The organism is Streptomyces sp. NPDC005963 (assembly GCF_040638655.1).
Lineage (GTDB): Bacteria > Actinomycetota > Actinomycetes > Streptomycetales > Streptomycetaceae > Streptomyces.
Genome location: NZ_JBEXVD010000016.1, coordinates 115343 through 173013, shown reverse-complemented (window position 1 = coordinate 173013; position 57671 = coordinate 115343). Strand labels below are relative to the sequence as shown.

The following is a 57671-nucleotide window of genomic DNA, read 5'->3' as shown; positions in this document are numbered from 1 at the left end:
GCGCTGGGAGCCGGCGGCTGTTGGCCGGGCTGCGGCGGGGGCGGGGCGTACCAGCCCTGCTGCGGCACATCGGGAATCTGCGGCGGCGGCGGTCCGAATCCCGGCTGGGGCTGCTGCATCAGCCCGGCCTTCTGGTCCGTCGACGAGCGGTAGTCGACCGCTCCCTGCGTCATCCGCATGTACGCCTCTTCCAGCGAGGCCTGGTGCGGCGACAACTCCCACAGCCGGACGTCGGCCGTGTGCGCGAGCTCGCTGATCTGCGGCAGAGGCAGCCCCATGACCCGCAGTCCGCCGTCGGGCTCGGGCACCACGTGCCCACCCGCCTCGCTCAAGGCGGCGGACAGCTTCTCCCGCAGCTGGGGATCGGTGTCCGGCGTCCGCACCCGGGCGAAGTCGGCCGAGTTGGCCGAGATGAAGTCCTTCACGCTCATGTCCGAGAGCAACTGCCCGCGGCCGATCACGATCAGCTGGTCAGCGGTGAGGGCCATCTCGCTCATCAGGTGCGAGGAGACGAAGACGGTACGGCCCTCGGAGGCGAGCTGTCGCATCAGATTGCGGACCCAGAGGATGCCCTCGGGGTCGAGCCCGTTCACCGGCTCGTCGAACAGCAGTACCTGTGGGTCGCCGAGCAGTGCCGCCGCGATCCCCAGTCGCTGGCCCATACCGAGGGAGAAGCCCTTGGAGCGCTTCTTGGCGACCTCCTGGAGACCCACCACGCCGAGGACCTCGTCCACCCGGCGGGCCGGGATGCCCGAGAGCTGCGCCAGTGACAGCAAGTGATTGCGGGCGCTCCGCCCGCCGTGCACCGCCTTGGCGTCCAGGAGCGCGCCCACCTGCCGGGGAGCGTTCGGCGTCTGCCGGAACGGCTGGCCGCCCACGGTCACCGTGCCCTCGGTCGGGTTGTCGAGCCCGAGGATCATCCGCATGGTGGTGGACTTGCCAGCACCGTTGGGACCGAGGAACCCGGTGACGGCACCCGGCCTCACCTGGAAAGAAAGGTTGTACACGGCCGTCTTCGCGCCATAGCGCTTCGTCAGGCCGACTGCCTCGATCATGCTCCAGCCCCATCGACTTCTGGTCATCGGGGCCCAGGCCGGTCAGCCCGCACGCCCCCCGTAAGAACTAGGAGGATAACTTTTTCTCCCTAGTTCCTCCTAGGCGATAACACATGGGCCGTCGGCGGGTCCGGGCCGTGGAGCCTTTTGTGATCACGCGGTGTGGCCGGCCGGATGCGAGGTGTCGTTCCCGGGTGTGGGTGGCCCTTCCGGTGGACTCCATCGGGCCGGCCCCGAGCGTACGAAGGGCATCCGACAGACCCCGGGACCTGTCGGATGCCCTTTCCTACGAAGAGGTCAGGCGTCGCGCTTCTTCAGCAGGAGGTAGGCGCCGGCCAGCGCCACCACGACCCAGATCAGCATGATCCCCAGCCCGCCCCAGGGCCCGTACGGCGCTTCGTCGCTGCCCATCGCGTCCGGGACCACCTGCATGATCTTGGAGCCGGCCTGGTCGGGGAAGTACTGGGCCACCTCCTTCGCCTTCGGGACCGAGGCGAGGATCTGCGACACCAGGAAGAAGAAGGGCATCAGGATGCCCAGCGCCAGGATGGAGCTGCGCAGCATGGTGGCCACGGCCATCGAGAACAGGGCGATCAGACCCATATAGAGCCCGCCGCCGATGACCGCACGCAGGACGTTGTCAGCGCCGATCGTCGTCCGGTGCTCGCCGAGCAGCGCCTGGCCGATGAAGAAGGAGGCGAAGCTCGTCGCCAGTCCCACGGCCAGCGCCAGCACGGTGGCCACGGCGAGCTTGCTGAAGAGGAACGTCCCCCGCTGCGGTACGGAGGCCAGTGAGGTGCGGATCATTCCGGAGCTGTACTCCGTGCCCACCACCAGCACACCGAACACGACCATCGCCAGCTGACCGAGGATCATCCCGGACGAGCTCATAAGGGTCGGGTCGAAGGTGAACCGCTCCTCCTGGCTGAGGTCGTCGAAGGTCGCCTTCGTCAGGGCGCACAGGGCCGCGCTCAGTGCGACGGTGACCACGAAGGCGGTCACCAGCGTCCAGGTGGTCGAGGAGACCGTACGGATCTTGGTCCACTCGGACTGGAGGACCGCGGGTACCGAGGCCATGGGTCAGGCTCCCTTACTGCTCTGGTAGCTCTGGCCCCACTGGGGACCCGGCTGCTGGTCGGACGGCGGCGGGGTGGCGTGGCTCGACCCGTGGGCGTGGTACTCCACCGAGCCCGCGGTCATCTGCATGAACGCTTCTTCCAACGAGGCGCGCTGGGAGCTCAGCTCATGCAGCGTGATCTGGTGACGGGCCGCCAGTTCGCCCAACTCCTCCGAGGTCGCGCCGTCGATCTCCAGAACCCCCGACCCCGCTTCCACGGTCGTGAAGCCCGCTTCCCGGAGCACCTCCCGCACCCGCTCCTGGTCGGGCGAGCGGAGCCGGACGAAGCTACGGGAGTTCTCCTGGATGAAGTCCGCCATCGACGTGTCCGCCAACAGTCGACCCTGGCCGATCACGATGAGGTGATCGGCCGTCAGCGCCATCTCGCTCATCAGGTGTGAGGAGACGAAGATCGTGCGCCCCTCGGACGCCAGAGCCTTCATCAGATTGCGGATCCAGTGGATGCCCTCGGGGTCGAGCCCGTTCACCGGCTCGTCGAACATCAGGATCTCGGGGTCGCCGAGCAGCGCGGACGCGATGCCCAGCCGCTGCCCCATGCCGAGGGAGAACCCCTTCGACTTCTTCTTGGCCACCGGGGTCAGTCCCACGATGTCCAGAACCTGATCCACCCTGGACGCCGGAATGCGGTTCGCCTGCGCCAAACAGAGGAGGTTGTTGTAGGCGCTCCGCCCGCCGTGCATGGCCTTGGCGTCTAGCAGTGCGCCTATGTACTTCAGCGGTTCTTCCAGTTCCCGATAGTGCTTTCCGTCGATCCGGACACTACCGCTCGTGGGGTTGTCCAGATCGAGCATCATCCGCATCGTCGTCGACTTGCCCGCGCCGTTCGGGCCGAGGAACCCTGTCACCACCCCTGGTCTGACCTGGAACGACAGATGGTCGACGGCGACTTTGCTCCCGAAGTGTTTGGTGAGGCCATCCAGCTCGATCATGCGGACACCGTACGGCGTGCGCAAAGCCCCCCGCCACTTTTGAGCGGCGGGGGGCTTTCGGATGCGCGACCCCGAAGGGCGGGGGTGTCAGCGGGACTGCTGGGCCGGGACGCCCCGGGAGATGGGCTCGTCGTCGACGGGGTTGCCCGCCGCGGCCACCGCGGCACCGGTCAACGTCGCCAGCATCTCGCGGACGTTGGTCAGCTGGGCGTTGATCGAGTCGCGGCGGTTGGTGAGCGCCGCCAGCTCGCGCTCGGATTCGCTGCGGATCCGGTCGGCCTTGGCGTTGGCGTCGGCCACGATGTCCTCCGCCTGGCGCTGCGCGGTCTCCACCGTCTGACGGGCGCGACGCTCGGCGTCCGTACGCAGCTTCTCGGCCTCCAGGCGCAGCTGCTCCGCGCGGTGCTCGATCTCGGCGAGACGCTTCTCGGCCTTGGCCTGACGCGACGCCAGATCCCGCTCGGACTGCTCGCGGCGCTTGGCCAGGTTGGTCTCGAAGTCCGCGGCGGCCTGGGCGGCCTTGGCGCGGGTCTCCTCGAAGAGGGCGTCCGCCTCCTCCCGCTTGGACTGCGCGTCCTTCTGCGCCTCCGTGCGCAGCTGAGTGGCGTCGCCCTTCGCCTTCTCGACGATCCGGACGCCCTCGTCCTCCGCCTTCGCCTTCCGCTCGGCGGCGAACGACTCGGCGTCGTTGCGGACCTGCTGGGCGGCGGACTCGGCGAGCTCGCGGTGCTGCTCGGCGGCGCGACGGGCCTCCTCACGCAGGTCCTTGGCCTCCTCCTCGGCAAGACGGAGGATCTTCTCGACGCGCGCTCCGAGTCCGGCGTACGACGGCTCCGCGTCGGTGACCTGAGCCTGGGCGTTCTGCGTCTCAAGGTGGAGTTCCTCGATGCGCTTTTCCAGCGAGGTGATGCGCGCCAGCGCACTATCACGGTCGGCGACGAGCTTGGTAATGCGGTCGTCCACCTGGCCGCGGTCGTAGCCACGCCGCACGAGCTCGAAGCCGAATGGGGAGGATGTGTCGCTCATGGGGTTCCTGTCGAATGAGACCGGTGAGGTGATAGAGGGAATCCTAGGGGCCTAAGCGGCGTGTCATCGAGTGGATACAGGTTTGATATGGAGAATGTCCAGCCTTTTGAGTGTCTAGCCGTCTGACGCCTTGCCACCCGAACGGGTGGCGCCCGCTGCCGCGCCGGCCCTGACGCCACCTGAGGAACCGCCGGAGCCCTTGGTGTTGGTGGTCGGAGCCTCGAAGGACTCCAACGCCTCCAGCACGTCCTGGACACGGGAGATCTCGGTCTGAATGTCCTCGCGGCGGCGCACCAGGACGTCCAACTCGCGCTTGCCGTCACCGACGAGCCGCTTGGCCTCGGCCTCCGCATCGGCTTTGATCTGCTGCCCCTCGCGAACGAGTTCGGCCTTCTTCTGCTCGGCCTCCTTGAGCAGGCCCTCCGCCTTCTTGACCGCGGAGATACGGACCGAACTGGCCTCCGAATTCGCCTCGGCGAGCAGCTCCTTGGACTTCGCGTCCGCCTCCGCGCGCTGGTCGCGCGCCGCAGTCATCAGCTGGTCGACCCGCTCGCCGGTGGTCTTCATCTGCTCGGACGTCTCCCGGCGGGCCCGCTCGTGGAGTTCCTCGATCTCGCTCTCGATCCGCAGGCGCAAGTCCTCGGCGCGCTCCCTGATCGCGGTCGAGTCCCGACGCGCACCCACCAGCAACTCGTCCGCGTCCGTACGGGACTTCTCCACCAGGGTGTTGCCCTCGACGGTCGCCTCGGCGAGCAGCCGTTCGGCTTCCTTGCGGGCGGCACCCACCATCGTGTCGGCCATCTCCTCGGCCTCCAGCGCGGCCCGGAGAGCCTCCTCCTGAGCCCGGTTGATGAGCTGGTCGGCCTGCTCGGCGGCATCCCGACGACGCTTGGCTGACGCCTCGCGCGCCTCGTCCACCGTCCGGTCCGCCGCCGCCCGCGCATCGGCCCGCATCCGCTCGGCCACGGCCTCCGCGTCCGCCACGACCTTGCGGGCGTCGGCCCGCATCCGCTCCGCGGCCTGCTGGGCGGAGCCCACGGTGTCCGCGGCTTCGGCGCGCAGCCGCTCCGCCTCTGTGGCGGCCTCCGACATCAACTGGTCGGCCTGCTCGGCCGCGTCCGCACGTCGCTTGTCCGCCGACTGGCGTGCTTCGTCGAGGAGTCGCTCGGCCTCGGTCCTGATCCGCTCACCCTCGGCCGTCGCCTCACGCACGAGCCGATCCGACACGGTCGCCGCCTCGGAACGTCGCTTGTCCGCCGACTGGCGTGCTTCGTCGAGGAGTCGCTCGGCTTCCGTCCTGATCCGCTCACCCTCGGCCGTCGCCTCGCCCACGAGCCGATCCGCCAGGGTCGCCGCCTCGGAACGGATGCGGTTGGCGTCGTCCCGGGCGTCCGCACGGGTACGGGAGGCGTCCTGCTCGGCCGTCGCCAGCGCGTTCGACGCATCCGTACGCATCCGTTGGGCGTACTCCGCGGTGTCCGTGCGCAGTCGCTCGGACTCCTCGATCGCATCGGTGACGGTCCGTTCGGCGAGCGCGTTCGCCGCCTCGGTCTCCTCCTGCGCACGCGTCCGCAACCGTGCCGCGTCCTCCGCGGCGCGATCCCGCTCGGCGTGCGCGTCGGCGCGGATCCGGTCCGCCTCGTCCTGCGCTTCGGTACGGGTCCGCTCGGCCGAGTGCTCGGCCGCCGAACGCAGACCGGCGATCTCCTGGTCGGCCTGCTCGTGCAGACCCGCGACCGAGTCCCGCACCTGCTTCGCGGTCTGCTCGGCCGCAGCCACCAGCTCCGTGGCCCGCTGGTCCGCCTCCGCCACCAGCCGGTGCGCCTCGGCCTGCGCGTCCTCGACCCGCTTGCGGGCGGACGCGAGCAGACCTTCGCTCTGCTCCCTGGCGCGCTCGCGCTCCTGATCGGCCTCGGCGCGTGCCGACTCCACCATGCCCTCGGCCTCGCGGCGACGGCGCAATGCCTCTTCCTGGGCAGCGGCGAGCGCTTCCGCCGCCTCCGCCGCCACCCGCTCGGAAGCCGCAGCGGCCTCCGAGCGCAACCGGTCCGCGGTGTCCTTCGCCTCGCTCTTGAGCCGCTCGGCCTCGGCCGCGGCCTCGGAACGCAGCCGTACCGCGGCGTTCTCCGCCTCGGCGCGGGACCCGGCCGCGTCCGCGGCGGCCTCGGTCCGCAGCCGCTCGGCCTCCTGCTCGGTCTGCGCCTGAAGGGCGCGCAGCCGCTCACCAGCCTCCCGGCGCAGCCGCTCGATCTCGTCACCGGCGTCCCGGCGCAGCTGCTCGGCGTCCGCGCGGGCCTCGGTCAGCGCCTCGTCGGCTGCCTGGCGTCGCGACTGGGTCTCGGCGTGGAGCCGACCCAGCTCCTCGGCGGCCTCCTCCTGCCGGGCCGCCATCGCCCGCTCGGCGTCCTCGCGCAGCTCCGCAGCGGCGCGCTCGGCCGCCGCCCGCACCCCGTCCGCCAACTCCTCGGCCTCGGCGCGCAGCCGCTCGGCCTCGGCGCGGGTGCGCTCCAAGGTCTCCTCGGCCTGCCGACGCAGCGTCGTGGCGCGCTCGATCGCCTCCGTACGCACCCGCTCGCTGTCGTTGCCGGCCGTGGAGCGCAGCTCGTCGGCGTCCGTACGCGCCTTGGTGAGCAGCCCCTCCGCGGTACTGGCCGCCTCCTCGATCTGCTGGACGGCCTCCCGCCGGGCCTCGCCGCGGATGCGCTCGCCCTCGGCGACCGCCTCCGACCGCAGCTGCTCGGCCTCGCCGCGCAGCCGACGCGCCTCTTCCTGGAGCTCGACCGTCTTGGCCCGGTACTCCTTGGTGTCGTCCTTGGCAGCACCCTTGAGCTGGTCGGCCTGCTCCGCGGCCTGGCCGCGCAGCCGGTCGGCCTCCGCGTCGGCCTCGCCGCGGATGCGCTCGGCCTCCGCGCTCGCCTTCCTGGTGGTCTCCTGGGCGTCCTCGGACGCCTTCGTCAGGATCTCCTCGGCCGCCCGGGCGGCCTTGGCGAGCGCCGCGGCGGAGTCCTCGGCCGCGGCCGTGCGCGCCTTCTCCGTGGCGGTCGCCAGCTGCTTCTCGGACTCGGTACGGGCATCGGCGAGGATCTGCTCGGCCTCGGCCTTGAGCGCCTCCGCCTCGGTGGTCGCCTCGCCGACCAGTCGGGCGATCTCCGCCTTCGCGGTCCGTGCGCGCTGCTCATTGTCCGATTCCGCGGACGTCAGTTGCTTGGCTGCGGCGTCCTTGGCTTCGGTCAGCACCCGTTCCGACTCGGTCCGGGCTTCGCGCAGCTTCTCCTCCGCCTCCTGAATCCGCTGCTCGGCGGCACGGCTCAGTTCGGCGGCCTGCTGCCTGGCCTGTTCGGACTCGGCGGTGGTGGACGAACGCAGCCGTTCGGCGTGGCTGGTGGCCTCCTGCGCCTGGGTGGAGGCGGCGTTCATCAGGCGTTCGGCGTCCCGGCGGGCCCGCAGCAGGATCGACTCGGCCTCGGACCGGGCGCTCTCCGTCTCCGAGCTGACCCGCTGGCGTGCTTCGTCGGCGAGTCGTTTGGCCTCGGACCGGGCCGCGGCCAGGGCCTGCTCGGCCTCGGCGCGCGACTCGTCGAGCAGCCGGCGGGCCTGGGACTCGGTACGGGCGCGCAACTGCTCGGCCCAGGCGACGTTCTCGTTGACGTGCGCTTCGACGGTCTGGCGGCGCTCGGCCAACTCCTGGTCGAGTCGCTGGCGGCGCTGATTGGCCTCGGTGTGCAGCTCGGCCTGGAGCCGGGCCTGGTGTTCGGCGTGTTCCTGGAGGATGCGCTGCGTCTGGGCACGGGCCTCGCGCAGTTCGCGTTCGGCGTCCACCCGCATCTGATCGGCCTGGACCTGGGCGTTGCGGAGCATCTGTTCGGCCTGGTAGCCGAGGTCGCCGTTGTCGTAGGCGGGGCGTGATGCAAGGCTGCGGCGCGCCTCATGGAGCTTCGCGCGCAATACCTCGACCTGGTAACCGAGGTCCTCGGCGTGCTGGACGGCCTTCTCCCGCTCGGTCTTCAGCCGTTCCATCTCGGCTTCGAACCGCGAAAGGTGGTCGTCGTCAGCTCGGTGGCTCTCCTGGCGTTCGTAGCCCCGCACTGCGCGGTCCCATCCGTCCCCTGGTCGCAACTGGCTTCACACTCTCACCGCTCGCCGGGCGAACGGGCTCCCCGGGGAAATGGTGACAGATCAACATGAGAGGACGCGTCGCGGCCCCGACCCGGCCCCGGCCCGGAATTGCCCACTCTACCGGGCCAGGAATCCGGAGGTCAGTGCTCCGTTGCAGAGGTGACAAGTTCGGTCAGAACACCGTGGCAGTCCTTGGGGTGGAGGAAGGTGATCCGCGAGCCCATGGAACCGATGCGCGGCTGGTCGTACAGGACGCGCACGCCCTTCTCGCGGATGGCCGCGGAGTCGCCGTCCACGTCCTCGGTGCCGAACGCGATGTGGTGAACTCCCTCACCATTCTTGGCCAGCCACTTTCCGACCGGGGAGTCCTCCCGGATCGGCTGGAGCAGTTGGAGGTAGGAAGCGCCTCCGTCGGAGGTTCCGTTGATCCTGAGCATGGCCTCGCGCACCCCCTGCTCCTCGTTCACCTCGGAGTGGTGGACCTCGAAACCGTAGGTGGAACGGTAGAACTCGACCGTCGCGTCGAGATCGTGGCAGGCAATTCCGATGTGGTCGATTCGCGTCAGCATCCCCCCAGTGCAGCGCCGAACCGGTGGTTACGCAACGTGCGCGCGATCACACCGACCGCCCGGTGACCTCGCGGTGGACCCCTCAGTACATTTGAGGTAAACCCTCGTTCACTCCTCAGCCTCCGCGCTGAAAGGGGATCTTGTCTCATGTCAGGAACGACCGGTACCACCTCAGTGATCGTCGCGGGCGCCAGGACGCCCATGGGACGGCTCCTCGGCTCTCTGAAGTCCTTCTCGGGCGCGGACCTCGGCGGTTTCGCCATCAAGGCGGCGCTGGAGCGCGCGGGCGTCACCCCTGATCAGGTGGAGTACGTGATCATGGGACAGGTGCTCCAGGCGGGCGCCGGGCAGATTCCGGCGCGGCAGGCCGCGGTCAAGGCCGGCATCCCCATGAACGTGCCCGCGCTGACCGTTAACAAGGTCTGTCTGTCCGGCCTCGACGCCATCGCCCTGGCGGACCAATTGATCCGGGCGGGTGAATTCGACATCGTGGTCGCGGGTGGCCAGGAGTCGATGACCAATGCGCCGCACCTGCTGCCGAAGTCCCGCGAGGGCTTCAAGTACGGGGCGGTGGGGATGCTCGACGCCATGGCGCACGACGGGCTCACCGACCCCTTCGAGAACATCGCCATGGGCGAGTCGACCGAGCGGCACAACGCCCTGCTGAAGATCGTCCGTACCGATCAGGACGAGGTCGCCGCGCTCTCCCACCAGCGCGCCGCCGCCGCCCAGAAGAACGGTATCTTCGACGCCGAGATCACGCCCATCGAGATCCCCCAGCGCAAGGGCGAGCCGGTCGTCATCGCCAAGGACGAGGGCATCCGGCCCGAGACCACCGTGGAGTCGCTGGCCCGGCTGCGTCCCGCGTTCGCCGCCGAGGGCACGATCACGGCGGGCACGGCATCGCAGATCTCCGACGGTGCCGCCGCGGTCGTGGTCATGAGCCGGGCCAAGGCGGAGGAACTGGGGTTGGAGTGGATCGCCGAGATCGGTGCCCACGGGAACGTCGCAGGCCCGGACAACTCCCTCCACTCGCAGCCCTCGAACGCCATCGCGCACGCCCTGCGCAAGGAAGGGCTTGAAGTCGCCGATCTCGATCTGATTGAGATCAACGAGGCGTTCGCCGCCGTCGCCGTGCAGTCAATGCGCGACCTCGGGGTGTCCCCGGAAAAGGTGAACGTCAACGGCGGTGCGATCGCGCTCGGCCACCCCATCGGCATGTCGGGCGCCCGATTGGTGCTCCATCTGGCGCTGGAGCTCCAGCGCCGGGGCGGCGGGATCGGGGCCGCGGCGCTCTGCGGCGGCGGCGGACAGGGCGATGCGCTGATCGTCCGCGTACCGGCGAGCTGACCCCTTCGGGCACGTGCCGTTCGGATCGGTGGAAGCGCTAAGGAGTCGAGTGATGGTGGACGTCCCCCAACTGGTCGCCCAGGCGAGGGAGGGCAGGCCGCGGGCCGTGGCCCGGCTGATCTCCCTGGTCGAGGGGGCGTCCCCGCAGTTGCGCGAGGTGATGGCGGCGCTGGCTCCGCTGACCGGGGGCGCGTACGTCGTCGGCCTCACCGGTTCGCCTGGTGTCGGCAAGTCGACGTCGACCTCGGTCCTGGTGAGCGCGTACCGCAAGGCGGGGAAACGGGTGGGTGTGCTCGCCGTGGACCCGTCGTCGCCGTTCTCGGGCGGTGCGCTCCTCGGCGACCGGGTCCGGATGTCCGAACATGCCTCCGACCCCGGTGTCTACATCCGGTCCATGGCCACCCGGGGGCACCTCGGCGGTCTGGCCTGGGCGGCCCCGCAAGCGATCCGTGTCCTGGACGCCGCCGGCTGTGACGTGATCCTGGTGGAGACCGTGGGCGTCGGCCAGTCGGAGGTCGAGATCGCGGCGGCGGCCGACACCTCCGTGGTGCTGCTCGCACCCGGCATGGGGGACGGCATCCAGGCGGCGAAGGCCGGCATCCTGGAGATCGGGGACGTCTACGTCGTCAACAAGGCCGACCGCGACGGCGCGGACGCCACCGCCCGAGAGTTGAACCACATGCTGGGCCTGGGCGAGGCCCGCTCGCCCGGCGACTGGCGTCCGCCCATCGTCAAGACGGTGGCGGCCCGGGGCGAGGGCACGGACGATGTCGTGGCCGCCCTGGAGAAGCACCGCGCCTGGATGGAGGAGCACGGCGTCCTCGCCCAGCGCCGGGTGCGGCGCGCGGCGGTCGAGGTGGAGACGATCGCGGTCACTGCACTGCGCGAGCGCATCGGGGACCTCCACGGGAACCAACGGCTCGGGGCCCTCGCCGAGCGGATCGTGGCGGGGGAGACGGACCCGTACTCGGCGGCCGATGAACTGGTGGCCGGGCTGACGCGGTCGTAGCCCCCGCGGCGCGGGGCGGGCAAAGGCCCGGCCCGGCCTGGACGCGGGGGGTGTGGTCCAAGGCCGGGCCGGGGTTCAGGGGCGGGGCGCGACACATCGCCCCGGGGGCATGCCCCTGGTTCTACGGGGGCGGCGGGCCCGGCACACGGCCGGGGAGCGCCGCCTGGAGCGGACGATCAGTCGTCGTCGCGGTCGTTCGTGTCATCCCGGTCGTCACGGTCCGTGCCGTCGTCGTCTGCGGAGACCGAAGCCTTCCCGGTCGTGCCGTCCACGCGCACCTCGTGCTCACGGCCGTCCTTGGCCCGGACCTCGACCTCCCAGTGACCGTTGTCGAAGTCGACCTCGGTGACGGAGCCCGCACGGAACTTCAGTGCCGCCGATGCCGCCTCCTCGGCGTTCACCTTCACCGAGCTCAGAGCCTGGCGCTCCGCCCTGTCCTCTGCGGAATCACGGGAGCCGTCGTTGTCGTCACTGTCGTTGTCGTCGTCCGAGAACAGGGACGCCTTGCCCTTCGCGTCCACCCTGACGTCCTGGTCTTCGCCGTTCTTCCCGACGATCTCGACCTCCCACTGGCCCTTGGCGTCGTCGTCCAGACCGATGGACTCGATCGACCCCGGGCTCTTCTTCAGTGCCGCATCCGCGGCCTGGGACGCCGAGAGGCTCGACGACGGGGCGGGTTCGCCGGATGCGGCGACCGCGGTGTAGGTGCCACCGCCCACCAGGGCGATGACGGCGACGGCGACGGCAATCTTGCGCTTCATTTGGGTTCCTCCCCGTACCGGCTGGCTTCGTGGACACCAATCTGCCGGGGGCACCCTGAACCCAACCTGAAGCCACCTGAAGGGATCTTCAGCTTGGGTTTGCGACCCTGAGCCCATGCGTTTGTTGATCGTGGAGGACGAGAAGAGGCTGGCACTCTCCCTTGCCAGGGGATTGACGGCCGAAGGCTATGCGGTGGACGTGGTCCACGACGGCCTCGAAGGGCTGCACCGGGCGTCCGAGGGCGCGTACGACCTCGTCATCCTCGACATCATGCTGCCCGGGATGAACGGCTACCGCGTCTGCGCGTCGCTCCGGGCGGCGGGTGACGAGGTGCCGATCCTGATGCTCACCGCCAAGGACGGCGAGTACGACGAGGCGGAAGGTCTCGACACCGGTGCCGACGACTACCTGACCAAGCCGTTCTCGTACGTCGTCCTCGTGGCGAGGGTCAAGGCGCTGCTGCGGCGCCGCGGTCGCTCCGGCGGCTCGCCCCGGCTCACCGTGGGCGATCTGCGCGTGGAGACGGCCGCCCGCCGGGTCTTCCGCGGGGACGAGGAGGTGACGCTCACCGCCAAGGAGTTCGCGGTACTGGAACAACTCGCCGTGCGCGCCGGTGACGTGGTCAGCAAGGCGGAGATCCTCGAACACGTCTGGGACTTCGCGTACGACGGCGACCCCAACATCATCGAGGTCTACATCAGCGCCCTGCGGCGGAAGCTGGGCGCACCCCGCATCCAGACCGTGCGCGGCGCCGGATACCGACTGGTGGCCGCGCCATGAGATCCGTACGGGCCAAGGCCGCCATCGGGGCCACCCTCGTCGTGGCGATCGCGCTGCTCACGACGGGGCTCGGGGTGCTGCTCGTACTCCGCCAGAACCTGGAGGGCAAGATCAACCTCCAGGCGGAGATCGCCGCCCGCGAGGTGGCCTCGCAGTTCGCCCTGGACACCGCACCCGACAAGCTCGACCTCCCGGGCGGTGAGGACCGTCCCATCCAGGTGGTGGGGGAGAACGGGCGGGTCATCGCCGTGTCGCCGGACCTCCAGAGCATCGAGGGCACGAGCAGCCGGAGCGTGAAGCCACTGCCACTGCCCTCACCGAGCGGCGACGAGACCTCCAACAACGACGCCAACGGCAACGACAGCGCACAGCGGGGGCAGGGCGACGAGTCCGACCGTGCGTCCACGGGCGATCCCGCTGGCGAACCCTCCGGTGACTCGGACGACGGGCAGGACAACGGCCCCGACCAGGACTCCGACAACGCCGAATCCGAATCCGAGTCCGATAGGGCCGAATCCGAGCCCGATGGCGATGGCGATGGCGCAGACTCCGACGACGACCCCGCCCGCGGTGAGGTCTCGGGCAGTGAGAAGTTCAGCGACGGCAGCGCCACCGTCGACGGTGACAGCGCCCCCTACCGCTTCGCCGCCGTGGAGGCGACCAACAGCGCGGGCACGACCGTCACCGTCTACGGGGGAGCTCCGCGCGCCACCGAGCAGGAAGCGGTCGAGAGCGTGCGGGACGCGATGCTGATCGGGCTGCCCGCCCTGCTGGTCGTCGTGGGCGCGGTGACCTGGCTGGTCACCCGGCGCGCGCTGCGGCCCGTCGAGGACATCCGCGCCGAGATGGCGGCCATCACGGCATCGGAGGACCTCTCCCGGCGCGTACCGGAACCCGACTCGCGCGATGAGATCGCCCGACTCGCCCGCACCACCAACGAGACGCTCGCCGCGCTGGAGGCGTCGGTCGAACGTCAACGCCGGTTCGTCGCCGACGCTTCCCACGAACTGCGCAGCCCCATCGCCTCGCTGCGTACACAACTGGAAGTGGGCGAGGCACACCCCGATCTGCTCGACGTATCGGGTGCGGTGGCCGACACCGTACGCCTTCAGCAACTCGCCGCCGATCTGTTGCTGCTTGCCCGGTTGGACGCGGGGGAGCGCCCGGGCCAGGCCAGGTTGGACCTGGGGGCCCTGGTGCGGGAGGAGGTGTCCCAGCGGACGAACGACCGGATCCCCGTCACGGTGAGCGCCGTCGACGGACTGGACGTGCTGGGCTCGCGCTCCCAGTTGGCCCGGGTGCTGGGCAATCTCCTCGACAATGCGCAGCGCCACGCGGAGGAGTCGGTCACGGCGGAAGTGCGCGCGGAGGGGGATCGGATCGTGCTCGCGGTCGCAGACGACGGCGAGGGGATTCCGGAGCTCGAACGGGAGCGGATCTTCGAGCGCTTCGTACGGCTCGACGACGCCCGGACCAGGGACGAAGGAGGTGCCGGGCTGGGTCTGGCCATCGCCCGCGATGTGGCCGAGCGCCACGGCGGGACGCTCACCGTGCGGCAGGGACCTCAAGGGGGTGCGCTCTTCGAGGTGAGCGTGCCGGGTGTGCCACGGGCCGGAGAGGACGGGCCCGAGCGGGAGTGAGCGGTGGGTTCGCCGGGCCGTTCGCGGTGGTCGGTCGGCCCGGCCTGGTCTTGCACCTGCCCCATCAGGGCCGGGAGAGCGGCGCTGCCCTCCCGCGGGCACGGCCGTCACCCGCCGGAGCGGGCGGGCGGCGAGGACGGTCATCCGTCGAGATCCGAAAGAGAGGCCCCCCAAGGCCCGCCTTCCGGATCTTCCTGGTGCTCCTCGCTCAGCCCTTGCCGCGCCTACCGCGCAGATGGTCGGCGACCGGTGCGAGCGAGGCCCGCAGATCGGCCAGCGCCTCGGGCGTCATCAGATCGATGAAGTGCTGGCGCACGGATGCCACGTGGTGCGGTGCGACCCGCTGCATGGTCGCCGTGCCCTGCTCGGTGAGCACGGCGTACAGCCCGCGTCGGTCGGATTCGCAGTTCTCCCGGCGGACCAGTCCCGCGGATTCCATGCGGGTGATCTGGTGGGAGAGGCGGCTCTTGGACTGGAGCGTGGCCGCGGCGAGATCGCTCATCCGCATCCGCTGTTCCGCGGACTCGGAGAGGTTGACGAGGATCTCGTAGTCGTTGTTGGTCAAGCCGAACGGTTGGAGGTCCTTTTCGAGTTGGTGCATCAGCAGTCGGCTGACGTCCAGGTGAGTGCGCCAGGTGCGCTGCTCGTCATCGGTCAGCCAGCGAGTGGCCGTCTCGGTCTCCATATATGGATTCTACCTAAGAAGTTGAAAGACGGACGAAGTCATGGTGTGACGCCCGGCACTGGCCAGGGAGTCAGCACGGAGCCCGCAGCGTACTGGGGTGCAGACGTTCGACGTCACACTCCGCAGACTACCGCTCACAGGCCGAAGCGGCGGGTGAGATCACCCAGCTGACCTGGGAGACGCGGAGTGGAGCCGTGTTGACCGTGCTGGCCGGGTGCGGGCGAACCATGCCCCCCGGGCACCCCCGCCTGGTGCGGCGTCGCCCCCGTGGCCGTCTCCGGCATCAGCGTCTCGGTCGACTGGAGCAGGACGGTTCCCGCTCCGACGAACTCGAATTGATGCTCTTCCCCAGAGGCCCCACCGATCCCCGTCAGGGCGCGCAGCCCTCCCATCACCCCGGTCATATAGCCGTGGTCGTAGTGGTGGCACGGGGACGGGCAGTCCGCCCAGCCCACCAGCGCCTGCGGGTCCACTCGGATGGGGGGTTCCATGAACACCACCGGTCCGTTGGACGCCGCCACGAACTTCCCCGTACCGATCAGGGTGAGGAAGCCCGGCACGATTGACTGCTTCAGTGCCAGTGAAGGCTGGTACGCCAGCAGGTTCCCGGACCGGATCGTCAGATTCCCCTGGTCCAAGTCATACGAGTTCACATCGAACGCCCGGTCCGCGAGCAGCATCTTCCCGCTGCCCTCGGCGACCACCCACTCGCCGGCGTGCAGCGGCGAGTGGAACGAGGTCCGCAGCAGTCGGTCCAGCCGGCCGTGCCCGATGCCGTTGAAGTCGATCCGGCCGTAGTAGGCGATCATCTTCCCCTTTTGGAGGAACCACTGACCGCCCTTCAACTCCACACAGAAGGTGTACGGGTTGACGTTGTCGTCGCTGGGGAGCGTGGTCGGGTCCCAGATCTGGCCCTGTGCCGGCGTGGTCACAGCTTCTCCTCCGATGCCTGGACGTAGACCGTGCCGCTGCCGCTCAACTCCAACTGGAACGCCTCGCCCGAGCCGCGTCCCACCATGTCGCGCCAGCCGAGCGCCGTCGTCAGCTTGTTCTGCACATCACCGCGATGGGCCACGTACGCCTGGGGGTCCACGTGGATCGAGCGCCCCGGGGTGATCGGCAGCTCGACCACGCCCCCGTGCGCCATGACCGCGACCGCGCCACTGCCGCGCAGCGTGGTCGTGAACAGCCCCTGCCCGGTCACCTGTCCGCGCACCATGCCCATCACCCCGCCCTGCGAGCCGAGGAACATCGTCCCCTGCTCCAGGGTGCCGTCGAAGGCGAGCAGTCGGTCGGCCTCCACGTAGAGGGTGTCCCCACCGAGGTGGACGATGTGGACGTGGTGGCCGCCGTGGCCGAACAGCACCGTGCCGCTGCCCTCGACCGTCATCAGCGGGGTCGCCTCCCCGGCCACCCTGCGGCCGATCATCGACGCGAGCCCGCCCTGACCGCCCTGGGTGTTCGGTGTGAAGGACACCTCGCCCTTGTACGCGAGCATCGCGCCGCGCTGGCTGAAGATCCGCTGCCCTGGGAAGACGGCCGCCTCGACCATCCTGGAGTTGATCTCTCGGAACGGCATGGCTACGCATCCCCTCCGATGGTGTTGCGCTCACTGGGCTGGACGTAGACGACGCCGTCGCCCTCGAACCGGATCTGGAATGCCTCTCCGCCGCCTTCGCCCAGGAAGGTGCGGAACGTCACACCGGACTGGAAGTTCTGCTGGAGGTTCCCCTGATGGGCGATGTACGCGCCCGGGTCGACCGCGAGCGGGTACTGCGGGGTGACCCGCAGGACCACCGCGGGCCCGTCGGACATGATGGCCGCCCGCCCGGTGCCCTCGATGGTGGTGGTGAACAGCCCGTTGCCCGTCGCTCCGCCGCGCAGCCCGGTGAAACTCGTGCCGGTCCGCAGCCCCGCGTCGGCGCAGAGCAGATTGCTCGACTCCACGTACAGCTTGTCGCCGTGCAGGTTCACCAGGTTGATCTCGGACGCCCGGTCGGCGAAGTAGCAGGTGCCCTGCCCCTTCACCTCCATCATCACCATCTGCTCACCGGTGAGTCTGCGGGTGACCATCCCGCGGATGCCCTCGCCGCCGCCGGACAGCTTCTTGAAGGCCATCTGGCCGTCGTACGCGACCATCGACCCGTTCTTCGCCTTGACGGCGTCGCCGGTCATGTCAACCGCGAGCACCTTGCTCCCTTGGAGCCGGAACGTTGCCACACAGCGACGGTAGCCCGCCCACGGGGCAGTAGGACAGCTGTCCGGGAGTAACCCGTGCGGCTCGGACCCACCCCGGACAAAGGGATGGCAAAGGAAGCTGACACAATGGGCCAGCGCTTGTGAGCGCATTCACAAGATCGTCTCCCATTGAAGGTGCCTCCGTGGACATCAAGACCGCCTCCTCCCTCCACCGTCTCCGCCTGGTCTCCGCACCGGAGGCCGTCTCCTTCATCCTGCTGCTCGTGGCCTCGGTGCTGAAGCGCACCACCGACTTCAACGCGGTGCCGGCCCTGGGCATGATCCACGGAGTCCTGTTCATCCTGTACGTGCTGTTCTGGCTGGACGCCTGGAACCGCACCAAGTGGGACCTGAAGACCGCGGCGCTCTACTTCGTGCTCTCCGTCCTGCCACTGGGCGGCTTCTACGCCGAGCGCAAGCTGAAGCGTGCCGCCGACGACGAGGTGATCGCCTCCCGCGCCCGCCGCGAGGGCGTCGTCGAGGCATAGAGTTCGTGTCCTTCGGATCGTGAAGGACCCTTGCCGTTTCCCTCGGGGGGCGGACCGAGCACTCGGTCCGCCCCCCGGGTCGTTGCGGCCCCGGGCACGGTTGGCCGAGCCCGTACGGTGATCGGACCGAAGGGCGAGACGGGGCTGTTCCGTGCCGGGCCACTGGATAGGGTCGGAGCCGTGCCGAAGCCCCTCAGCCTCCCCTTCGATCCCATCGCACGCGCCGACGAACTCTGGCGGCAGCGCTGGGGGCCCGTGCCCTCCATGGCGGCGATCACCTCGATCATGCGCGCGCACCAGATCCTGCTCGCCGAGGTCGACGCCATCGTCAAACCCTATGAACTGACCTTCGCCCGGTACGAGGCACTCGTGCTGCTCACCTTCTCCAAGGCCGGTGAGCTGCCGATGTCGAAGATCGGCGAGCGGCTGATGGTGCATCCCACCTCCGTCACCAACACCGTCGACCGACTGGTGCGCTCCGGCCTCGTGGACAAGAGGCCCAATCCGAACGACGGGCGCGGCACCCTCGCGTCGATCACCGATAAGGGGCGGAGCGTCGTCGAGGCGGCCACCCGCGATCTGATGGAGATGGACTTCGGGCTGGGTGCGTACGACGCCGAGGAGTGTGCGGAGATCTTCGCGATGCTGCGGCCGTTGCGGGTCTCGGCCGCGGACTTCGACGAGCGCTGAGGGCTGCTGCTGCCCCCTGCGCGGGGCGTAGGGCACGGGCCCGCCCCGCTCACAGCGGGCCCGGAGGGCCCGGATACGCTCGACCCCATGAAACAAACCGTGCTGACCCGCTACCGGGTGATGGCGTACATCACTGCCGTCTGGCTGCTCGTCTTCACCGGCGCCATCATCTTGAAGTACGGCTTCGAAACCGGCGACACCATGGTGATCTCTCAGATCCACGGTGTTCTCTTCATCGTCTACGTGATCTTCGCGTTCGATCTGGGCTCCAAGGCGAAGTGGCCCTTCGGCAAGCTGCTCTGGGTGCTCGCGGCCGGCTGCATCCCCGTGGCCTCCTTCTTCGTCGAGCCGAAGATCAGTCGTGAGGCCCGCGCCCTGATCTCCGACGGCAACAAGGTCCCGGCAGGGGCCTGAAGGTCCACCGCCGCGTGCGCATGGCTCGCGGCGGTTTCCCATCGACATTTACTAGGACGTCCTAGTAAATTGAATGTATGGACGCTGACGCCATCGAGCAAGGCCGCCGACGCTGGCAGGCCCGCTACGACAAGGCCCGGAAGCGGGATGCCGACTTCAGCACGCTCTCCGGAGACCCCGTGGAGCCTGTTTACGGACCCCGCCCCGGAGACACGTACGAGGGATTCGACCGGATCGGCTGGCCCGGTGAGTACCCCTTCACCCGAGGTCTGCACCCGACCGGCTACCGCGGTCGCACCTGGACGATCCGGCAGTTCGCCGGCTTCGGGAACGCCGAGCAGACCAACGAGCGGTACAAGATGATCCTCGCCGCGGGCGGAGGTGGTCTCTCCGTCGCCTTCGACATGCCCACCCTCATGGGACGGGACTCGGACGACCCCCGCGCGCTCGGCGAGGTCGGTCACTGCGGGGTCGCCATCGACTCCGCGGCCGACATGGAGGTGCTGTTCCGGGACATCCCCCTCGGTGACGTCACCACGTCCATGACCATCAGCGGCCCGGCCGTGCCCGTCTTCTGCATGTACCTGGTCGCCGCCGAGCGGCAGGGCGTCGATCCGGCCGTGCTGAACGGCACGCTCCAGACCGACATCTTCAAGGAGTACATCGCCCAGAAGGAATGGCTCTTCCAGCCCGAACCCCATCTGCGGCTCATCGGCGACCTGATGGAGCACTGCGCCCGGGACATCCCCGCGTACAAGCCGCTCTCCGTCTCCGGGTACCACATCCGCGAGGCAGGGGCGACGGCCGCGCAGGAGTTGGCGTACACGCTCGCCGACGGCTTCGGATACGTGGAACTCGGGCTCAGCCGCGGGCTGGACGTGGACACCTTCGCCCCCGGGCTCTCCTTCTTCTTCGACGCCCACCTCGACTTCTTCGAGGAGATCGCCAAGTTCCGCGCAGCCCGGCGGATCTGGGCGCGATGGATGCGCGAGGTCTACGGGGCGCGGACGGACAAGGCCCAGTGGCTGCGCTTCCACACGCAGACCGCCGGCGTCTCGCTCACCGCCCAGCAGCCGTACAACAACGTCGTGCGCACCGCAGTGGAGGCGCTGTCCGCGGTGCTCGGCGGCACCAACTCGCTGCACACCAACGCCCTCGACGAGACACTCGCGCTGCCCAGCGCCCAGGCCGCCGAAATCGCCCTGCGCACCCAACAGGTGCTGATGGAGGAGACCGGCGTCGCCAATGTGGCCGACCCGCTCGGCGGCTCCTGGTACGTGGAGCAGCTCACCGATCGGATCGAGGCCGAGGCCGAGAAGGTTTTCGAACGGATCAAGGACCGCGGTCGACTCGCCCACCCCGATGGGCAGCACCCCATCGGGCCCATGACCTCCGGCATCCTGCGCGGCATCGAGGATGGCTGGTTCACCGGGGAGATCGCCGAATCGGCCTTCCGCTACCAGCGGTCCCTGGAGAAGGGCGACAAGCGGGTCGTCGGCGTCAACGTCCACCATGGCTCGGTCACCGGTGATCTGGAGATCCTGCGGGTCAGCCACGAGGTGGAGCGCGACCAGGTGCAGGTCCTCGCGGAGCGCAGGTCCCGGCGCGACGACACCGTCGTGCGCGACTGCCTGGAGGCGATGCTCACGGCGGCCCGGGACGGTTCGAACATGATCGGGCCGATGCTGGAAGCGGTACGGGCCGAGGCCACGCTGGGCGAGATCTGCGACGCCCTGCGGGACGAGTGGGGCACGTACACCGAGCCGCCCGGGTTCTGACGGGCTCACCTGCGGGATGCGTACGGCGACCGGGTGCCCCCGCCCGGCGCCGTGCGTGCCGCGCTTGACGTCCTCGTACCAGGTCCGGTCCTGGCGTCAGCCCTTGCGCAGGGAGGTCAACCCTGAGAGCAGCAGGGTGGTGAAGCTGTGCGCCCATGCCTCGTCGACCGGCTCCGCGCTGACTAGGGTCCGGTGGACGACGGCCCCGGCGATCACGTCGAAGATCAGATCGGCGTTGCGCGCGGCGGCTTCGGCGTCGTCCTCGTAGGGCAGTTCGCCGCGCGCCTGCGCCCGGGCCCTGCCCTCAAGCACCAGGCACTTCTGCCGGTCCACGATGGCGGAACGGATCCGGCCCCGCAGTGCCTCGTCCCGGGTGGACTCCGCCACCACGGCCATCAGCGCCGTCCTGGTCTCCGGGCGTTCCAGCAGCTTCGCGAACTGCAACACCACTCCCTCCACATCGGCCATCAGGCTGCCGCGGTCGGGTAGTTCGAGTTCGTCGAAGAGCACGGCCACGGCGTCGATCACCAGTTCGCTCTTGCCCGCCCAGCGGCGGTAGAGCGTGGTCTTGGCCACTTTGGCGCGGGCTGCGACATCGCCCATGGTCAGTTTTGACCAGCCCAGCTCGACGAGTGCCGCCCGGGTCGCTTCGAGGATGGCGACATCGGCCTCGGTGCTGCGAGGGCGTCCCATATGACCGGTCCGTACTGATGTGGGGCGGGGACGGCTGCACATGACGGCGACCATACCGGCGGGTAAGCGCTTTGGTGTGAGCCAGTTCACCGGAGGAATCTCACACGCGGGAGGCGACGGAACGGAAGTCGAACAGATACGCTACGGGTCGTAGCGAAAGCGCTGAGCCGCTCCGCGACAGCCACTGGCGCACGGGTGGGGACCCCGCGCCGAACAGTTTGAGCCATGTGCAGTACCTGCGTCCATGGGTTCGTACGGTCTAAAGGTCCGTACTTTTCGTTTGCGCGCGCGGACGGGGGAGGATGTACTCATGCAGCCTAGGAACATGTCCATGAGCGGCGTCGTCGACCTCGCCGCGGTGAAGGCGGCCAACGAGGCCAAGGCCAAGGCGGAGCAGGCCCGTGCTGAGGCCGCCCGCCAAGGCGGAGGGGGCGCGGTGCCCCCGTCCAGTCTGGTGATCGACGTCGACGAAGCGGGCTTCGAGCGCGATGTGCTCCAGCAGTCCGCCGTCGTCCCCGTCGTCCTCGACTTCTGGGCCGAGTGGTGCCAGCCGTGCAAGCAGCTCAGCCCGCTGCTGGAACGTCTCGCGCTGGAGTACAACGGCCGGTTCGTCCTGGCCAAGGTGGACGTTGACGCAAATCAGATGCTGATGCAGCAGTTCGGCATCCAGGGCATTCCAGCCGTTTTCGCGGTGGTCGCCGGGCAGGCGCTGCCGCTCTTCCAGGGAGCCGCACCCGAGGAGCAGATCCGGCAGACGCTGGATCAGCTGATCCAGGTCGGCGAGGAGCGCTTCGGGCTGACCGGGATCGTGGTCGACTCCGATGCGGCACCGGCTGCCGCCGGCCCGGCCCCGGTGCCGGTCGGTCCCTATGACGCCCTGCTGGAAGCCGCCGTGCAGGCGCTGGACGCCGGAGACTTCGGCGGCGCCGTGCAGGCGTACCGCAATGTGCTGGCCGATGACCCCGGCAACTCGGAGGCGAAGCTCGGTCTGGCCCAGGCCGAACTGCTGCGCAGGGTCGCCGACATGGATCCGCAGAAGGTGCGCGACAGGGCGGCGAGCGATCCCGCCGATGCCGAGGCGCAGATCGACGCCGCCGATCTCGACCTCGTCGGCGGCCATGTGGAGGACGCCTTCGGGCGGCTCGTCGAGACCGTTCGACGCACCGCGGGCGAGGACCGCGATGTCGTACGGGTGCGCCTGCTGAAGCTCTTCGAGGTGATCGGGCCGGATGACCCGCGGGTCACGGCCGCCCGCTCGGCCCTGGCCCGGGTCCTTTTCTGATCCTGACCTGGCCGATCCGTGCCCGCGGGGGTCCGTCCGGCCCCGGTGCGCGATGAAGTCGACGGCGGTGGCGTTCTGGGAGCGCCACCGCCGCTTTTGTTGACGCGATGCCTACTAGTCGCCGCCCTTTACCAAAACTTGGTAAACCGGCGACCTGTTACTCGCAGTAAAGCGACTGAATTCTTCTGTCCCCCTATCGGCCTCGATTTCGGCATCTGGTGGGGCGATCTGCGGCACCCTGTGTGGCCGGGCGAAAGCAGTCGGCCATACCCCCGGCATCGACCCGTTACTAGCCAGTAACGAGCCCCCTTGTGTCTGGGCGAGGAATGCACCACGATCGGCGTCGCTCGGTCCAAACACCGCAACGCCCGGTCTCCAGCCGTGTGACGCGTCTTGGGTCCCCACCGAGCCGGCCGGCCTCAACTCCGGTCGCGGACAGGGGGGTTCCCGCCATCGGGCGGGGCCTGTCTGAATCAGGTTGTGCGTGAGGCATCAGGCGCGACCAGTGGTTGTCGCTCGGGGGTGATCGCCGGTGCTTCGGACGCACTACGCGCCGGACGGTACGGCGCTCTCCTCCCCGAGGACGTAAGCACTTCTCCCATCTCAGGACGGACCTCGCGGTCCGATCCTCGGATGTACGTCCGAGAAGGAGGAAAGTCATGGAGTCTCTGGCTCGTGGCAAAACCAGATGGAAGCGGTTCGCCCTTGTCATGGTGCCGAGCGTGGCCGCAACGGCCGCCATCGGCATCGGTCTGGCCCAAGGAGCGCTCGCCGCGTCATTCAGCATTTCCGGCCAGGAGTTCAAGGTCACGGCCGACTCGCTCGTCGGTCACGACTTCGTTCAGTACGGCAGTGTCGCATCGGGCAAGAACCTGGAAGGCAACTCGTTCGCGGAGCCGGTCGCGGTGTCCGGTTTCAGCAGGGCGACCATCACCAACATGTGTCAATCGGTGGTCACCCCGAAGGTGCCGTTCATCGGCAACGTCAGCCTTGAGTTGACCGCGGGCACCGATCCCGATAATCCGGTCACCGCCAAGGACCTCTACCTCGACGTCTCCTACCTGGAAGCGGACGCCGAGTTCAGCAACATCGACATCGGGGTGGCCGCCGGCTCCCTCGGCGCGCCGGGCATCCAGCCGGGCACCGAGGAGAAGGTGAACCCGCACGGCTTCGCCCAGCGCGCCGATCTGGCGACGCTGACCGACGTCAAGCAGAAGGCGTGGGCCACCACGGCGGGCACCTTCAAGCTCAGCGGTCTCAAGTTGAAACTGCACAAGGGCACCAAGGAGTGCTTCCCCGGCTAGGAAGAACCCTCTGGATCAGGCTGGATCAGGGAGCGTGCGCAGCAGGATCCAGAGGAGATGACCCCAGCGGGCCCGGCACGCCGTGCACGGGCGGGAGCGTCGGCCCCTCGCCGTCGCCCCCGTCCGTCCTCCCCATCTCACCGCACGACCGCTAGCAGGGAGCTGTTTTCCATGAGCGCCGAGTCCATGGCCACCGGGCACGATGAGCACCTCCTCCGCGTCCTACGGCGGCGGTTCAGCAACTGGCGGGGACAACGACCTTTCTGGGCAGGGCTGTTCACCATGCTCGGTGGCGTTCCGATCGCCTACTTCCCCTACGCCGACGTCCGACTCGGCAATCTGACCATCGCCATGTCCACCACGGCCGGCGCAGGTTCGTTGATCATCGGCGTGCTGCTGGTCACGCTCGGTCTGACGATGTGGTTCCACGCGATCGTCCGGGTCTTCGCCGGGGTCGCGGCGATCATCCTGGCACTGGTCTCCCTGCCGGTGGCCAACATCGGCGGCTTCGTGTTCGGATTCCTCTTCGCCTTGGTCGGAGGTGCGCTCTCCATCTCGTGGATGCCGGGCGCGCCACTGCCCCCGGCCACCGAAGGCGCCACCAGCGACGGAGCCGTCGACGACCGCGCCGAAGCCGAAGTCACCCCTCCCACCGCGGAGTCCTCCGTCGAGCCGGGGGAGTGGGGTGCCGCGGTCCCGGCCGCGTCGGGCACGCCCGAGACCACCACCGAAACCAACGGCGGGAGGAAGAGTGCCGGGTGACATCTCGCCGCTGACGCCCCCCGAGGGCGACGGCGCGCGGGCCAGGAAGGGCCCCCGCCATGCGGCTCCACGCAAGTCCCTGCTGACCAAACTCCATCTACCCGCGGGCAAGGCGATGGCCCTGGCCGCGATGCCGACCGCGGTCCTGGTGGGCATGGGGCTCACCCCCCGGCTGGCCCTGGCGGACGACAAGGAGATCCCTTTCGCGCCCGGGCCCTGCATCACCCGTTCGGAACAACCGGTGGAGCCGACCGAGGCGCCTCCCGAGCCCACTCCGTCCCTTTCTGCCTCTCCGTCCGCCTCTCCGTCCGCGTCACCGCGGCCGTCCCGGCCGTCCGGGAGTCCCGACGGAACCGATGGTGCCGACGAGTCAGACGACGAGGACAGCGGCGACAGCGGCGGCAGCGAAGACGCCCGCCCCGGTGCCTCCCCCTCCGCTCAGGACCGGCCGGGCGGCGGGCAGTTGGCCGCCGGGTCCCCGTCCACGCCGACCGCGCACCCGTCCCCGTCCAGGACCCGGAATCCGGTGGATCCCCTGGGCGTGGGCGACGCCGTCAAGGACCTCATCGAGGGGCTCGGAAAGCCTCCGCCGAAGGGGTCGGCGGACGACGAGGAGAAACCTTCCGACCGGCCCACCGCCCACGACCCGAACGGGAAGCCGGCCAAGAACCCCGCCGGGAAGCCCGCCGGAAAACCCGACCGGAAGCCGGGCGACGAGAGCGGTGCCCAGTCCGACGGCGATTCCGACAACGATTCCGAGGAGCAGCCCGCCGACCAAGCCGGTGAGTCCGACGAGCCGAATGCGCCGGATGAGCCGGATGAGCCGGATGAGTCGGACGGCGCCGACAGCGGTGCGTCGGAAGGTGCCCACCGCCCGGATCAGGACAAGCGCCCCGAGCCCACCGCCGACCCGACGAAGGAAGCCATCAAAGAGGCGGCCGAGCAAGCCGGCGCCGCCGTCGAGGAGTTGGACGAGGAGGTCAAGGGGCTCGATCCGAAGAAGGACGATGACGTCCCGGATGGAGCGAAACCGCGCTTCCCCTGTCCCACCGCCGATCCCGAGGCCCTCGCAGCAGCCGCGTTGGAGCCGGGTCTCCCCCTGCTGCCCGAACACCCCTGGGAGCTGCGGAGTTCCGTGCTGACCCTACGGGGACTGAAGTACCACGGCATCGTCGAGGTGCGGACCAGCGACGGCAGCACCAAGAAGGCGCTGAAGTTCACGGCGTCGGGCGTGGACATCAAGGACCTCCACCAGTCCGCCCGGTATCCGGGGGACAGCACGATGCACGTGAAGGCCAGGGAAGGCTCGACCTCGACGATCCGGCAGGGCACCGTGACGATGTACACGGAGTCCCTGAAGGGGAACCTGTTCGGCATCATCCCGGTCACGTTCAGCCCGCGGACCCCACCGCCGCTCGACGTCCCCTTCGCCGTGTTCACCGATGTCACGGTGGTGCAGGCGGGCCAGTTCGGCGGCACGCTGACCGTCCCGGGTCTGCGCAACTACGTGACCGAGGACAACGATTGACGCGGCTGACGCTGCTGCCCCCGCGGTCGCATCGGGCGGCGCCGGATCCACGGGGTCCCCACCGGGTGTGCGGAGGGCCGCGCTCCTCCGACGATTGCGGGAGGGGCGCGGCCCTGTGAGATGACCGGCAGGCGTCAGCTCTGGCCGCCCAGGTGATGGACGCGCACCATGTTGGTGGTGCCGGGCACTCCGGGGGGCGAACCGGCCGTGATGATCATCGTGTCGCCCTCGTTGTGGCGCTGGAGCTTCAGCAGCTCCGCGTCCACCAACTCCACCATGGCATCGGTGTTGTGCACGTGCGGCACCACGAACGCCTCCACGCCCCAGCTCAGCGCGAGCTGGTTGCGGGTGGCGACCTCGGTGGTGAAGGCCAGGATGGGCTGACAGGCGCGGTAGCGGGAGAGCCTGCGGGCGGTGTCACCGGACTTGGTGAAGGCGATCAGGGCCTTGCCGTCCAGGAAGTCCGCGATCTCGCACGCCGCCCGGGCCACCGAACCGCCCTGCGTACGCGGCTTCTTGCCGGGCACCAGGGGCTGGAGGCCCTTGGACATCAACTCGTCCTCGGCCGCGGTCACGATCTTCGACATCGTCTTGACGGTCTCGATCGGGTAGGCGCCCACGGAGGACTCGGCGGAGAGCATCACCGCGTCCGCGCCGTCCAGGATCGCATTGGCGACGTCGGACGCCTCGGCGCGCGTGGGACGGGAGTTGGTGATCATCGACTCCATCATCTGGGTCGCCACGATCACCGGCTTGGCGTTGCGGCGGCACAGCTCGATCAGCCGCTTCTGCACCATCGGGACCCTCTCCAGCGGGTACTCCACCGCCAGGTCGCCTCGGGCGACCATCACGCCGTCGAACGCCATGACGACGTCCTCCATGTTGGCGACGGCCTGCGGCTTCTCGACCTTGGCGATGACCGGCACCCGGCGCCCGACCTCGTCCATGACCTTGTGGACGTCCTTGACGTCATGGGCGTCACGGACGAACGAGAGGGCCACCAGGTCGCAGCCCATCCGGAGCGCGAACTTGAGGTCGTCGATGTCCTTCTCGGACAGCGCGGGGACGTTGACGGCGGCGCCGGGCAGGTTGATGCCCTTGTGGTCGGAGATCACACCGCCCTCGACGACGATCGTCTTCACACGGGGACCCTCGACCTCGACGACCCGCAGTTCGACGTTGCCGTCGTTGATCAGGATCTGGTCGCCCTTGGAGACGTCGCCCGGCAGGCCCTTGTACGTGGTGCCGCAGATGGACTTGTCGCCGTCCACGTCCTCGGTGGTGATGGTGAACTCGTCCCCCCGGACCAGCTCCACCGGACCCTCGGCGAAGGTCTCCAGACGGATCTTCGGGCCCTGGAGGTCGGCGAGCACGCCCAGTGCGCGGCCGGTGTCCTCGGCGGCCTTGCGGACGCGGTGGTACCGCTCCTCGTGCTCGGCGTGGGACCCGTGGCTCATGTTGAAACGGGCCACGTTCATACCGGCTTCGATGAGAGCTTTCAGCTGCTCGTACGAGTCGACGGCGGGGCCCAGTGTGCAGACGATTTTGGAACGGCGCATAAGGCGATCCTATCGGTTTGTTTCGACTCGGAATATTTCGGCTGGTGAAAAGAACACATGGGCGCGGGGGTGCTCAGTCGGGCGGATTTCCGCCCACCAATGCGAAGGTCTGACGGGCGATTTCCAACTCTTCGTCCGTGGGCACCACGGCCACCGTCACCCGGGCGTACGGCGCCGAGATGACACGGGCCTCGCCCGAGCGCTCCTCGTTGCGTGCCGCGTCCAGGGCGAGACCGAGTTCTTCCAGGCCAGCCATGGCAGCGGCCCTCACCGGCGCTGCGTTCTCGCCCACCCCGGCGGTGAAGACGACCGCGTCGACCCGGCCGAGCACCGCGTAGTACGCACCGATGTACTTCTTCAACCGGTGGATGTAGATCTCGAATGCGAGCAGCGCGCTCCGATCTCCTGCGTCGATCCGTCGGCGGATCTCCCGCATGTCGTTGTCGCCGCACAGTCCCACCAACCCGCTCTTCTTGTTGAGCAGTACATCGATCTCATCGGTGGACATTCCCGCGACCCGCTTGAGGTGGAATGTCACGGCCGGGTCGATATCGCCCGAACGCGTCCCCATCACCAGGCCCTCCAGCGGGGTGAGCCCCATGGAGGTGTCCACGCACCGGCCACCCGCGACCGCCGAGGCGGACGCGCCGTTGCCGAGGTGCAGCACGATCACATTGATGTCCTCGGGCGCCTTGCCCAGCAGCTTCGCCGTCTCCCGGGAGACGTAGGCGTGCGAGGTCCCGTGGAAACCGTACCGGCGGATGCGGTGCGCGTCGGCCGTCTCCACATCAATGGCGTAGCGGGCGGCCGATTCCGGCATGGTCGTGTGGAACGCCGTGTCGAAGACGGCCACCTGCGGCAGGTCCGGCCGCAGTTCCCGGGCCGTGCGGATGCCCGTGACGTTCGCCGGATTGTGCAGCGGCGCCACGGGGATCAGCCGCTCGATCTCGGCGAGCACCTCGTCGTCGACGACGGTCGGCTCGCTGAACCTCGACCCGCCGTGCACCACACGGTGGCCGATCGCCGCGAGTTCGGGGGAGTCGAGGCCGAGGCCGTCGGACGCGAGTTCCTCGGCGACGGCTTGCAGCGCCGCCGCGTGGTCGGCGACGGGACCGGTGCGCTCCCGCGGCTCACCCCCCGTACCCAGGGGGGTGTGCACCAGCCGTGATGACTGCTCGCCGATGCGCTCCACCAGTCCGACCGCGAGCCGCGCGCCGTCGCCCATGTCGAGCAGTTGGTACTTGAGCGACGAGGAGCCGGAGTTGAGGACGAGTACGCGGGTGGCGGTCATGGGGCTCTCTTCGCGGAGGGAGGCTGCGGTGGGCGGGTTCATGCGGACGTGGTCCGGCCGCTGGTGGCGGGGTCCGGCTGGGCCTGGATGGCGGTGATGGCGACGGTGTTCACGATGTCGCTGACCAGCGCGCCGCGGGACAGGTCGTTCACCGGCTTGCGCAGTCCCTGGAGGACCGGGCCCACGGCCACCGCACCCGCGGAGCGCTGGACGGCCTTGTAGGTGTTGTTGCCGGTGTTGAGGTCCGGGAAGATCAGCACGGTCGCCCGGCCCGCCACCTCGGAGTCCGGCAGCTTGGTCGCGGCGACGCTCGGTTCGACGGCCGCGTCGTACTGGATGGGGCCCTCGATCCTCAGCTCCGGGTGCGAGCCGCGGACCCGCTCGGTGGCCTCCCGCACCTTGTCCACGTCCGCACCCGAGCCCGAGGTACCGGTGGAGTACGAGAGCATCGCGATCCGCGGGTCCACGCCGAAGCGGGCCGCAGTGGCCGCCGACTGGACGGCGATGTCCGCGAGCTGCTCCGCGTCGGGGTCGGGGTTGACGGCGCAGTCGCCGTACACGAGCACCTTGTCGGCCAGGCACATGAAGAACACCGAGGAGACGATCGAAGCGTCGGGCTTGGTCTTGATGATCTCGAAGGCGGGGCGGATGGTGGCGGCGGTGGAGTGGACGGACCCCGAGACCATCCCATCGGCGAATCCTTCCTGCACCATCAGGGTGCCGAAGTAGTTCACGTCCGCCACGACGTCGTACGCCAACTCCACCGATACGCCCTTGTGGGCCCGCAGCTCCGCGTAGCGCTCGGCGAAGGGCTGGCGCAGCTCGGAGGTGTTGGGGTCGATCAGCTGGACGTCGCCGAGGTCGATCCCGAGGTCGGCGGCCTTCTTCCGGATGACTTCCAGATCGCCGAGCAGGGTCAGATCGCAGACGTCCCGGCGCATCAGCACATCGGCCGCGCGGAGCACGCGCTCCTCGCTGCCCTCGGGCAGCACCACGCGACGGCGGTCGGCCCGCGCCTGCTCCAACAGCTCGTGCTCGAACATCATCGGTGTGACGTGGCCGCTGCGGGCGACCGCGAGCCGCTCCAGCAGTTCGCCGGTGTTCACATGGCGCTCGAAGAGGCCGAGCGCCGTCTCCGCCTTACGGGGCGTGGTCGCGTTGAGCTTGCCTTCGAGTCCGAACAGCTCCGCCGCCGTGGGCCAGCTGGTGCCGGGGACGGAGATCACCGGGGTTCCTGGGGCGAGCCGGGAGGCCAGGGTGAGGATTCCTTCGCTCGGGCGCTCGTTCAGGGTGAGCAGCACCCCCGCGATCGGTGGGGTGCCCGCGGAGTGCGCGGCGAGCGCACCGACGACCAGGTCGGCGCGGTCGCCCGGGGTCACCACCATGCAGCCGGGGGTCAGGGCCTTGAGGAAGTTCGGCAGCATGGCCCCGCCGAAGACGAAGCCGAGCGCGTCCCGGGCCAGTCCCGAATCGTCCCCGAGCAGCACCGTGCCGCCCAGGGCATGGGTGATCTGGGCGACCGTGGGGGCGGCGAGCGCCGGCTCGTCGGGCAGGACGTAACAGGGGACGGGCAGCCGGGCGGCCAGACGCTCGGCTATGACCGCGCGGTCATCGGGTGCGACCCGGTTGACGACCATGGCGAGCACTTCGGCGCCGAGGGCCCCGTAGGCGCGGTGGGCGTTGCGCGCCTCCGCGCGGACGGACTCGGCGGTCTGGCCCCGGCCGCCGACCACGGGGATCACGGAGGCGCCGAACTCGTTGGCGAGCCGGGCGTTGATCGCGAGTTCGTCGGGGAACTGTGTGTCGGCGAAGTCGGTGCCGAGGACGAGCACCACCTCGTACTCCCGGGCGACCTGGTGGAACCGCTCCACCAGTCGGGAGACGAGTTCGTCGGTGCCCTGCTCGGCCTGGAGGGTCGACGCCTGGTGGTAGTCCATGCCGTAGACGGTCGTCGGGTCCTGGGAGAGCCGGTAGCGCGCCCGCAGTAGCTCGAACAGCCGATCGGGGCCGTCGTGCACCAGCGGGCGGAAGACGCCGACGCGGTCCACTTGCCGGGTGAGGAGCTCCATGACCCCCAGTTCGACCACCTGGCGGCCGTCGCCGCGATCGATCCCGGTCACATACACGCTGCGCGTCACGCGTAGCTCTCCCGTCCTTGCTCGCCCATGCCCGTACCGGCCGTGCCCTCCGCCGGCTCCCGTACGGCTGCCCCGGTGGCGGCTCGTACCCAAGCTCGTACAAACGCTCGTACAAAAAAACCGCTGGAGGGCGGCTTTTCCCTCTTGACAATACCTCCGAGTGTGGCTAGAGCGCCTGCCGGGTCGAGAGGTCGAGAAAAGGCGCGCGGACGCCCTCGGAGAGGCGTTCTCGGGGGCCTGTCGGGGCCCGCGAAGCGCACTTCTTGACGTTGTTGCCGGTCGGAAGGGGGTAGTCGCAGATAAAGGGCAATGGAAGGCGTAGCTGCCGGGCGCGTGAAACAATTCATTCCTGGATCACCTGTCACCCTGGCACCACTGACCGAGCAGGAGACACAGCACGATGCGCATCGGAGTTCTCACCGCAGGGGGCGACTGCCCCGGACTGAACGCTGTGATCCGGTCAGTCGTGCACCGGGCCCTGACGGGTCACGGCGACGAGGTCATCGGCTTTGAAGACGGCTTCAAGGGGCTGCTCGACGGCCACTACCGACCCCTCGACCTCAATGCCGTCAGCGGCATCCTGGCACGTGGGGGCACCATCCTCGGCTCGGCCCGGCTGGAGCGCTCCCGACTGCGCGAAGCCGCCGAGAACTGCGGGGAGTTGCAGCGCAGGTACGGCATAGACGTACTGATCCCGATCGGCGGCGAGGGCACACTCACCGCCTCGCGGATGCTCGCCGACGCCGGAATGCCCGTCGTGGGCGTCCCGAAGACCATCGACAACGATATCTCCGCCACCGACCGCACCTTCGGCTTCGACACCGCGGTCACGGTCGCCACCGAGGCCATCGACCGGCTGAAGACCACCGCCGAATCCCATCAGCGCGTGATGGTCGTCGAGGTGATGGGCCGGCACGCGGGCTGGATCGCCCTGGAGTCCGGCATGGCCGGCGGCGCGCACGGCATCTGTCTGCCCGAGCGGCCCTTCGAGGTCGCCGACCTGGTGAAGATGGTCGAGGAACGGTTCGCGCGGGGCAAGAAGTTCGCCGTCATCTGCGTCGCCGAGGGCGCACACCCCGCCGAGGGGTCGATGGACTACGGCAAGGGCGAGATCGACCAGTACGGCCACGAGCGTTTCCAGGGCATCGGCAACAGACTGGCGGCCGAGTTGGAGTACCGGCTCGGCAAGGAGGCCAAGCCGGTCATCCTGGGACACGTACAGCGCGGGGGAGTGCCGACGGCGTACGACCGTGTCCTCGCGACCCGATTCGGTTGGCACGCCGTGGAGGCTGCGCACCGTGGCGAGTTCGGTCGGATGACGTCGCTGCGCGGCACCGAGGTGGTGATGGCTCCGCTGGCGGACGCGGTCACGCGGCTCAAGACGGTCCCGCTGGACCGGATGTACGAGGCCGAATCCGTGTTCTGAGCCCGCCCGACGGCAGTCCGCGGCGGTGGGGGACGCAAGGGTCAGCGTCCGGTGCGCAGCCAGCGGTACTGGAGTTCGGGCCGGCCGATCTGCCCGTACTGCGGACTCCGCGCCGCCCGCTCCCCCTTGACCAGGTGCTCCAGATAGCGGCGGGCAGTGATCCGCGAGATGCCCACCGCGCTGCCCACCTCGGACGCGGTCATCCCCACCGGCGATTCCCGCAGCGCACGGGTGACGGCGTCCAGCGTCGGGCCGCTCAGCCCCTTCGGCAGGGAGCCCCGCTCGGGCGCCCTCAGCGGAGCGAGCGCCCGATCCACCTCGTCCTGGCTGCTCGCCTCCCCGGCCGCCGCACGGAACTCCGCGTACCGGGCGAGCCGCTCGCGCAGCGTGGCAAAGGTGAATGGTTTCAGCACGTACTGGACCACCCCCAGCGACACGCCCTCGCGCACCACGGCCAGGTCGCGTGCCGACGTGACCGCGATGACGTCGACCGCGTGCCCCGCCGCCCGCAGCGACCGCACGAGGTGCAGCCCGTGGCCGTCCGGGAGGTAGAGGTCCAGCAGCAACAGATCGACCGGAGTCCGCTCCAGGGCGCGGACGGCGGCCGTCCGGGAGTGGGCGACCCCGGCCACCGTGAAGCCGGGGACGCGCCCCACGTACAGGGCGTGGGCATCGGCCGCCACCGGGTCGTCCTCGACCACCAGCACCCTGATGGGCCCCGAAGGCTCACTCATCGCGACACCTCCTGTCGAAGCGGCAACCGCACGGTGAACTGGGCGCCGCCGTCAGGGCCCGGCACCAACTCCACCGTGCCCGCGCTGCGGTGCACGGCCTGTCGGACGAGCGCGAGACCGAGCCCCCGGCCTGAGCCGTGGGTCGACCAGCCGCGGCGGAACACGTCGTCCGTGCGCTCCGGGGAGATGCCCGCTCCGGTGTCGTACACCTGGATCAACAGTTCGCCCTCATCGGCGAGGGCCCGCACGGTGACGCGTGCCCGCGCCGGTTCCGCGGCGGGGTCGGCATGGAGTTCCGTGGCGGGGTCCGTGTCGAGTTCCGTGGCGGGGTCCGTGTCGAGTTCCGTGGCGGGGGGCCCGGCGACACCCTCCCGGGGCGCGCGGGCCGATGGGAGCAGCGCCGCAGGCTCCTGCTCGCCGCACCCGTCATGGTCCGTGGGGTTGGTGTTGTTCGTACCGCTTCCGCCCCACTCCGACGTTCGGTTCCGTACGGCGGCTGCGTCGGACGCCGCGTCCACGGCGTTGTCGATGAGATTGCCGAGGATCGTCACCAGATCACGGGCCGCCAGCGACGGCGGCAGCACGCCGTCGTCGATGCGGCTGTCCGTCGCCAACACCAACTCCACCCCCCGTTCGTTCGCCTGCGCCGCCTTGCCCAACAACAGGGCCGCGAGCACCGGTTCGCCGACCGCGGCCACCACCCGGTCGGTGAGCACCTGGGCCAACTCCAACTCCGCCGTGGCGAAGGCGAGCGCCTGCTCCGTGCGCCCGAGTTCGATCAGCGAGACGACGGTGTGCAGCCGGTTGGCTGCCTCGTGCGCCTGGGAGCGCAGTGCCTGACTGAAACCGCGTTCGGAGTCCAACTCGCCAGACAGGGACTGGAGTTCGGTGTGGTCGCGCAGGGTGATCACGGTGCCGCGCTGCTCTCCCCCCACCACGGGGCTGGTGTTCACCACGATGATCCGTTCGTCGGTCAGATGGACTTCGTCCACCCGGGGCTCGGAGGCCAACAGGGCTCCGGTCAGTGCCTTCGGCAGACCCAGGTCCGCGATCGAACGCCCCACCGCGTCCGCCGGCAGCCCCAGCAGTTCCCGCGCGCCGTCATTGACGAGGGCCACCCTGCGCCGCCCGTCGAGCATCAGCAGCCCCTCCCGTACCGCGTGCAGGGTGGCTTGGTGGTAGTCGTGGAGGCGGCTGAGTTCGGCGGCGTTCATCCCGTGGGTGTGGCGCCGCAACCGGGCGTTGATGACGTACGTCCCCACCCCGCCGAGCGCCAACGCTCCGCCCGCCACCCCCAGTAGCCCGGTCACCTGTTCGCGCATCTGTTCGCTGATGCGCGAGATGGTGATGCCGGCGCTGACCAGCCCGGTGATCCTGCCCCCGTCGTAGACCGGGACCACGGTGCGCACGGAGGCGCCGAGTACGCCCAGGTGCTTCTCGCTGAAGATCTCCCCCTGGAGCGGGCGGTCGATGTGCCCGAGGTACTTCCGCCCTATCTGATCGGATTCGGGATGGGTCCAGCGGGTGCCGTCGGGGGCCATGATGACCACGAAGTTGACACCGGCGATCCGTCGCAGCTCCTCCGTGTACGGCTGGAGTGTCGCCGTCGGATCGTCCGTACGGGTCGCGGCGATCACCCACGGCGAGCGGGCCACCGCCGTCGCCGTCGCCGTGGACTGGAGGCGCGCGGTCTCCTCCGCCTGCCGTCGATCGGTGACGTACGCGAACAGGGCGCACCCCGCCACGATGGCGGCGACCAGGACGACCTGCATCGCGAAGAGCTGTCCCGCGAGGCTGCGGGGACGGGGTAGGCGCATGGGGTCAGTCTGCCCGGCGGCCCGGAGGTGACCGCACGCCGCAGGTGCGCATCGGCGTACGGATGGACCGCCCGGGCGCCGGGCCGGGTGAACGCGCCCCGGCGCGGCGGGCGGCCAACAGCGCGCGCCCAGCGGGCGGATGGTGCACGGGGGATCGACGTGCCGAGGGACCGGATGCGGGGCCTCGTGAACGAAAAGCACGCAACGGTGACCCGGGTCACAGTCTGTTGGATAGTCGCGGAGATCCGTGCGGGGCGCACGGGCGCCCACGGTTCGAAGGAGGCACCCCGTGGCAGCAGTGGCCGGCAGGCGGGACCGAACGCACTATCTGTACATCGCCGTCATCGTGGCGGTGGTCCTCGGTGTGACGGTGGGCTTCGTGGCCCCCGGAGTCGCCGTCGAACTGAAGCCGATCGGCACGGGGTTCGTGAACCTCATCAAGATGATGATCTCCCCGGTCATCTTCTGCACGATCGTCCTGGGCATCGGATCGGTGCGCAAGGCGGCCAAGGTCGGTGCGGTCGGCGGTCTGGCGCTCGGCTACTTCATCGTCATGTCCACGGTGGCGCTCGCCATCGGTCTGCTCGTCGGCAACCTGCTGGAGCCCGGCTCCGGACTCCAGCTGACCGAAGCGACGCGCGAGGCGGGGGAGAAGCAGGCGGAAGGCGCGGGCGGCGAGTCCACCGCGGACTTCCTCCTCGGCGTCATCCCCACCACCCTGGTCTCCGCCTTCACCGAGGGCGAAGTGCTCCAGACCCTGCTGGTCGCGCTGCTCGCCGGATTCGCCCTCCAGGCGATGGGCGCCGCGGGTGAGCCCGTGCTCCGGGGCATCGGACACATCCAGCGACTGGTGTTCCGCATCCTCGCCATGATCATGTGGGTCGCCCCGGTGGGCGCGTTCGGCGCGATCGCCGCGGTGGTCGGCGAGACCGGACTGGACGCGCTGAAGTCCCTCGCCGTGATCATGATCGGCTTCTACGTCACCTGTGCGCTGTTCGTCTTCGTCGTCCTGGGCGCACTGCTGAAACTGGTCTCGGGCGTCAATCTGCTCTCCCTGCTCAAGTACCTCGGCCGTGAGTTCTTGCTGATCCTCTCCACCTCGTCGTCGGAGTCGGCGCTGCCGCGGCTGATCGCCAAGATGGAGCACATGGGTGTCAGCAAGCCGGTGGTCGGCATCACCGTCCCCACGGGCTACTCCTTCAACCTCGACGGCACCGCGATCTATCTGACGATGGCCTCCCTCTTCATCGCCCATGCGATGGGCGACCCGCTGAGCGCATCCGAGCAGATCTCCCTGCTGATCTTCATGATCATCGCCTCGAAGGGTGCGGCAGGAGTCACGGGTGCCGGTCTGGCGACGCTGGCGGGCGGCCTCCAGTCGCACCGGCCCGAACTGGTCGACGGCGTCGGACTGATCGTGGGTATCGACCGCTTCATGAGCGAGGCCCGTGCACTGACCAACTTCGCCGGCAACGCGGTGGCGACCGTCCTGGTCGGCACCTGGACCAAGGAGATCGACCGGGAGCGGGTCGATGCGGTGCTGGCCGGCCGGATTCCGTTCGATGAGAAGACCTTGCTCGACGACGGCCACGGCGACCCCGTGGCACCGCACGAAGTCGACCTGAGCAAGGACTCCTCCCTGCCGCGCTCCCGGGTCGACGAGGACACCGCGGCGAAGGTGTGAAGCACGATCACGCCATACGACCCACACAACCGGAACGCCTCTGATTGAACTCCGTTCCCCCGGGGCACATGCGTACCGATTCCCCCCGCTCGGCCCGTCCTTCGCTTCCCCCACGGCGAAGGGCGGGCCGTGGTCCGTTCCGGCAACGCCCCTCGCCCCGACTCACGAACAGGGCCCGCTGCCATCCGGAGTTCCCGGACACCAGCGGGCCCCGGCCCCTGATCCCTTCGGTGGTGCCGCCCCTCACCCGGGCGGGCTGATCGCACACTCCTCCTGGGTGAGCGGCCGCGCATCCCCCGCGACCCGGCTGCACAACACCCTCGGCTGCGGGGTCCCGTCGGCCGTGCTCCGCACCTCCTTCAGTGCCACGCTGTGTCCGCTGCGGTCGCCGTACAGCGGCGCCCCGGTGAAGTCGATCGTGCCGGTGGCCAGCCCGCTCAGCTTGACCGTACGGAGGTTCACCCAGGTCGCGGCCCGATTGGGGTCACCGTCGCGGGCACGGGTGGCGGCCCAGTAGAGGGCGCGGGTCGCGTCGTGGGCCAGCGCGGTCTGACCGCTGGACAGGGCGGCCGTCGTGAACGAGGGCCTCTCGCCCAACCCCGGCAGGTACTCCGCCGCGTCCTTGTAGAACGACGTCAGCGCCGCCGCCTTCTCCAACTCGGCCAGGGCTGCGTGATAGAGCGTCACCTTCGGGGCCACCCCGTCCGTGCCCTGGGTGAACTTGGCCTTCGACAGGTCGTCGCCCGTGAGGATGGAGATGTTGCGCTGGGCGCAGGTCGGCGAGGTCGCGAGCAGGTCCATCATGGGGTCGATGTCCTCGACCCGGCCGGCGAAGTAGATCACCGAGGGCACGTCGGGACCCTTGCAGAACGCATCCACGGGCTCTCGGAGCTCCGGTTTGCCCTCATGGAGCTCGTAGCGCTGCTGCGGCAGCATGGTGAAGCCCTTCTGGCGCAGCATCTGTGCCCCGTACTTGGCCTGCTCGTCGGTGTAGAGGTCATCCGATTCGCTGGTGTCACGGGCCAGCACCAGCGCGTGTTGGGTCTGACCGGCATCACGCAACTGGGCTGCCACCAGGCCGAGTTGCTGGACCTGCCACTCGTCGGTCGCGGCCAGACTGAACCAGTTGGCGAACTGCTGCGGCAGATAGGTGGCGGAGTTGGTACCCGACACCACGGGCAGGCCCGCGTCCTGGAGCGTCTTGTTGGTCGCGGCACTGGTCTTCAGATCGCGCCCGGTCCCGATCACCCCGACCACGGACGGATCCCCGGCGGCATAGTCGGCGATGGTCTTGGCCATGTCCTTCTGGTGCCGCAGATCTACGCCCCCGTTGGCGATGAGGACCCGCAGCTTCACCGGAAAGGTGTCGTTGATGACCCGCTGGGCCAGATGGACCCCCGCCAGTTCCTCGATTCCCTTCACCGGCGAGGAGCCGCGGTCCTCGTCATAGCTGAGGGGCCCCGCGTAGATGACGGTGAGGTAGTTCTTGCGGTGCTTGTCGAGGACCTTGCGGTTCTGTTCGTCGATGCGGCTCTCCAGCCAGGGCAGGGTCCAGGGCGCACCGGGCTTGTGTTCGGACGACTTCCCGTCCGGTAGCCAGTCGGCGAACCGCACGCCCCCGGTGGCGACTCCTATGCACTCCGTCGGCTCGTCGGGTACGGATGCGCGTCGGGTGTCGCGGTTTGCCGTGAGGACGGAAGCCGAGCAGTACCGGTCCTGGAGGTCGTCCGCACGCATCCACAGCCCCGCCACGAGCAGCAGCAGCACCAGGACGAGCGCGTGCAGCGACCACACCACCCGGGCGGCGGTGGGTCGGGTGTTCGCCCGTACGCACGGCAGTTGGCCATCGGCGAGCGGCCCCAGCCGTGCCCCGGGCAGGGGCACCTTCAGCACCCAGGGCAGCTCGCCCAGCTCCCGGCTGGGAGACTGCCCGGCGCGCAGGTTGCGGGTCCACTCCTGGTACCAGATCCACAGCGTCCCACCCGGCTGGGTGATCACACTGCGCTGGAGGCGGGACACCTCGGCGCCCCGGACGGCGGCGACGATCAGGAGAGGGTCGAGTTCGCTGCGTCGGCTGCGGACGTCGCTCACGGCCTTGATGAGCTCGACGCCGCCGTTGTCCGCGCTGGCCTCGGGCAGGAACAGCATCGGCGGTCGGTGCCGTTTGAGACCGCGCAGATCCCAACTCCAGCGGCGGTGGTTGTCCCGCAGATCCTCAAAGAGGGCCAGCACGTACAGCTGGAGCTGGAAGTCGTCCCCGTCCTGGAGCGCCTCGGCCACGTCCTGGGCGCGGGCCGCGATCGCCTTCCAGGACCGGACGGGTCGCAGCAGCGAGACATCGGTCGGTCGACCGCGGGACGCCGCCCGGAGGAAGGTCGTGGTCATGAACCAGCGGCTCTCCCTGCGCAGCCACAGGAAGATGGGCGCACGGCCCGGCAGCACGTTGTCGAGCAGCACCAGCAGGACCAGGAGCCCGATGCCGGACGCGAGCGCCACGGACCAGTGACTGCGGGCGAGCAGGGCCGCCAGGCCGGCGACGAGACTCGCCGGGAGGATATGGGCCATGTCCAGTTGGGCCGGCCCGGGGTTCCACCGGCGGGAGCTCTTGGGGCGCCAGCGCTGCTTGGCGAGTTGGTCGAGCAGCCGTTGCGCCGGATCGGGTCGTCCCGTGCCGGCCCCGGTGGCCGTCTGCCAGCCGGGTCCGAGTTCTCCGACGGCGTCCTCGATGGCGCGCACCAACCGCAGCCGCGGGAAGGCGTAGCGTCGGTAGACCGAGCGCTGGCCGTTCCACCGTTTGGGGTCCGCGAGATCACGGACCAGGGCCGCGGCCCTGCGGACCTCGGTGGGTCCCTCCTGGGTGGTGGGCACCACCGCGCAGCGGGTGCCGTGGGCGTCCTGCCCCCGGTGCAACTCCTCGACCAGATTGACGACTTGGTCGTCGTCGGTGCTGTCCTCCGCGTGCAGCACGACGACGGGCATGGGTGGATCACTGGTGCGGAAGTCCTGGATCAGGACTTCCAGTCTCTTCTGTACCTCGACACCGGCACCGGTCGACATGCCGAGGTGCCCGCCAGGGCACTTCGGCGGTGGTTCACGATCACCTTGTGGCACGGCCTACCCCCGTTCGTATGGGCCGGACATGAAGCTAGCGGGCTGGCGCCCACCGAGCAGGGACCATCGGACCCCCGTCCGCCTGCGTCGGTCGTGCTCCAGCCGTCATGGCGTACGCGTGCCTCCTTCGGATGCGCGTCGCGGTCGGATCATGCGGATGGCCGTCAGGTCATGCGTTCGACCCTCGGCTGTGTGGCCAGTTGTCCCGTTCTTCACGAGGGTGGCTTCCCGTGCGGCGCCCGTGGCGCCCTCGGGCCCGGCAGACCTCGTTGAGCTGGATCTTTACCTTCTGGTGCGTATCTGACTTCATAGTCCGTACTTGTCGGTAGAACGCCGTCGACCAACGATGGGGACATGTCTTCCCAGCACTCCATCCCCACTGCTGTCCCTTCTACTCCCGTCACCGTCACTGTCACCGTCATTGGACTCGGCGCCATGGGCCGGGCCCTGGCCGGCGCCCTGGTGAAGGCCGGTCATCCCACCACCGTGTGGAACCGCTCGCCCGGCAAGGCGGACGAGTTGGTCGCCCGGGGCGCGGTCCTCGCGGCCACGGCGCGGGAAGCCGTACTCGCCGGCGAACTGATCATCGTCTGTGTCGTCGACTACGACGCGGCGCAGGCCATCCTGGACCCCTTGGGCGACGCACTCAAGGGTCGGGTGCTGGTCAATCTCACCTCGGACCTCCCGGCGCGCTCCCGAGCCGCGGCGAACTGGGCGCAGGAACGCTCCATCGCCTATCTGGACGGCGCGGTCATGGTGCCCACCTCCCTCGTCGGAACCCCCGATGCACTGCTGTTCTACGCGGGGTCACGGGAGTCGTTCGACCGCCATGAGCCGGTGCTCAAGTCACTTGGCGGGAAGGCGGAGTTCGTCGGTGCCGACGCCGGGCTCGCAGCCGTGTACGACCTGTCCCTGCTCGACTACTTCTACGGCAGCATCACGGGGTTGGTGCACGCCTTCGCGCTGGCGAAGGCCGAGGGCGTCCGGGCCGTCGACATCGCCCCCCACCTGGACACGATCACCCGGATCCTGCCCGCCATGGCGAGCGGTTCGGCGGCCACCGGGATCGACGCGCGGAGCTATCCGGGCGAGGAGGCGAACCTGGCGATGATGGCCGTGTCGGTCGACCACATCCTGCACGCGGCCCGGGCCCGGGGTCTCGACACCTCCCATCTGGAGGCGATCAAGTCGGTGGCGGACCGCGCCGTTGCCCGCGGCCACGGCGCGGACGACTGGACGAGCACCATCGAGGCGGTGCTCAACCCCTGAGCCCGGGGCGCGGGTTTTCGTCCGCTCCCGCAGGGCGGCCCTTGCCTTGACGCCGACGTCAAGGCATACGGTCGATGTATGCGAATCGGCGAGCTGGCGGAACGCGCCGGGACCACCACCCGTACTCTGCGCTACTACGAATCACGCGGGCTGCTGCCCGCACGACGTACGGAGAACGGCTACCGCACATATGACGAGGACGACCTACGCCTCCTCCGTCAGATCCGGACCCTTCAGGACTTCGGATTCGATCTGGAGGAGACACGGCCGTTCGTCGAGTGCCTGCGGGCCGGCCATCCGGCCGGGGACTCCTGTCCCGCCTCCCTCGCCGTCTACCGCGCCAAGCTCCGCGAGTTGGACGCGCTCATCACGGAGCTCCGCTCCATCCGCACCCAGGTGGGTGCACAACTCGCCGGAGCCGAGGCACAGCAGTTGATCGGTACGGAACCACGATGCGAATTCGGAGGTTGACAGGGTGATTCGAGCAGCGGGAACCGATCTGGTGACGGACGCGGACTTCGAAACTACGGTGTTGGGGGCCGGCCTTCCGGTCCTGGTGGAGTTCACCGCCGACTGGTGCGGCCCGTGCCGCCAATTGGCGCCGGTCCTCAGCACGATCGCGAAAGAGGAGGCCGAACGGCTCACGGTCGTGCAGATCGACGTGGACAACAATCCGGAGACGACCGTTCGCTACGGCGTGCTGTCCACGCCGACGTTGATGCTGTTTCGGCAGGGCCGGCCGATCGCGTCCCTGGTGGGGGCGCGATCGGGGCGTCAACTGCGCCGGGAGTTGGCAGCCGCGCTGACGGATTGACGATCCGGGAGGGGTGACCCCGCAGCGGGGGTGCGCAGTATCGATGTGGAAGCGGTGGCAAAGGATGCCGCGGCGGTGGGAAAACGACAGATTCGGTGCATAAAAAAGCCCCGACCGTTGATATTGGCGGACGGGGTAATTCTCGGCGTATATTGAGTGGTTCCTTGTCGATCGATCGCATTCAAAAGATTGACAAGGTAAATCAATGACCACAGCGTATCGCGTCGGGAGCTGAATTGTCAACCGAGGAATTGCAGTGCGAACAGCAATTCATCGATCTCCTCCAGGAGCGCGTCACCGCGCTCCGACAGGAGGCCGAAGCCATGCTGCGAGCCACGATCGGGCAGCTCAGCACCCATGTGCAGACCAGGGTCGAACGTGAAGCGAGCATCGCCGAGCAATCGGCGGACCTCGCCGCGCTCAATGCGGTGGAATCCGGCCTCTGTTTCGGTCGGATCGATCTTCGCGACGGCATCAGCCATCACATCGGCCGCATCGGAATCCGCCGCGACGACCATGAACGCACCCCGCTCCTCATCGACTGGCGCGCCCCCGTGGCCCGCCCCTTCTACCTCGCCACCGGCTACGAGCCCATGGGATTGCGTCGCAGGCGCCACATCACCACCCGGGGCAGCACCGTCACCGCGCTCCACGACGAGATCCTCGACCTCACCGACACCACCCGCAGCGGATACGAGGACCACGACGGCGACTCCGTCCTCCTGGCCGCCCTCGGAGCGGCGCGCACCGGCCGGATGGCGGACATCGTCCAGACCATCCAGGCCGAACAGGACCGGATCATCCGAGCGCCCCGGCAACAGATCCTCGTCGTCGAGGGTGGACCCGGCACCGGGAAGACCGCCGTTGCCCTCCACCGCGCCGCCTATCTGCTGTACGCCCACCGCGAGCAACTCGCCCGCCGGGCCGTCCTGATCGTCGGACCCAACCCCGCCTTCCTCGGGTACATCGGCGAAGTGCTGCCCTCACTCGGTGAGACCGGGGTCCTGCTGGCCACGCCGGGCGAACTCTTCCCCGGTGTCCGTGCCACCGGCACGGACACGCCCGCAGCAGCCGAGGTCAAGGGGCGGATCACCATGGCCGATGTGCTCGCCCAGGTCCTGCGCGACCGTCAGACACTCCCCGAATCCTTCCCGAGCGTCGACTTCGAGGCCGAGGGGCGGGTACCGGAACCGGCCCTGGAGATCGACCACAGCGACTACGGAACCCTGTTGCTGGGCCGGGAGATGGCGTACGAGGCCCGGGACCGGGCCCGGGCCACCGGACTGCCGCACAATCTGGCCCGTCCCCACTTCGCCTTCCGGATCATCGACGCCCTCACCGAGCAACTCGCCGACCGCCTTGGCGCCGACCCCTACGGAGGCCCGAACCTGCTCGGGCCCGATGACCTCGCCCAACTCGGCAAGGAGATCGCCACCAGCCCCGAGGTGCACCACGCCATCGATCGACTGTGGCCGTCGCTGAGCCCGTTCGAGCTGGTCGCCGACTTCCTCGCCGAGCCGGACGCCCATCTGGGCGCCGACGACGCCGAACTGATCCGGCGTACGGGCGGTCCCTGGACACCGGCCGATGTGCCACTGCTGGACGAGGCCGCCGAACTGCTCGGCGTCGACGACAGCGCGGAGCGGGCCGCCGCGGAGGCGGAGCGACTGGAGCGGATCGCCTATGCCCAGGGCGTCCTCGACCTGTCAGCCGGCTCCAAGACCTACGAGTTCGAGGACGAGGAGTCCGAGGTCCTCGCCGCCCACGACATCATCGACGCCGAACGCATGGCCGAGCGCCAGGAGGAGGAGGACCACCGGAGCGCCGCGGAGCGGGCCGCCGCCGATCGCACCTGGGCGTTCGGGCACATCATCGTCGACGAGGCACAGGAACTGTCCGCCATGACCTGGCGACTGCTGATGCGCCGCTGCCCCGCCCGGTCCATGACGCTCGTGGGCGATCCGGCCCAGACCGGCGACCTCGCCGGAGTGGGGTCGTGGCGCGCCATCCTGGAGCCGTACGTGGGGGAGCGCTGGCAGCACAGCCGGCTGGGCGTCAACTACCGCACGCCCGCGGAGATCATGGCGATGGCGGCCCGGGTCCGCCGTGCCTCCAGCCCGGAGTTCGAGCCGCCCCGCTCGGTGCGCTCGACGGGTGTTCCGCCGTGGATCCGTCGGGTGCCGGATGGGGAGTTGTCCGCTGCCGTGCTGGCGGCCGTGGCCCGTGAGCAGCCGGAGGAAGGCAGGCTCGCGGTGATCGCCCCCCGTGAACTGCACGGTCGGCTGGAGTCCATCGGCGGCCCGGTGGACCTCACCCGTCCGGTCGTCCTGCTGGAGCCGCGGCAGGCGAAGGGGCTGGAGTTCGACACGGTGATCGTCGTCGAGCCCGCGCTGTTCACCGACAGCGACCTCTATGTGGCCCTCACCCGGGCGACCCAGCGACTGGGCGTGCTCCACAGCCGTGAGCTCCCCGAGGGCCTCGTCTGAACGGCCGCCGGGGGAGTGGCCCCGGGGCCCGGCTTGCGGATCGGCACCCAGCCCGTTCCGCAAACCGGCCCCTGGGCGGCACCCGTGGTCACTCGGGGCGCCACCACACCGTCGCCAGCGGCGGCAGGGTCACCTCCAGGCTCGTCGGGCGGCCGTGCGCGGGGATCGCTCGTGCCTTGCGGGGGTCGGGGGCCACCACCCCGCCGCCGCCGTAGACCGCCGCGTCCGTGTTCAGCACCTCCACCCAGGCGGCGAACTCCTCCGGCACCCCGAGGCGGTAGTCGTGCCGCACCACGGGTGAGAAGTTGCTGACGGCGAGCAGCGGTTCGCCGTCGCCGTCGTAGCGGAGGAAGGCGAACACGTTGTCGTCGGCCGCATTGCCCTCGACCCAGGCGAAGCCGCCGGGGTCGGTGTCCCGCTGCCACAGCGCGGGCACCTTCGCGTACACGGCGTTGAGGTCGCGCACGAGCAGCCGCACCCCGCGGTGGTCGGCCTCGGCGGCGTACGACGGGTCCAACAGCCACCAGTCGGGTCCGTGGCCCTCGGACCATTCGGCGCCCTGCGCGAACTCCTGTCCCATGAAGAGGAGTTGCTTGCCTGGGTGGGCCCACATGAAGCCGAGGTAGGCCCGGTGGTTGGCGCGCTGCTGCCACCAGTCACCGGGCATCTTGCTCACCAGCGACCGCTTGCCGTGCACCACCTCGTCGTGCGAGATCGGCAGGACGTAGTTCTCGCTGTACGCGTACACCATCGAGAAGGTCATCTCGTGGTGGTGGAACTTGCGGTGCACCGGCTCGTGGGCCACATAGCCCAGCGAGTCGTGCATCCACCCCATGTTCCACTTCAGTCCGAACCCGAGTCCGCCGAAGCCGCCCGGGCCCACGTGGTGGGTTGCGCGGGTGACCCCGTCCCAGGCGGTGGACTCCTCCGCGATCGTCACCACGCCCGGGCAGCGCCGGTAGACGGTGGCGTTCATCTCCTGGAGGAAGGCGACGGCGTCCAGGTTCTCCCGTCCGCCGTGTTCGTTGGGGGACCACTGGCCGGGCCCGCGCGAGTAGTCGAGGTAGAGCATGGAGGCCACGGCGTCCACCCGGATGCCGTCGATGTGGAACTGCTCGCACCAGTAGACGGCGTTGGCGACCAGGAAGTTGCGGACCTCTTTGCGCCCGTAGTCGAACTCCAACGTGCCCCAGTCGGGGTGGGCGGCCCGGGCCGGGTCCGGGTGTTCGTAGAGCGGCCGGCCGTCGAACTCGGCCAGTGCCCAGTCGTCACGGGGGAAGTGCGCCGGCACCCAGTCCATGATCACGCCGATGCCGGCGCGGTGCAGGGCGTCCACGAGGAAGCGGAAGTCGTCGGGGGAGCCCATCCGGGAGGTGGGCGCGTAGAAGCCGGTGACCTGGTAGCCCCAGGAGCCGCCGAAGGGGTGTTCGGAGACCGGCATGAACTCCACGTGTGTGAAGCCGAGGTCCTTCACATAGCGGGGCAGTTGATCAGCGAGCTGACGGTAGGTCAGACCCGGTCGCCAGGACGGCAGGTGCAGTTCGTACACCGACAGGGGGGACTCGTGCACGGGACGGTCGCCCCGGTGTGCCATCCACTCCTCGTCCCGCCACACGTGGTGGGACTCGGTGATCACGGACGCCGTCGCCGGCGGGACCTCCGCCTGGCGGGCCATCGGGTCGGCCCGCACCGTCGTGGAGCCGTCGGGACGCATGATCCGGAACTTGTACAGCGCACCCGCGCCGATTCCGGGCACGAAGAGCTCCCACACGCCCGTCGCACCGAGGGACCGCATGGGGTGTCCGGTGCCGTCCCAGTACGAGAAGTCGCCGAGCACCTGCACGCCGCGGGCATTGGGGGCCCAGACGGTGAACCGGGTCCCGCTGACGCCTTCGTGGACCATCGGATGGGCACCCAGCGCCCGCCACAACTCCTCGTGCCTGCCCTCCCCGATCAGATGGAGGTCGAGATCGCCGAGCGCGGGCAGGAAGCGGTACGGGTCGTGGACCTCGACCTCCTGCTCCCCGCCTTCGGCCGCGTAACCCACGAGCAGTCGGTAGTCGGGGACGGTGCGCATGGGGAGCACGCCCGAGAACAGTCCGTCCCCGTCCGCCGAGAGTTCGGCCCGCAGCCCCTTGGCGAGCACGGTCACCGTCTTCGCGTACGGGCGCAGCACCCGCAATTCGACGCCGGCCCGGCCGACGCGGGCCCCGAGGAGCGCGTGCGGGTCGTGGTGGCCGCCGCTCAGGAGCCGTTCGCGGTCCTCGGGGGCGAGCGGTCTGGCGGCGCCGACGCCACGGCCGGCACCCGATGAACGCCCACCCGGGGCCGCGGTCCCCTTCTTGGCCTTGGTCTTCGTCTGCCGGGCCGATCGGGCGGTGGTCGCGGTGGGCGGCTCGGTCGGGGACGGGGATGTGCGCGACGGGGGGCGGGCGGTCACGGGGATGGGCCTCCTTGGCTGGCTGACTGGCTTGCTGGGCGGGCGACGGAACGGGCGGGGGGTCAGGCGAGGGCGGCGAGCCGTTCGATCGCGGCCATGGGCACGGGCAGCCAACCCGGTCGGTGCCGGGCCTCGTACACGACCTCGTACACGGCCTTGTCCGTTTCGTAGGCGCGCAGCAGTTCGGGTTCGGCGCGGGGGTCCTCGCCCGAGCCCGTCGCGTACCCCTCGCAGTAGGCGTCCCGGCACCGCTCGGCCCAGGCCGGGTTCCAGGGGCTGTGGGAGCGGGCCGCGTAGTCGAAGGAGCGCAGCATTCCGGCGATGTCCCGCACGGGGGGCTGCGGGCTGCGGCGTTCGCCGATGGGGCGGGCCGGCTCACCTTCGAAGTCGATCACCGACCAGTGCCCGGTACCGGTCGCCGCGTCGGCCGGCGGGTGGACCAACTGCCCGGTGGACGCCAGCGGCGCACTGGTGGGCGCGCTCCCCGACCCGGGAGCGGGCGAGGCCCGGCCGCCGCGCTCCGCGGGTTGGTAGAGGGCCTGGCCCAGATGGAGGTCGCCGTGCACCCGTTGCGCCCGCCAGGTCCGACCGCGCCGACCGAGTGCCGCGACCGCGTCGAACGCCGTGCCCAGCCGGGGTGCGTAGGGCAGCAGGGCGGGGACCGCCCGGGCCGCCTCGTTCAGTCGGCGGTGCATCGCCCGGGCCAGGTGCTCGGTGTGCTCGCGGCGCAGCAGTACGGTCGGCAGCGCGTCGGCGAGCGCGGTGTGGACTTCGGCGGTCACCCGGCCCAGTGCCCGGGCCTCGCCGGTGAACGGCCGTCCCGCGGCCAGTGCGTCGAGTGCGAGTCGCCAGCCGTCCTGGGAGCCGCGCAGATAGGGCTGGAGCACCCCGAGGGTGTGCGGCTGCGGTGCGGTGGACTCGTACCAGGCGACGGGTACGGGGACCCGTCCGCAGCCCGCCCTGGCCAGTGCGAGGGGCAGTTCCAGATCGGGGTTGGGGCCGGTCTGGACGCGGCGGAAGACCTTGAGGATGTAGTCGTCCCCGTAGATCAGCGAGGAGTTGGACTGCTCGGCTTCGAGCGGTCGTGCGGTGAGGTTCCCGGGGACGGCCGGGGCCCGGTCGAAGCGCGAGAACCGCAGGGTGCCGAGGGTGCCGGGGGTGCGCAGCCGTTCCAGGACGAGTTCGGCGAGCCGGGGGTCCTGGAGGCCCTCGTAGACCGTCCGTCCGGCCAGCGGCCCGTTTGTGGGGCGGCCGATCAGTGCGGGCGCGAGGCGCGGTGGCAGTGTGTCCCGCACGCCGAGCAGCAGTTGGTAGCAGTCCCTGGTGCCGCCTGGGGGCGGTCCCGGTTGTTCGACCTCCACGAGCAGGTGCACGAGCCCCGGGCCGGGGCCGGCCAGCGGGAGGAGTTCGGTCGCGCAGACGAGCGAGACACCGGTGACGGGGTGGCCCTTGCCGGCGAACCAGCGCTGATGGGGCAGCCAGTCGAGTAGGAGCGGCACGAGGGAGGGGAGGAGCGCCACAGGAGTACGAGTGGATGCAGCCTCCGCCATGGAATCGCGTCCTTTCCCCGATTTGTGCGGTTCGCACCCTTTTCGCACCTAATGGGGGAAGTCTCCCGGATCATGGCGTTGACTGTCGGGCGGCACGCGGGAACGGGCGGCAGAGTGCCCGACCCGGGACGCGGGAATCCGCCCGGCAGGCGGTACGCACGGCGAGCAGGGCCGCGCCGATTCGTCGAGGGCCCGGGCCACGCGCTCGGGGGCGGGCGGGACTGAACGGCGGGCGGGGGTCAGGGACGGCAGGTCGGCTCGGGCCCGTGGGCACTCGGCCGTGGAACCCACCGTCCCCGCAGTTCAGACGGCCGCGGGGGCGGCCGTCACCGCCCGGTCAGCGGCGGAGTCCTTCCTGAGCCGGAACCAGTAGAACCCGTGCCCGCCCAGGGTCAGCAGATACGGCCACTGACCGACCGAGGGGAAGCGCACCCCGCCGATCAGCTCCACCGGATGCCGCCCCGCGAACTCCCGCAGGTCCAACTCCGTCGGCTGGGCGAACCGGGAGAAGTTGTGCACGCACATCACCAGGTCGTCCTGGTACTGCCGGGTGAAGGCCAGCACCGCCGGATTGGACGAGGGCAGTTCGGTGTAGGCGCCGAGCCCGAAGGCAGGGTTCTGCTTGCGGATCTCGATCATGCGCCGGGTCCAGTGCAGCAGCGAGGACGGGCTGCTCATCGACGCCTCCACATTGGTGACCTGGTAGCCGTAGACCGGATCCATGATGGTCGGCAGATAGAGCCGACCGGGGTCACAGGAGGAGAAGCCCGCGTTCCGGTCGGGCGTCCACTGCATGGGGGTGCGCACCGCGTCCCGGTCGCCGAGCCAGATGTTGTCGCCCATGCCGATCTCGTCCCCGTAGTAGAGGATCGGCGATCCGGGCAGGGAGAGCAGCAGGGCCGTGAACAGTTCGATCTGGTTGCGGTCGTTGTCCAGCAGGGTGGCGAGCCGCCGACGGATGCCGATGTTGGCCCGCATCCGCGGGTCCTTCGCGTACTCCGCGTACATGTAGTCACGCTCTTCGTCCGTGACCATTTCGAGCGTCAACTCGTCGTGGTTCCGCAGGAAGATCCCCCACTGACAGCTCGCGGGGATGGCCGGGGTCTTGGCGAGGATTTCCGAGACCGGGTAGCGGGACTCGCGACGCACGGCCATGAAGATCCTCGGCATCACCGGGAAGTGGAAGGCCATATGACACTCGTCGCCGCCCTTGGCGTAGTCGCCGAAGTAGTCGACGACGTCCTCCGGCCACTGGTTGGCCTCGGCGAGCAGGACCGTGTCGGGATAGTGGGCGTCGATCTCCTCGCGCACCCGCTTGAGGAAGGTGTGGGTGGCCGGGAGGTTCTCGCAGTTGGTGCCCTCCTCCTGGTAGAGGTAGGGAACCGCGTCCAGCCGGAAGCCGTCGATGCCCAGGTCGAGCCAGAACCGCAGGGCCGACACGATCTCCTCCTGGACCGCCGGGTTCTCGTAGTTGAGGTCCGGCTGGTGGGAGAAGAAGCGGTGCCAGTAGTACTGCTTGCGCACCGGGTCGAAGGTCCAGTTCGACGATTCGGTGTCGACGAAGATGATCCGGGCGTCCTCGAACTGCTTGTCGTCGTCTGCCCAGACGTAGTAGTCGCCGTACGGGCCGTCCGGGTCCGCGCGGGACTGGAGGAACCAGTCGTGCTGGTCGCTCGTGTGGTTCATCACGAAGTCGATGATCACGCGCATACCGCGCTGGTGCGCCGCGTCCACGAACTCCACGAAGTCGGCGAGATCGCCGAACTCCGGCAGTACGGAGGTGTAGTCGGCCACGTCGTAACCGCCGTCCCGCAGGGGGGACTTGAAGAACGGCGGCAGCCAGAGGCAGTCGACCCCCAGCCACTGGAGGTAGTCGAGTTTGGCGGTGAGGCCCTTGAGGTCGCCCACCCCGTCCCCGTTGCTGTCCTGGAAGGAACGCACGAGGACTTCGTAGAAGACCGCCCGCTTGAACCAGTCGGGGTCGCGGTCCTTGGCGGGGGTGTCCTCGAACAGGTCGTGGACGGGTTCGTTGACGATCATGATGTGGGTGACCCTCCGATCGGCGGGGACGGTCGCAGAACAGCGATGTGCGCGGGCCTGCGGCCCGGCTCTAGGCGCACGTACGAGGCTCTGCCCCAGTGATAGGTCTCGCCGGTGAGCTCGTCGCGCACCGGGGCGGTCTCGTGCCATGCGAGGCCGAGTCGCGGCATGTCCAACGAGACCGTGGCCTCCTGGGTGTGGTGGGGGTCGAGGTTGACCATCACGATCACCGTGTTCGAGCCGGAACGTTTCGAGTAGGCGATCACCGCGTCGTTGTCGGTGTGATGGAAGTGGATGTTCCGCAGCTGTTGCAGTGCGGGATTGCGACGCCTGGTGCGGTTGAGTGCGGTGATCAGCGGGGTGATCGTGCGGCCCTCGCGCTCGGCCGACTCCCAGTCGCGCGGACGCAACTGGTACTTCTCCGAGTCCCGGTACTCCTCGCTCCCCTCCCGCACCGGAGTGCCCTCGCAGAGTTCGAACCCGGCGTACATGCCCCACGACGGGGACAGCGTCGCGGCAAGCACCGCCCGCGCCTCGAACGCCGGTCGGCCGCCCTGCTGGAGGTGGACGGGGAGGATGTCCGGGGTGTTGACGAAGAAGTTCGGGCGCATCACCGAAGCCGACTCACCGGCCAACTCGGTGACGTACTCGCTCAACTCCTGCTTGGACGTGCGCCAGGTGAAGTACGTGTACGACTGCTGGAAGCCCACCGACGCCAGGGCGCGCATCATCGCAGGCCGGGTGAACGCCTCGGCGAGGAAGATCACGTCGGGGTCGGTTCCGTTGATGTCCGCGATCACCTGCTCCCAGAAGACGACCGGTTTGGTGTGGGGATTGTCGACCCGGAAGACGCGTACCCCGCGGTCCATCCAGAAGCGCAGCACCCGGACCGACTCGGCCACCAGACCGGGCATGTCCGCGTCGAAGAAGACGGGATAGATATCCTGGTACTTCTTCGGCGGGTTCTCCGCATAGGCGATCGAGCCGTCCGCGCGATGACGGAACCACTCGGGGTGCTCCTGCACCCAGGGGTGGTCGGGGGAGCACTGGAGGGCGAAGTCCAGGGCCACTTCCAGACGCAGCGCGCGGGCCGCGACCATGAAGTGGTCGAAGTCGGCGAGGGTCCCGAGATCGGGGTGGACCGCGTCGTGACCGCCGTCGGGGGAGCCGATCGCCCAGGGGACGCCCACGTCGTGGGCGCCGGGGGAGAGGCTGTTGTTGCGGCCCTTGCGGAAGGTCGTGCCGATGGGGTGGACGGGCGGGAGGTAAACCACGTCGAAGCCCATGGCCGCGATTGCGGGCAGCCGTTCGGCGGCCGTGCGGAACGTGCCGGACCTGGGAGCCCTGCCCCGGGTGACCTTCGCGCCCTCGGAGCGGGGGAACATCTCGTACCAGGAGCCGTACAGCGCCCTGCGCCGCTCGACGACCAGGGGCAGCGGCTCGGAGGCGCTGACCAGTTCCCGCAGCGGATGGCGGCCGAGGGCGGCCACCGCGTCGGGGGCGAGCGCCGCGGCGAGCCTGGCGGCGGCCGAACGCCTGCCGTCGCGCAGTCCGTCCACGGCCGCGAGCACCGCTTCCCTGCCGTCCTTCTTGGGCACTCCGCCCGCGGCCCGCTCGTACAGTTCGGCGCCCTCGGCGAGGACGAGCGCGGTGTCGATGCCCGCCGGGATCTTGATCCTGGCCTCCCGCAGCCAACTGGCGACCGGATCGCTCCACGCCTCGACGCAGAAGCTCCAGCGCCCTTCGGCCTGCGGGGTGACCTCGGCGCCCCAGCGATCGGTGCCGGGGGCGAGTTCGCGCAGCGGGGTCCAGGGGCCGGGCCGGCCACCGGGATCGCGCAGGACGACATTGGCGGCGACGGACTCGTGTCCCTCGCGGAACACGGTGGCGCTGACCTGGAAGGTCTCGCCGACGACGGCTTTCGCGGGTCTTCTGCCGCCGTCGACTTGGGGACTCACGTCCAGAACGGGGATACGACCGATCATGGGCTCACCTGAGGGCTGTGCGGGCAGGACAGGATGAGAGCTCGGGAACATCGCGCTGAATCTATGTAATTCACCAGATTTGCGACTTTGCATGAACTTTCTCGCTATTTGTAGTCCTGGACTGAACCTCTGCGGGCCGTGGGACCGGCCGCCCCAGTCCGCGTTCACCCGGTGGGCGGAAGGACCGGGCTGCACGGGACCACCGCCCTCCGGCGCGGGCACGCACTCCCTCCCCGGGGCTCCGGCCGGCCGGTCGGTGGATGGCTACGCGCCGCGGCCGTCCGCCACGGGCACGCGCGGCCCGTCCGGTACCGGATGCCGGCGCGGGCGCACCGGCTGAGCCTTTCCGGGTTCGGAGCGGACAACCGGTCATTTCCCGCCGAACGGGAGCACCGCGGCGCGCGCCCGGCGCAACCACCCGCCCGTACGGGGCCTCTCCGCCCCGCCGTGCACGATCCCCCTACCGTCGTTCGGTGACGGACCGACGGCCACACCGTCGTGCGTCCCGTGGGATGCGCACCTGCCCTGCGAAGGTGGGACCCGTGAAGGCCATTCGTCGATTCACCGTCCGCCCCGTCCTCCCCGAACCCCTCCGCCCCCTCAGCGACCTCGCACGCAATCTGCGCTGGTCCTGGCACACCGAGACCCGTGACCTCTTCCAGGCAGTCGACCCCCAGGGCTGGCAGGCGGCCGGGGGCGATCCCGTGCGGCTGCTCGGCTCCGTCTCCGCAGCCCGACTCGCCGAGCTCGCCGGGGACCGGCGATTCCTGCGCCGACTGACCGCCATCGCCGACGACCTGGACGAATATCTGCACGGCCGCAGGTGGTACCAGACCCACAGCCCCGAAGACCCCCACCGCGGTGGCCTCGATCCTGTCGCAGGGCGCGCCGAGACCCCGTTCCCGAAAGCCGTCGCCTACTTCTCCCCCGAGTTCGGCGTCACCGCCGCCCTCCCCCAGTACTCGGGCGGCCTCGGCATCCTCGCCGGGGACCACCTCAAGGCCGCCAGCGACCTTGGCGTACCACTGATCGGGGTGGGACTGCTCTACCGGCACGGGTACTTCCGCCAGTCCCTGTCCCGGGACGGCTGGCAGTTGGAGCACTATCCGGTGCTCGACCCCGACGAACTTCCCGTCACCCTCCTGCGCGAACCGGGCGGCGAGCCCGCCCACATCCGCCTCGCCCTGCCCGGCGGACGCACCCTGCGCGCCCACATCTGGGTGGCCCAGGTCGGTCGCGTACCCCTGCTGATGCTCGACTCCGACGTCGAAGAGAACGCACCCGGCGAACGGGACGTCACCGATCGCCTCTACGGCGGAGGCGGGGAACACCGCCTGTTGCAGGAGATGCTGTTGGGGATCGGCGGTGTGCGGGCCCTGCGCCTCTACTGCCGACTCACTGGCCACCCGGCACCCGAGGTCTTCCACACCAACGAGGGACACGCCGGGTTCCTCGGCCTCGAACGCATCCGAGAACTCGGCCAGGCCGCCGAAAAGAGCGGTCAGGGACTGGACTTCGACGCCGCGCTGGAAGCCGTGCGCGCCGGAACCGTCTTCACCACCCACACCCCTGTCCCCGCCGGCATCGACCGCTTCGACACCGAACTCATCGCCCGCCACTTCGGCGAGCGCGCCGAACTGCCCACCGTGCCCCTGGACCGCATCCTGGAACTCGGCCGGGAGAGCTACCCCGGCGGCGAACCGCGCCTGTTCAACATGGCCGTCATGGGTCTGCGCCTCGCCCAGCGCGCCAACGGGGTCTCCACCCTGCACGGAGCCGTCAGCCGGCAGATGTTCGCCGGACTGTGGCCCGGCTTCGACGACGACGAAGTCCCCATCACCTCCATCACCAACGGGGTCCACGCACCCACCTGGATCGCCCCCCAGGTGCTGCGGCTCGCGGTCCGACGCATCGGCGCCGGGCGGGCCGAGGACGCGCTCTCCTCGGGCGCGTCCGAACGCTGGGACTCCGTCGCCGGCATCCCCGACGCCGATGTGTGGGAACTCCGCCGCGAACTGCGCGAACAACTCGTCGGCGAGGTCCGACGCCGACTGCGCGCCTCCTGGCGACAGCGCGGCGCTGGCGCCGCCGAACTCGGCTGGGTTGACTCCGTGCTCGACCCCGAGGTGCTGACCATCGGCTTCGCCCGACGCGTCCCCTCGTACAAGAGGCTCACCCTCATGCTGCGCGACCGCGAACGGCTGCGCGAACTCCTGCTGCACCCCACCCGCCCCGTGCAGATCGTCGTCGCAGGCAAGGCCCACCCGGCCGACGACGGCGGCAAGCGGCTGGTCCAGGAACTCGTGCGGTTCGCCGACGACCCCCGGGTGCGACACCGCATCGTCTTCCTGCCCGACTACGGCATGGGCATGGCACAGAAGCTCTACCCCGGGTGCGATGTCTGGCTCAACAATCCGCTGCGCCCGCTGGAGGCCTGCGGCACCAGCGGAATGAAGGCCGCGCTCAACGGCGGACTCAACCTGTCCGTGCTCGACGGCTGGTGGGACGAGTGGTACGACCCCGACTTCGGCTGGGCCATCCCCACCGCCGACGGCTCGGCCACCGGTGAGGAGCGCCGCGACGACCTGGAGTCCGCGGCACTGTACGAACTCGTCGAGAACCGTGTTGCGCCCCTGTTCTACGAGCGGGGTCCGGAGGGAGTGCCACGGCGCTGGACCGAAATGGTCCGCCGCACCCTGGCCGTCCTCGGCCCCAAGGTGCTCGCGGGCCGGATGGTCCGGGAGTACGTGGAACGGCTGTACGTACCGGCGGCCCGGGCGCATCGGCTGCTGGACACCGACACGGCCCGCGAACTCGCCGACTGGAAGCACCGCATCCGGGGCGCCTGGTCACGGGTCGAGGTCGACCACGTGGAGACGCTGGAACAGAGCACCGACGGGCGGGACGTGGAGTTGGGCGCCACGTTGGTGCTGCGCGCCAGGGTCGCGCTGGGCGAACTGCACCCCGAGGACGTGGAGGTCCAGGCCGTGGCGGGCCGGGTCGACGCGGACGACGCCATCGGCGACGCCCGCACCTCACCCCTCAAACCGGTCGGAGGCGGTCCGGACCTGGAGGGCCGCTGGATCTACGAGGGCCCCCTGACCCTGGCCCACACGGGCTCCTTCGGCTACACGGTCCGCGTCCTGCCGGCCCACCGCCTCCTGGCGTCCGGCGCCGACCTGGGATTGGTGGCCCTGCCGACCCAGACCGCGGCGGAGGCGGGCGTACTCCTGCGCTGACGTGGAAGGCCGCACCCCCCGGGGGGCGCGGCCTTCCACGACCCGCACGAGGACCGACCGGGAGCGCCGCGGCACGGAGAGCGGCCGCACTCCCGGGTCACACCGGTACGGGGGACTGCTCCGGATCACACCGTCCCCCCGCCCGACAGCCACCCCCACAGGTCGTCCGTCACCAGGGCCCCGCTGGTCGACGGATCGGCATCGAGCGCGCCCAGCCCCAGGCGGTAAACCGATGTCCGGTCCCTTCCATGACGGCGCATCAGAAAGCCGGACCCGCCGCTGTCGTCGCCGACGAGCACCCAGTGGGGTGCGTACGCGCCCACCTCGAAGGTGGCGTTGCGCTCGGTGATGGCGTCCGGGCCGTAGATGTGGACCCCGTTCGGGAGCAGTACCCCGGGGGTCGTGCGCCACAGGCGGGCCACGGTGGGGTTGGGGCCGTCCCCCAGGCCGTTCGCCAGGGCGGTTTTGACGCTGAGGAAGCCGGCGAAGCTCTGGGCGGTCTCCTCCTCCTCGCCCGTGAAGTGGTCCCGGCGCACCACCGCGTACTCCTGGCCCACGGGTCGGTCGAGGGCGAAGGCGTAACCGTCGCCGCCGTCCGGCTCGTCGTAGAAGGAGAGCCGGTCGCCGTGGAGCCGACCGGGTGCGATGAGGGATTCGTACGCGTCGCCGTGGTCGTCGGGCACGATTGTCGCGATCTCCGAGCCGTGCAGGCTGCCCGTCCCATAGGTGGAGAGCCACCAGCGGTAGGACCCGGGCAGCCCGCCCACAAGGGACTCCGCCGCACGGATCGCGGGCTCGGGGACGCCTCGGGACGGGGTGGCCCTGACGGCGGGCGACCCTTCGACCAGTTGGCGCAGCAGGGTGAGATCGGGCTCCATGGGGTGAGTGTGTCAGCCGGCCATCGGTCCACGGAGGTGCCCGTACGGCTGTCAAGTCGGTGCTCCCCGCCAGATCCATGGTCCGCTTCGCGTCAACTTCTGTGGTGGACGTGGTGTGTGAGGTGTTCGGGAAGGGCTGGCCAGGGGGCGAACCATGGGGATTCGGCATCAATCGGAGGTGCACCCTCCGTGATGGGTCCCCTTGACCCCTTCTGGGGGCGGTCCTAGCGTCCACTCCGCGCTTCTCCGTTCATGGAATTGTCATGTGCATGACTACTCGGGACTGTGCATGGCTTCCATGCTCCCCCGTGTTTCGATGTGGAGGTCTGATGAGACTTCGATCCCTCGTGGTGCCGTTCCTTGCGGCGGCCGGAATGCTCGTGCCCCTCGCCGTACCGGCCGCCGCCCAGACGACACCCCCCTCCCCGGCCGTCCCCACCGCATCGCCCGCCGATCGGGCGGTGCTCGCCGAGTCCTCACGCCTACGCGGAGAACTCGGCTTCCCCGCGCCCGGCGGCCGGCTGCACTCCCTCGTCGAACAGCGCTCCGGCACCACGGCCGGAGTGCGCTCCCTCGTCAACGCCTGGGGGTTCATCGGCACCGCCGATGAGGCGGCCGAGATGAGGCGACGGGACGCACTCGTCGCCGCGGTCGAACCCACCGTCCGCACGTACGCCCAACGCAACGACTTCGCCGGGCACTTCCTCGACAACCGTAACGGCGGGCGGTTCGTGGTCCAGTTCGCCGGAGCCCTCCCCGACCAACAGACCAGGGAGCGCCTGCTCGATCGGGCCGAGGCCGCGGGCAGCGCCCGGTCGGCCGTGGAGTTCCGTGCGGTCAAGCACTCGTCCGCCCAGCTCACCCGGGCGATGAAGGCCCTGTGGGGATCGGTCGGTACCGCCCGGGGCACCTCCCCGGTGGTGGCCGTCGCCGAAGACGTCATCGCCAACCGGCTCAAGGTGACCGTCCGCCCC

At 69.7% G+C, this 57671-nt stretch carries 43 protein-coding genes (2 of these 43 running past the window's edge); 20 read left to right on the top strand and 23 right to left on the bottom strand.

Annotated features, from left to right (window positions below):
- The 6 genes from ABZ348_RS21830 to mce all read right to left on the bottom strand — a co-directional run.
- Positions 1-1055 carry the 5' portion of an ABC transporter ATP-binding protein gene (locus tag ABZ348_RS21830; RefSeq protein ID WP_358935468.1) on the bottom strand. The gene continues 124 nt to the left of window position 1, outside the view, so the window shows 1055 of its 1179 coding nt (coding positions 1-1055); it begins with the start codon at positions 1053-1055; its stop codon lies beyond the left edge, outside the window.
- Positions 1056-1352: 297 nt separating this feature from the next.
- The gene (locus tag ABZ348_RS21825; RefSeq protein WP_358935466.1) at positions 1353-2132 is read right to left on the bottom strand and encodes an ABC transporter permease subunit; all 780 of its coding nucleotides are present in this window, start codon (positions 2130-2132) and stop codon (positions 1353-1355) included.
- A 3-nt stretch (positions 2133-2135) separates the two neighbouring features.
- Entirely contained in the window at positions 2136-3122 is a 987-nt protein-coding gene (locus ABZ348_RS21820) for an ATP-binding cassette domain-containing protein (protein ID WP_358935464.1), read from the bottom strand.
- A gap of 87 nt (positions 3123-3209) precedes the next feature.
- The gene (locus ABZ348_RS21815) at positions 3210-4148 is read right to left on the bottom strand and encodes a cellulose-binding protein (protein WP_358881502.1); all 939 of its coding nucleotides are present in this window, start codon (positions 4146-4148) and stop codon (positions 3210-3212) included.
- A 114-nt stretch (positions 4149-4262) separates the two neighbouring features.
- Positions 4263-8234 (bottom strand): polarized growth protein Scy, encoded by a 3972-nt coding sequence (scy, locus tag ABZ348_RS21810; protein WP_358935462.1) that lies wholly within the window; start codon positions 8232-8234, stop codon positions 4263-4265.
- A gap of 170 nt (positions 8235-8404) precedes the next feature.
- Entirely contained in the window at positions 8405-8833 is a 429-nt protein-coding gene (gene mce / locus ABZ348_RS21805; protein ID WP_358935460.1) for a methylmalonyl-CoA epimerase, read from the bottom strand.
- A 147-nt stretch (positions 8834-8980) separates the two neighbouring features.
- Here mce and ABZ348_RS21800 point away from each other — a divergent pair, with 147 nt between their 5' ends.
- Both ABZ348_RS21800 and meaB read left to right on the top strand, forming a co-directional pair.
- Positions 8981-10183, top strand: a complete 1203-nt coding sequence (locus tag ABZ348_RS21800) for an acetyl-CoA C-acetyltransferase (protein ID WP_358935458.1) — start codon at positions 8981-8983, stop codon at positions 10181-10183.
- Between the two features lie 52 nt (positions 10184-10235).
- Positions 10236-11192, top strand: a complete 957-nt coding sequence (gene meaB, locus ABZ348_RS21795; RefSeq protein WP_358935456.1) for a methylmalonyl Co-A mutase-associated GTPase MeaB — start codon at positions 10236-10238, stop codon at positions 11190-11192.
- 176 nt (positions 11193-11368) lie between these two features.
- On the opposite strand, the gene ABZ348_RS21790 is transcribed toward meaB, so the two are convergent.
- Complete coding sequence (locus ABZ348_RS21790) at positions 11369-11953, bottom strand: PepSY domain-containing protein (protein WP_358935454.1); 585 nt, start codon at positions 11951-11953, stop codon at positions 11369-11371.
- A gap of 115 nt (positions 11954-12068) precedes the next feature.
- On the opposite strand from ABZ348_RS21790, the gene ABZ348_RS21785 reads away from it, so the two are divergent.
- Both ABZ348_RS21785 and ABZ348_RS21780 read left to right on the top strand, forming a co-directional pair.
- Entirely contained in the window at positions 12069-12734 is a 666-nt protein-coding gene (locus ABZ348_RS21785; protein WP_358935452.1) for a response regulator transcription factor, read from the top strand.
- Entirely contained in the window at positions 12731-14374 is a 1644-nt protein-coding gene (locus ABZ348_RS21780) for an ATP-binding protein (protein ID WP_358935450.1), read from the top strand. The genes ABZ348_RS21785 and ABZ348_RS21780 overlap by 4 nt, the downstream gene beginning before the upstream one ends.
- A gap of 208 nt (positions 14375-14582) precedes the next feature.
- Here the strand turns inward: ABZ348_RS21780 and ABZ348_RS21775 are convergent, their stop codons facing one another.
- The 4 genes from ABZ348_RS21775 to ABZ348_RS21760 form a co-directional block, all read right to left on the bottom strand.
- Positions 14583-15059, bottom strand: coding sequence for a MarR family transcriptional regulator (locus tag ABZ348_RS21775; RefSeq protein WP_358935448.1), 477 nt, complete (start codon positions 15057-15059; stop codon positions 14583-14585).
- Positions 15060-15193: 134 nt separating this feature from the next.
- Complete coding sequence (locus tag ABZ348_RS21770; RefSeq protein ID WP_358935447.1) at positions 15194-15991, bottom strand: AIM24 family protein; 798 nt, start codon at positions 15989-15991, stop codon at positions 15194-15196.
- Positions 15988-16638: an AIM24 family protein gene (locus tag ABZ348_RS21765; protein WP_358935445.1), complete on the bottom strand. Its 651-nt coding sequence runs from the start codon at positions 16636-16638 to the stop codon at positions 15988-15990. Before ABZ348_RS21765 ends, ABZ348_RS21770 begins: the two co-directional genes overlap by 4 nt.
- Positions 16639-16640: 2 nt before the next feature.
- Entirely contained in the window at positions 16641-17279 is a 639-nt protein-coding gene (locus ABZ348_RS21760; protein WP_358935443.1) for an AIM24 family protein, read from the bottom strand.
- Positions 17280-17440: 161 nt separating this feature from the next.
- Between ABZ348_RS21760 and ABZ348_RS21755 the strand changes: the two genes are divergently transcribed.
- The 4 genes from ABZ348_RS21755 to ABZ348_RS21740 all read left to right on the top strand — a co-directional run bounded on the left by ABZ348_RS21755 (position 17441) and on the right by ABZ348_RS21740 (position 20667).
- Positions 17441-17785, top strand: coding sequence for a DUF3817 domain-containing protein (locus ABZ348_RS21755; protein WP_329023454.1), 345 nt, complete (start codon positions 17441-17443; stop codon positions 17783-17785).
- Positions 17786-17965: 180 nt separating this feature from the next.
- Positions 17966-18475: a MarR family transcriptional regulator gene (locus ABZ348_RS21750; RefSeq protein ID WP_358935441.1), complete on the top strand. Its 510-nt coding sequence runs from the start codon at positions 17966-17968 to the stop codon at positions 18473-18475.
- An 87-nt stretch (positions 18476-18562) separates the two neighbouring features.
- Positions 18563-18889, top strand: coding sequence for a DUF3817 domain-containing protein (locus ABZ348_RS21745; RefSeq protein ID WP_358935439.1), 327 nt, complete (start codon positions 18563-18565; stop codon positions 18887-18889).
- 77 nt (positions 18890-18966) lie between these two features.
- Entirely contained in the window at positions 18967-20667 is a 1701-nt protein-coding gene (locus ABZ348_RS21740) for a methylmalonyl-CoA mutase family protein (RefSeq protein WP_358935437.1), read from the top strand.
- Between the two features lie 96 nt (positions 20668-20763).
- Here ABZ348_RS21740 and ABZ348_RS21735 read toward each other — a convergent pair whose 3' ends face one another.
- A complete protein-coding gene (locus ABZ348_RS21735; protein WP_358935492.1) occupies positions 20764-21414 on the bottom strand; it encodes a TetR/AcrR family transcriptional regulator in 651 nt (216 codons plus the stop codon).
- A 256-nt stretch (positions 21415-21670) separates the two neighbouring features.
- Here ABZ348_RS21735 and ABZ348_RS21730 point away from each other — a divergent pair, with 256 nt between their 5' ends.
- The 4 genes from ABZ348_RS21730 to ABZ348_RS21715 all read left to right on the top strand — a co-directional run bounded on the left by ABZ348_RS21730 (position 21671) and on the right by ABZ348_RS21715 (position 26236).
- Positions 21671-22642, top strand: coding sequence for a tetratricopeptide repeat protein (locus ABZ348_RS21730; RefSeq protein WP_358935435.1), 972 nt, complete (start codon positions 21671-21673; stop codon positions 22640-22642).
- A 659-nt stretch (positions 22643-23301) separates the two neighbouring features.
- The gene (locus tag ABZ348_RS21725; RefSeq protein ID WP_358935434.1) at positions 23302-23946 is read left to right on the top strand and encodes a DUF6230 family protein; all 645 of its coding nucleotides are present in this window, start codon (positions 23302-23304) and stop codon (positions 23944-23946) included.
- A 171-nt stretch (positions 23947-24117) separates the two neighbouring features.
- A complete protein-coding gene (locus ABZ348_RS21720; RefSeq protein ID WP_358935432.1) occupies positions 24118-24708 on the top strand; it encodes a DUF6114 domain-containing protein in 591 nt (196 codons plus the stop codon).
- Positions 24698-26236 (top strand): hypothetical protein, encoded by a 1539-nt coding sequence (locus ABZ348_RS21715; protein ID WP_358935430.1) that lies wholly within the window; start codon positions 24698-24700, stop codon positions 26234-26236. Before ABZ348_RS21720 ends, ABZ348_RS21715 begins: the two co-directional genes overlap by 11 nt.
- A gap of 134 nt (positions 26237-26370) precedes the next feature.
- Here ABZ348_RS21715 and pyk read toward each other — a convergent pair whose 3' ends face one another.
- The 3 genes from pyk to pta form a co-directional block, all read right to left on the bottom strand.
- Positions 26371-27795 (bottom strand): pyruvate kinase, encoded by a 1425-nt coding sequence (gene pyk, locus ABZ348_RS21710; RefSeq protein ID WP_358935428.1) that lies wholly within the window; start codon positions 27793-27795, stop codon positions 26371-26373.
- A 73-nt stretch (positions 27796-27868) separates the two neighbouring features.
- Positions 27869-29086 (bottom strand): acetate kinase, encoded by a 1218-nt coding sequence (locus ABZ348_RS21705; protein WP_358935426.1) that lies wholly within the window; start codon positions 29084-29086, stop codon positions 27869-27871.
- A 38-nt stretch (positions 29087-29124) separates the two neighbouring features.
- The gene (gene pta, locus ABZ348_RS21700; RefSeq protein WP_358935424.1) at positions 29125-31224 is read right to left on the bottom strand and encodes a phosphate acetyltransferase; all 2100 of its coding nucleotides are present in this window, start codon (positions 31222-31224) and stop codon (positions 29125-29127) included.
- 400 nt (positions 31225-31624) lie between these two features.
- Between pta and ABZ348_RS21695 the strand changes: the two genes are divergently transcribed.
- Positions 31625-32650: an ATP-dependent 6-phosphofructokinase gene (locus ABZ348_RS21695; RefSeq protein ID WP_358935422.1), complete on the top strand. Its 1026-nt coding sequence runs from the start codon at positions 31625-31627 to the stop codon at positions 32648-32650.
- Positions 32651-32691: 41 nt separating this feature from the next.
- Here the strand turns inward: ABZ348_RS21695 and ABZ348_RS21690 are convergent, their stop codons facing one another.
- Both ABZ348_RS21690 and ABZ348_RS21685 read right to left on the bottom strand, forming a co-directional pair.
- The gene (locus tag ABZ348_RS21690) at positions 32692-33384 is read right to left on the bottom strand and encodes a response regulator (RefSeq protein WP_358935421.1); all 693 of its coding nucleotides are present in this window, start codon (positions 33382-33384) and stop codon (positions 32692-32694) included.
- Complete coding sequence (locus ABZ348_RS21685) at positions 33381-35201, bottom strand: ATP-binding protein (RefSeq protein WP_358935419.1); 1821 nt, start codon at positions 35199-35201, stop codon at positions 33381-33383. The genes ABZ348_RS21690 and ABZ348_RS21685 overlap by 4 nt, the downstream gene beginning before the upstream one ends.
- A gap of 289 nt (positions 35202-35490) precedes the next feature.
- Between ABZ348_RS21685 and ABZ348_RS21680 the strand changes: the two genes are divergently transcribed.
- Complete coding sequence (locus ABZ348_RS21680) at positions 35491-36885, top strand: cation:dicarboxylase symporter family transporter (RefSeq protein WP_358935417.1); 1395 nt, start codon at positions 35491-35493, stop codon at positions 36883-36885.
- 243 nt (positions 36886-37128) lie between these two features.
- Here the strand turns inward: ABZ348_RS21680 and ABZ348_RS21675 are convergent, their stop codons facing one another.
- Positions 37129-39942 (bottom strand): ABC transporter substrate-binding protein, encoded by a 2814-nt coding sequence (locus tag ABZ348_RS21675; RefSeq protein ID WP_358935415.1) that lies wholly within the window; start codon positions 39940-39942, stop codon positions 37129-37131.
- 408 nt (positions 39943-40350) lie between these two features.
- Here ABZ348_RS21675 and ABZ348_RS21670 point away from each other — a divergent pair, with 408 nt between their 5' ends.
- The 4 genes from ABZ348_RS21670 to ABZ348_RS21655 all read left to right on the top strand — a co-directional run bounded on the left by ABZ348_RS21670 (position 40351) and on the right by ABZ348_RS21655 (position 44565).
- Positions 40351-41265 (top strand): NAD(P)-binding domain-containing protein, encoded by a 915-nt coding sequence (locus ABZ348_RS21670; RefSeq protein ID WP_358935413.1) that lies wholly within the window; start codon positions 40351-40353, stop codon positions 41263-41265.
- A gap of 78 nt (positions 41266-41343) precedes the next feature.
- Positions 41344-41736, top strand: a complete 393-nt coding sequence (locus ABZ348_RS21665) for a MerR family transcriptional regulator (protein WP_358935411.1) — start codon at positions 41344-41346, stop codon at positions 41734-41736.
- Between the two features lie 4 nt (positions 41737-41740).
- Entirely contained in the window at positions 41741-42079 is a 339-nt protein-coding gene (locus ABZ348_RS21660) for a thioredoxin domain-containing protein (RefSeq protein ID WP_358935409.1), read from the top strand.
- A 272-nt stretch (positions 42080-42351) separates the two neighbouring features.
- A complete protein-coding gene (locus ABZ348_RS21655; RefSeq protein WP_358935491.1) occupies positions 42352-44565 on the top strand; it encodes a UvrD-helicase domain-containing protein in 2214 nt (737 codons plus the stop codon).
- A gap of 88 nt (positions 44566-44653) precedes the next feature.
- Here the strand turns inward: ABZ348_RS21655 and glgB are convergent, their stop codons facing one another.
- The 4 genes from glgB to ABZ348_RS21635 all read right to left on the bottom strand — a co-directional run bounded on the left by glgB (position 44654) and on the right by ABZ348_RS21635 (position 52580).
- Positions 44654-47005, bottom strand: coding sequence for a 1,4-alpha-glucan branching enzyme (gene glgB, locus ABZ348_RS21650; RefSeq protein ID WP_358935407.1), 2352 nt, complete (start codon positions 47003-47005; stop codon positions 44654-44656).
- A gap of 62 nt (positions 47006-47067) precedes the next feature.
- On the bottom strand, positions 47068-48555 hold the full coding sequence (locus tag ABZ348_RS21645; protein ID WP_358935406.1) for a maltokinase: 1488 nt from the start codon (positions 48553-48555) through the stop codon (positions 47068-47070).
- A 303-nt stretch (positions 48556-48858) separates the two neighbouring features.
- Positions 48859-50595 (bottom strand): maltose alpha-D-glucosyltransferase, encoded by a 1737-nt coding sequence (gene treS / locus ABZ348_RS21640; RefSeq protein ID WP_358935404.1) that lies wholly within the window; start codon positions 50593-50595, stop codon positions 48859-48861.
- Complete coding sequence (locus ABZ348_RS21635) at positions 50592-52580, bottom strand: alpha-1,4-glucan--maltose-1-phosphate maltosyltransferase (RefSeq protein ID WP_358935402.1); 1989 nt, start codon at positions 52578-52580, stop codon at positions 50592-50594. Before ABZ348_RS21635 ends, treS begins: the two co-directional genes overlap by 4 nt.
- Before the next feature lie 542 nt (positions 52581-53122).
- Here ABZ348_RS21635 and glgP point away from each other — a divergent pair.
- Positions 53123-55819, top strand: a complete 2697-nt coding sequence (gene glgP / locus ABZ348_RS21630; protein WP_358935401.1) for an alpha-glucan family phosphorylase — start codon at positions 53123-53125, stop codon at positions 55817-55819.
- A gap of 125 nt (positions 55820-55944) precedes the next feature.
- Here glgP and ABZ348_RS21625 read toward each other — a convergent pair whose 3' ends face one another.
- On the bottom strand, positions 55945-56697 hold the full coding sequence (locus tag ABZ348_RS21625) for a hypothetical protein (protein ID WP_358935399.1): 753 nt from the start codon (positions 56695-56697) through the stop codon (positions 55945-55947).
- Positions 56698-57026: 329 nt separating this feature from the next.
- On the opposite strand from ABZ348_RS21625, the gene ABZ348_RS21620 reads away from it, so the two are divergent.
- Positions 57027-57671: the 5' portion of a hypothetical protein gene (locus tag ABZ348_RS21620; protein WP_358935397.1), read on the top strand. The gene runs 696 nt beyond the window's last position; 645 of the gene's 1341 nt are visible here — the first part of the coding sequence; it begins with the start codon at positions 57027-57029; its stop codon lies off the right edge, out of view.

Bases quoted from the DNA above. Each gene is read 5' to 3' on its own strand.
- ABZ348_RS21820 (WP_358935464.1), bottom strand. From the start codon at position 3,122: ATGATCGAGCTGGATGGCCTCACCAAACACTTCGGGAGCAAAGTCGCC.
- pyk (WP_358935428.1), bottom strand. From the start codon at position 27,795: ATGCGCCGTTCCAAAATCGTCTGCACACTGGGCCCCGCCGTCGACTCG.
- ABZ348_RS21740 (WP_358935437.1), top strand. From the start codon at position 18,967: ATGGACGCTGACGCCATCGAGCAAGGCCGCCGACGCTGGCAGGCCCGC.
- meaB (WP_358935456.1), top strand. From the start codon at position 10,236: ATGGTGGACGTCCCCCAACTGGTCGCCCAGGCGAGGGAGGGCAGGCCG.
- ABZ348_RS21625 (WP_358935399.1), bottom strand. From the start codon at position 56,697: ATGGAGCCCGATCTCACCCTGCTGCGCCAACTGGTCGAAGGGTCGCCC.
- ABZ348_RS21800 (WP_358935458.1), top strand. From the start codon at position 8,981: ATGTCAGGAACGACCGGTACCACCTCAGTGATCGTCGCGGGCGCCAGG.
- ABZ348_RS21665 (WP_358935411.1), top strand. From the start codon at position 41,344: ATGCGAATCGGCGAGCTGGCGGAACGCGCCGGGACCACCACCCGTACT.
- ABZ348_RS21730 (WP_358935435.1), top strand. From the start codon at position 21,671: ATGCAGCCTAGGAACATGTCCATGAGCGGCGTCGTCGACCTCGCCGCG.
- treS (WP_358935404.1), bottom strand. From the start codon at position 50,595: ATGATCGTCAACGAACCCGTCCACGACCTGTTCGAGGACACCCCCGCC.
- ABZ348_RS21725 (WP_358935434.1), top strand. From the start codon at position 23,302: ATGGAGTCTCTGGCTCGTGGCAAAACCAGATGGAAGCGGTTCGCCCTT.
- ABZ348_RS21765 (WP_358935445.1), bottom strand. From the start codon at position 16,638: ATGCCGTTCCGAGAGATCAACTCCAGGATGGTCGAGGCGGCCGTCTTC.
- ABZ348_RS21675 (WP_358935415.1), bottom strand. From the start codon at position 39,942: ATGTCGACCGGTGCCGGTGTCGAGGTACAGAAGAGACTGGAAGTCCTG.
- ABZ348_RS21685 (WP_358935419.1), bottom strand. From the start codon at position 35,201: ATGCGCCTACCCCGTCCCCGCAGCCTCGCGGGACAGCTCTTCGCGATG.
- ABZ348_RS21695 (WP_358935422.1), top strand. From the start codon at position 31,625: ATGCGCATCGGAGTTCTCACCGCAGGGGGCGACTGCCCCGGACTGAAC.
- ABZ348_RS21735 (WP_358935492.1), bottom strand. From the start codon at position 21,414: ATGGTCGCCGTCATGTGCAGCCGTCCCCGCCCCACATCAGTACGGACC.
- ABZ348_RS21745 (WP_358935439.1), top strand. From the start codon at position 18,563: ATGAAACAAACCGTGCTGACCCGCTACCGGGTGATGGCGTACATCACT.
- ABZ348_RS21815 (WP_358881502.1), bottom strand. From the start codon at position 4,148: ATGAGCGACACATCCTCCCCATTCGGCTTCGAGCTCGTGCGGCGTGGC.
- ABZ348_RS21775 (WP_358935448.1), bottom strand. From the start codon at position 15,059: ATGGAGACCGAGACGGCCACTCGCTGGCTGACCGATGACGAGCAGCGC.
- ABZ348_RS21785 (WP_358935452.1), top strand. From the start codon at position 12,069: ATGCGTTTGTTGATCGTGGAGGACGAGAAGAGGCTGGCACTCTCCCTT.
- ABZ348_RS21670 (WP_358935413.1), top strand. From the start codon at position 40,351: ATGTCTTCCCAGCACTCCATCCCCACTGCTGTCCCTTCTACTCCCGTC.
- ABZ348_RS21790 (WP_358935454.1), bottom strand. From the start codon at position 11,953: ATGAAGCGCAAGATTGCCGTCGCCGTCGCCGTCATCGCCCTGGTGGGC.
- ABZ348_RS21720 (WP_358935432.1), top strand. From the start codon at position 24,118: ATGAGCGCCGAGTCCATGGCCACCGGGCACGATGAGCACCTCCTCCGC.
- ABZ348_RS21690 (WP_358935421.1), bottom strand. From the start codon at position 33,384: ATGAGTGAGCCTTCGGGGCCCATCAGGGTGCTGGTGGTCGAGGACGAC.
- ABZ348_RS21705 (WP_358935426.1), bottom strand. From the start codon at position 29,086: ATGACCGCCACCCGCGTACTCGTCCTCAACTCCGGCTCCTCGTCGCTC.
- ABZ348_RS21635 (WP_358935402.1), bottom strand. From the start codon at position 52,580: ATGATCGGTCGTATCCCCGTTCTGGACGTGAGTCCCCAAGTCGACGGC.
- ABZ348_RS21780 (WP_358935450.1), top strand. From the start codon at position 12,731: ATGAGATCCGTACGGGCCAAGGCCGCCATCGGGGCCACCCTCGTCGTG.
- ABZ348_RS21645 (WP_358935406.1), bottom strand. From the start codon at position 48,555: ATGGCGGAGGCTGCATCCACTCGTACTCCTGTGGCGCTCCTCCCCTCC.
- mce (WP_358935460.1), bottom strand. From the start codon at position 8,833: ATGCTGACGCGAATCGACCACATCGGAATTGCCTGCCACGATCTCGAC.
- ABZ348_RS21825 (WP_358935466.1), bottom strand. From the start codon at position 2,132: ATGGCCTCGGTACCCGCGGTCCTCCAGTCCGAGTGGACCAAGATCCGT.